60 protein-coding genes, 1 tRNA gene and 1 pseudogene (1 of these 62 running past the window's edge) are annotated in these 57,671 nt (G+C 31.5%); 26 read left to right on the top strand and 36 right to left on the bottom strand.

Annotated features, from left to right (window positions below; genetic code table 11):
- The 3 genes from ACTG3V_RS07275 to ACTG3V_RS07265 all read left to right on the top strand — a co-directional run.
- Positions 1-434 carry the 3' portion of a LytR/AlgR family response regulator transcription factor gene (locus ACTG3V_RS07275; protein WP_439131492.1) on the top strand. The gene continues 268 nt to the left of window position 1, outside the view, so 434 of the gene's 702 nt are visible here — the last part of the coding sequence; the start codon falls outside the window, past its left edge; its stop codon occupies positions 432-434.
- Positions 435-747: 313 nt separating this feature from the next.
- Positions 748-1,512: a transposase gene (locus tag ACTG3V_RS07270; RefSeq protein ID WP_439131491.1), complete on the top strand. Its 765-nt coding sequence runs from the start codon at positions 748-750 to the stop codon at positions 1,510-1,512.
- Positions 1,513-1,602: 90 nt separating this feature from the next.
- Entirely contained in the window at positions 1,603-2,106 is a 504-nt protein-coding gene (locus ACTG3V_RS07265) for a transposase (RefSeq protein WP_439131490.1), read from the top strand.
- 260 nt (positions 2,107-2,366) lie between these two features.
- Here the strand turns inward: ACTG3V_RS07265 and ACTG3V_RS07260 are convergent, their stop codons facing one another.
- The gene (locus ACTG3V_RS07260) at positions 2,367-3,395 is read right to left on the bottom strand and encodes a LacI family DNA-binding transcriptional regulator (protein ID WP_439131489.1); all 1,029 of its coding nucleotides are present in this window, start codon (positions 3,393-3,395) and stop codon (positions 2,367-2,369) included.
- A 150-nt stretch (positions 3,396-3,545) separates the two neighbouring features.
- Between ACTG3V_RS07260 and ACTG3V_RS07255 the strand changes: the two genes are divergently transcribed.
- The 4 genes from ACTG3V_RS07255 (at position 3,546) to ACTG3V_RS07240 (ending at position 8,080) form a co-directional block, all read left to right on the top strand.
- Positions 3,546-4,592 carry a PfkB family carbohydrate kinase gene (locus tag ACTG3V_RS07255; RefSeq protein ID WP_439131488.1) on the top strand — a complete coding sequence of 349 codons (1,047 nt, stop codon included), beginning with the start codon at positions 3,546-3,548 and terminating at the stop codon, positions 4,590-4,592.
- 84 nt (positions 4,593-4,676) lie between these two features.
- Positions 4,677-5,345 (top strand): bifunctional 4-hydroxy-2-oxoglutarate aldolase/2-dehydro-3-deoxy-phosphogluconate aldolase, encoded by a 669-nt coding sequence (locus tag ACTG3V_RS07250; RefSeq protein WP_439131487.1) that lies wholly within the window; start codon positions 4,677-4,679, stop codon positions 5,343-5,345.
- A gap of 142 nt (positions 5,346-5,487) precedes the next feature.
- Complete coding sequence (locus ACTG3V_RS07245) at positions 5,488-6,879, top strand: DUF1800 domain-containing protein (RefSeq protein ID WP_439131486.1); 1,392 nt, start codon at positions 5,488-5,490, stop codon at positions 6,877-6,879.
- 10 nt (positions 6,880-6,889) lie between these two features.
- Complete coding sequence (locus ACTG3V_RS07240; protein ID WP_439131485.1) at positions 6,890-8,080, top strand: DUF1501 domain-containing protein; 1,191 nt, start codon at positions 6,890-6,892, stop codon at positions 8,078-8,080.
- A gap of 193 nt (positions 8,081-8,273) precedes the next feature.
- Here the strand turns inward: ACTG3V_RS07240 and odhB are convergent, their stop codons facing one another.
- Positions 8,274-9,488, bottom strand: coding sequence for a 2-oxoglutarate dehydrogenase complex dihydrolipoyllysine-residue succinyltransferase (odhB, locus tag ACTG3V_RS07235; protein WP_439131484.1), 1,215 nt, complete (start codon positions 9,486-9,488; stop codon positions 8,274-8,276).
- A gap of 32 nt (positions 9,489-9,520) precedes the next feature.
- Complete coding sequence (locus tag ACTG3V_RS07230; protein ID WP_439131483.1) at positions 9,521-12,250, bottom strand: 2-oxoglutarate dehydrogenase E1 component; 2,730 nt, start codon at positions 12,248-12,250, stop codon at positions 9,521-9,523.
- A gap of 186 nt (positions 12,251-12,436) precedes the next feature.
- On the opposite strand from ACTG3V_RS07230, the gene ACTG3V_RS07225 reads away from it, so the two are divergent.
- Positions 12,437-12,510, top strand: a tRNA-Asn gene (locus ACTG3V_RS07225).
- Here ACTG3V_RS07225 and ACTG3V_RS07220 read toward each other — a convergent pair.
- Positions 12,476-14,029 (bottom strand): recombinase family protein, encoded by a 1,554-nt coding sequence (locus tag ACTG3V_RS07220; protein ID WP_439131482.1) that lies wholly within the window; start codon positions 14,027-14,029, stop codon positions 12,476-12,478. The genes ACTG3V_RS07225 and ACTG3V_RS07220 overlap by 35 nt on opposite strands.
- 232 nt (positions 14,030-14,261) lie before the next feature.
- Between ACTG3V_RS07220 and ACTG3V_RS07215 the strand changes: the two genes are divergently transcribed.
- The gene (locus tag ACTG3V_RS07215; protein ID WP_439131481.1) at positions 14,262-14,660 is read left to right on the top strand and encodes a helix-turn-helix domain-containing protein; all 399 of its coding nucleotides are present in this window, start codon (positions 14,262-14,264) and stop codon (positions 14,658-14,660) included.
- Positions 14,661-14,864: 204 nt separating this feature from the next.
- Here ACTG3V_RS07215 and ACTG3V_RS07210 read toward each other — a convergent pair whose 3' ends face one another.
- The 9 genes from ACTG3V_RS07210 to ACTG3V_RS07170 all read right to left on the bottom strand — a co-directional run bounded on the left by ACTG3V_RS07210 (position 14,865) and on the right by ACTG3V_RS07170 (position 26,847).
- Positions 14,865-15,086 carry a hypothetical protein gene (locus ACTG3V_RS07210; protein ID WP_439131480.1) on the bottom strand — a complete coding sequence of 74 codons (222 nt, stop codon included), beginning with the start codon at positions 15,084-15,086 and terminating at the stop codon, positions 14,865-14,867.
- A 1-nt stretch (position 15,087) separates the two neighbouring features.
- On the bottom strand, positions 15,088-16,671 hold the full coding sequence (locus tag ACTG3V_RS07205; protein WP_439131479.1) for a hypothetical protein: 1,584 nt from the start codon (positions 16,669-16,671) through the stop codon (positions 15,088-15,090).
- 791 nt (positions 16,672-17,462) lie between these two features.
- On the bottom strand, positions 17,463-17,861 hold the full coding sequence (locus ACTG3V_RS07200) for a hypothetical protein (RefSeq protein WP_439131478.1): 399 nt from the start codon (positions 17,859-17,861) through the stop codon (positions 17,463-17,465).
- Between the two features lie 184 nt (positions 17,862-18,045).
- Positions 18,046-18,534 carry an AlbA family DNA-binding domain-containing protein gene (locus ACTG3V_RS07195; RefSeq protein ID WP_439131477.1) on the bottom strand — a complete coding sequence of 163 codons (489 nt, stop codon included), beginning with the start codon at positions 18,532-18,534 and terminating at the stop codon, positions 18,046-18,048.
- A gap of 2 nt (positions 18,535-18,536) precedes the next feature.
- Positions 18,537-21,092: a sacsin N-terminal ATP-binding-like domain-containing protein gene (locus tag ACTG3V_RS07190; protein ID WP_439131476.1), complete on the bottom strand. Its 2,556-nt coding sequence runs from the start codon at positions 21,090-21,092 to the stop codon at positions 18,537-18,539.
- 49 nt (positions 21,093-21,141) lie between these two features.
- Positions 21,142-22,620: a caspase family protein gene (locus ACTG3V_RS07185; RefSeq protein ID WP_439131475.1), complete on the bottom strand. Its 1,479-nt coding sequence runs from the start codon at positions 22,618-22,620 to the stop codon at positions 21,142-21,144.
- 130 nt (positions 22,621-22,750) lie between these two features.
- Positions 22,751-23,371, bottom strand: a complete 621-nt coding sequence (locus ACTG3V_RS07180) for a hypothetical protein (protein WP_439131474.1) — start codon at positions 23,369-23,371, stop codon at positions 22,751-22,753.
- A 3-nt stretch (positions 23,372-23,374) separates the two neighbouring features.
- Positions 23,375-26,479, bottom strand: a complete 3,105-nt coding sequence (locus ACTG3V_RS07175; protein WP_439131473.1) for an HsdM family class I SAM-dependent methyltransferase — start codon at positions 26,477-26,479, stop codon at positions 23,375-23,377.
- A gap of 113 nt (positions 26,480-26,592) precedes the next feature.
- Complete coding sequence (locus ACTG3V_RS07170) at positions 26,593-26,847, bottom strand: helix-turn-helix domain-containing protein (RefSeq protein ID WP_439131471.1); 255 nt, start codon at positions 26,845-26,847, stop codon at positions 26,593-26,595.
- A gap of 122 nt (positions 26,848-26,969) precedes the next feature.
- On the opposite strand from ACTG3V_RS07170, the gene ACTG3V_RS07165 reads away from it, so the two are divergent.
- Together ACTG3V_RS07165 and ACTG3V_RS07160 are read left to right on the top strand one after the other, a co-directional pair.
- Positions 26,970-27,455 carry a hypothetical protein gene (locus tag ACTG3V_RS07165; RefSeq protein WP_439131470.1) on the top strand — a complete coding sequence of 162 codons (486 nt, stop codon included), beginning with the start codon at positions 26,970-26,972 and terminating at the stop codon, positions 27,453-27,455.
- Between the two features lie 31 nt (positions 27,456-27,486).
- The gene (locus ACTG3V_RS07160) at positions 27,487-28,062 is read left to right on the top strand and encodes a hypothetical protein (RefSeq protein ID WP_439131469.1); all 576 of its coding nucleotides are present in this window, start codon (positions 27,487-27,489) and stop codon (positions 28,060-28,062) included.
- Positions 28,063-28,375: 313 nt separating this feature from the next.
- Here ACTG3V_RS07160 and ACTG3V_RS07155 read toward each other — a convergent pair whose 3' ends face one another.
- From ACTG3V_RS07155 to ACTG3V_RS07095, 13 genes are all read right to left on the bottom strand, one after another.
- Positions 28,376-28,882: a DUF4240 domain-containing protein gene (locus ACTG3V_RS07155; RefSeq protein ID WP_439131468.1), complete on the bottom strand. Its 507-nt coding sequence runs from the start codon at positions 28,880-28,882 to the stop codon at positions 28,376-28,378.
- Between the two features lie 18 nt (positions 28,883-28,900).
- The gene (locus ACTG3V_RS07150; protein ID WP_439131467.1) at positions 28,901-29,200 is read right to left on the bottom strand and encodes a hypothetical protein; all 300 of its coding nucleotides are present in this window, start codon (positions 29,198-29,200) and stop codon (positions 28,901-28,903) included.
- A 23-nt stretch (positions 29,201-29,223) separates the two neighbouring features.
- Positions 29,224-29,706 carry a relaxase/mobilization nuclease domain-containing protein gene (locus tag ACTG3V_RS07145; RefSeq protein ID WP_439131466.1) on the bottom strand — a complete coding sequence of 161 codons (483 nt, stop codon included), beginning with the start codon at positions 29,704-29,706 and terminating at the stop codon, positions 29,224-29,226.
- Positions 29,707-29,747: 41 nt separating this feature from the next.
- Positions 29,748-30,152, bottom strand: coding sequence for a plasmid mobilization protein (locus ACTG3V_RS07140; protein WP_439131465.1), 405 nt, complete (start codon positions 30,150-30,152; stop codon positions 29,748-29,750).
- Complete coding sequence (locus tag ACTG3V_RS07135) at positions 30,152-30,529, bottom strand: DUF2958 domain-containing protein (RefSeq protein ID WP_439131464.1); 378 nt, start codon at positions 30,527-30,529, stop codon at positions 30,152-30,154. Before ACTG3V_RS07135 ends, ACTG3V_RS07140 begins: the two co-directional genes overlap by 1 nt.
- Positions 30,530-30,542: 13 nt before the next feature.
- The gene (locus ACTG3V_RS07130) at positions 30,543-30,854 is read right to left on the bottom strand and encodes a hypothetical protein (protein ID WP_439131463.1); all 312 of its coding nucleotides are present in this window, start codon (positions 30,852-30,854) and stop codon (positions 30,543-30,545) included.
- Complete coding sequence (locus ACTG3V_RS07125) at positions 30,841-32,265, bottom strand: type IV secretory system conjugative DNA transfer family protein (protein ID WP_439131462.1); 1,425 nt, start codon at positions 32,263-32,265, stop codon at positions 30,841-30,843. The genes ACTG3V_RS07130 and ACTG3V_RS07125 overlap by 14 nt, the downstream gene beginning before the upstream one ends.
- A gap of 167 nt (positions 32,266-32,432) precedes the next feature.
- Positions 32,433-33,128, bottom strand: a complete 696-nt coding sequence (locus ACTG3V_RS07120; protein ID WP_439131461.1) for a hypothetical protein — start codon at positions 33,126-33,128, stop codon at positions 32,433-32,435.
- Positions 33,125-34,240 (bottom strand): hypothetical protein, encoded by a 1,116-nt coding sequence (locus tag ACTG3V_RS07115; protein WP_439131460.1) that lies wholly within the window; start codon positions 34,238-34,240, stop codon positions 33,125-33,127. Before ACTG3V_RS07115 ends, ACTG3V_RS07120 begins: the two co-directional genes overlap by 4 nt.
- A gap of 157 nt (positions 34,241-34,397) precedes the next feature.
- Positions 34,398-34,631, bottom strand: a complete 234-nt coding sequence (locus tag ACTG3V_RS07110; RefSeq protein ID WP_439131459.1) for a hypothetical protein — start codon at positions 34,629-34,631, stop codon at positions 34,398-34,400.
- 134 nt (positions 34,632-34,765) lie between these two features.
- Positions 34,766-35,431: a response regulator gene (locus ACTG3V_RS07105; protein ID WP_439131458.1), complete on the bottom strand. Its 666-nt coding sequence runs from the start codon at positions 35,429-35,431 to the stop codon at positions 34,766-34,768.
- On the bottom strand, positions 35,428-37,416 hold the full coding sequence (locus ACTG3V_RS07100; protein WP_439131457.1) for a tetratricopeptide repeat-containing sensor histidine kinase: 1,989 nt from the start codon (positions 37,414-37,416) through the stop codon (positions 35,428-35,430). The genes ACTG3V_RS07105 and ACTG3V_RS07100 overlap by 4 nt, the downstream gene beginning before the upstream one ends.
- Positions 37,417-37,503: 87 nt before the next feature.
- Positions 37,504-37,677 (bottom strand): hypothetical protein, encoded by a 174-nt coding sequence (locus tag ACTG3V_RS07095; RefSeq protein WP_439131455.1) that lies wholly within the window; start codon positions 37,675-37,677, stop codon positions 37,504-37,506.
- A gap of 287 nt (positions 37,678-37,964) precedes the next feature.
- Here ACTG3V_RS07095 and ACTG3V_RS07090 point away from each other — a divergent pair, with 287 nt between their 5' ends.
- A complete protein-coding gene (locus ACTG3V_RS07090) occupies positions 37,965-39,437 on the top strand; it encodes a sigma 54-interacting transcriptional regulator (RefSeq protein ID WP_439131454.1) in 1,473 nt (490 codons plus the stop codon).
- Positions 39,438-39,499: 62 nt separating this feature from the next.
- On the top strand, positions 39,500-40,717 hold the full coding sequence (locus ACTG3V_RS07085) for a hypothetical protein (protein ID WP_439131453.1): 1,218 nt from the start codon (positions 39,500-39,502) through the stop codon (positions 40,715-40,717).
- 43 nt (positions 40,718-40,760) lie between these two features.
- Here ACTG3V_RS07085 and ACTG3V_RS07080 read toward each other — a convergent pair whose 3' ends face one another.
- A complete protein-coding gene (locus tag ACTG3V_RS07080) occupies positions 40,761-41,009 on the bottom strand; it encodes a hypothetical protein (RefSeq protein WP_439131451.1) in 249 nt (82 codons plus the stop codon).
- 115 nt (positions 41,010-41,124) lie between these two features.
- Between ACTG3V_RS07080 and ACTG3V_RS07075 the strand changes: the two genes are divergently transcribed.
- The 3 genes from ACTG3V_RS07075 to ACTG3V_RS07065 are packed head-to-tail and all read left to right on the top strand — an operon-like array spanning position 41,125 to position 44,502.
- On the top strand, positions 41,125-42,177 hold the full coding sequence (locus ACTG3V_RS07075; RefSeq protein WP_439131450.1) for a protein kinase domain-containing protein: 1,053 nt from the start codon (positions 41,125-41,127) through the stop codon (positions 42,175-42,177).
- Positions 42,174-43,043 carry a protein phosphatase 2C domain-containing protein gene (locus tag ACTG3V_RS07070; RefSeq protein WP_439131449.1) on the top strand — a complete coding sequence of 290 codons (870 nt, stop codon included), beginning with the start codon at positions 42,174-42,176 and terminating at the stop codon, positions 43,041-43,043. The genes ACTG3V_RS07075 and ACTG3V_RS07070 overlap by 4 nt, the downstream gene beginning before the upstream one ends.
- Before the next feature lies 1 nt (position 43,044).
- Positions 43,045-44,502, top strand: a complete 1,458-nt coding sequence (locus ACTG3V_RS07065; RefSeq protein WP_439131448.1) for a hypothetical protein — start codon at positions 43,045-43,047, stop codon at positions 44,500-44,502.
- Between the two features lie 83 nt (positions 44,503-44,585).
- Here ACTG3V_RS07065 and ACTG3V_RS07060 read toward each other — a convergent pair whose 3' ends face one another.
- The 8 genes and pseudogenes from ACTG3V_RS07060 to ACTG3V_RS07025 all read right to left on the bottom strand — a co-directional run bounded on the left by ACTG3V_RS07060 (position 44,586) and on the right by ACTG3V_RS07025 (position 48,903).
- Positions 44,586-44,756: a type II toxin-antitoxin system RelE/ParE family toxin gene (locus ACTG3V_RS07060; RefSeq protein WP_439131447.1), complete on the bottom strand. Its 171-nt coding sequence runs from the start codon at positions 44,754-44,756 to the stop codon at positions 44,586-44,588.
- An 89-nt stretch (positions 44,757-44,845) separates the two neighbouring features.
- Positions 44,846-45,097, bottom strand: coding sequence for a hypothetical protein (locus ACTG3V_RS07055; protein ID WP_439131446.1), 252 nt, complete (start codon positions 45,095-45,097; stop codon positions 44,846-44,848).
- Between the two features lie 89 nt (positions 45,098-45,186).
- Positions 45,187-45,672 (bottom strand): hypothetical protein, encoded by a 486-nt coding sequence (locus ACTG3V_RS07050; protein WP_439131445.1) that lies wholly within the window; start codon positions 45,670-45,672, stop codon positions 45,187-45,189.
- Entirely contained in the window at positions 45,665-46,036 is a 372-nt protein-coding gene (locus ACTG3V_RS07045; protein WP_439131444.1) for a helix-turn-helix domain-containing protein, read from the bottom strand. Before ACTG3V_RS07045 ends, ACTG3V_RS07050 begins: the two co-directional genes overlap by 8 nt.
- Before the next feature lie 159 nt (positions 46,037-46,195).
- The gene (locus ACTG3V_RS07040; RefSeq protein ID WP_439131443.1) at positions 46,196-46,717 is read right to left on the bottom strand and encodes a replication protein; all 522 of its coding nucleotides are present in this window, start codon (positions 46,715-46,717) and stop codon (positions 46,196-46,198) included.
- Between the two features lie 54 nt (positions 46,718-46,771).
- Positions 46,772-47,374, bottom strand: a complete 603-nt coding sequence (locus tag ACTG3V_RS07035) for a tyrosine-type recombinase/integrase (protein ID WP_439131499.1) — start codon at positions 47,372-47,374, stop codon at positions 46,772-46,774.
- 42 nt (positions 47,375-47,416) lie between these two features.
- Positions 47,417-47,671 (bottom strand): annotated as a pseudogene (locus tag ACTG3V_RS07030) (phage integrase N-terminal SAM-like domain-containing protein); the annotation flags it as partial.
- 410 nt (positions 47,672-48,081) lie between these two features.
- A complete protein-coding gene (locus ACTG3V_RS07025; protein ID WP_439131442.1) occupies positions 48,082-48,903 on the bottom strand; it encodes a tyrosine-type recombinase/integrase in 822 nt (273 codons plus the stop codon).
- Positions 48,904-49,078: 175 nt separating this feature from the next.
- On the opposite strand from ACTG3V_RS07025, the gene ACTG3V_RS07020 reads away from it, so the two are divergent.
- The 10 genes from ACTG3V_RS07020 (at position 49,079) to ACTG3V_RS06975 (ending at position 56,401) form a co-directional block, all read left to right on the top strand.
- Positions 49,079-50,314 (top strand): type IV secretory system conjugative DNA transfer family protein, encoded by a 1,236-nt coding sequence (locus ACTG3V_RS07020; RefSeq protein WP_439131441.1) that lies wholly within the window; start codon positions 49,079-49,081, stop codon positions 50,312-50,314.
- Positions 50,315-50,419: 105 nt separating this feature from the next.
- A complete protein-coding gene (locus ACTG3V_RS07015) occupies positions 50,420-50,887 on the top strand; it encodes a JAB domain-containing protein (protein ID WP_439131440.1) in 468 nt (155 codons plus the stop codon).
- An 87-nt stretch (positions 50,888-50,974) separates the two neighbouring features.
- Complete coding sequence (locus ACTG3V_RS07010) at positions 50,975-51,763, top strand: DNA adenine methylase (protein ID WP_439131439.1); 789 nt, start codon at positions 50,975-50,977, stop codon at positions 51,761-51,763.
- On the top strand, positions 51,760-52,656 hold the full coding sequence (locus ACTG3V_RS07005) for a DNA cytosine methyltransferase (protein ID WP_439131438.1): 897 nt from the start codon (positions 51,760-51,762) through the stop codon (positions 52,654-52,656). Before ACTG3V_RS07010 ends, ACTG3V_RS07005 begins: the two co-directional genes overlap by 4 nt.
- Positions 52,640-53,086, top strand: coding sequence for a DNA cytosine methyltransferase (locus tag ACTG3V_RS07000; protein ID WP_439131437.1), 447 nt, complete (start codon positions 52,640-52,642; stop codon positions 53,084-53,086). Before ACTG3V_RS07005 ends, ACTG3V_RS07000 begins: the two co-directional genes overlap by 17 nt.
- A gap of 90 nt (positions 53,087-53,176) precedes the next feature.
- Positions 53,177-53,392 (top strand): hypothetical protein, encoded by a 216-nt coding sequence (locus ACTG3V_RS06995; protein ID WP_439131436.1) that lies wholly within the window; start codon positions 53,177-53,179, stop codon positions 53,390-53,392.
- Positions 53,389-53,988 (top strand): hypothetical protein, encoded by a 600-nt coding sequence (locus ACTG3V_RS06990; RefSeq protein ID WP_439131435.1) that lies wholly within the window; start codon positions 53,389-53,391, stop codon positions 53,986-53,988. Before ACTG3V_RS06995 ends, ACTG3V_RS06990 begins: the two co-directional genes overlap by 4 nt.
- Positions 53,989-54,028: 40 nt before the next feature.
- Positions 54,029-54,520 carry a hypothetical protein gene (locus tag ACTG3V_RS06985; RefSeq protein ID WP_439131433.1) on the top strand — a complete coding sequence of 164 codons (492 nt, stop codon included), beginning with the start codon at positions 54,029-54,031 and terminating at the stop codon, positions 54,518-54,520.
- A 2-nt stretch (positions 54,521-54,522) separates the two neighbouring features.
- The gene (locus tag ACTG3V_RS06980; protein ID WP_439131432.1) at positions 54,523-54,960 is read left to right on the top strand and encodes a hypothetical protein; all 438 of its coding nucleotides are present in this window, start codon (positions 54,523-54,525) and stop codon (positions 54,958-54,960) included.
- 292 nt (positions 54,961-55,252) lie between these two features.
- Positions 55,253-56,401, top strand: a complete 1,149-nt coding sequence (locus tag ACTG3V_RS06975) for a hypothetical protein (protein WP_439131431.1) — start codon at positions 55,253-55,255, stop codon at positions 56,399-56,401.
- A gap of 530 nt (positions 56,402-56,931) precedes the next feature.
- Here ACTG3V_RS06975 and ACTG3V_RS06970 read toward each other — a convergent pair.
- Positions 56,932-57,552, bottom strand: coding sequence for a hypothetical protein (locus ACTG3V_RS06970; RefSeq protein WP_439131430.1), 621 nt, complete (start codon positions 57,550-57,552; stop codon positions 56,932-56,934).
- Positions 57,553-57,671: the final 119 nt, after the last annotated feature.

The following is a 57,671-nucleotide window of genomic DNA, read 5'->3' as shown; positions in this document are numbered from 1 at the left end:
ATAAAAGTGTTGTTGATTATTTGGTGAAACCTGTAACAAAAGAAAGGTTTGATAAATCTTTATCGAGACTTAAATCTTTATCTACCCCACTAAAAGATGAAAAAATCACCAAAATAGCTACCTCAGAATTTATTTATGTGAATGTAGATAGAAGATTAGTAAAGGTGAATATACCAGATATTTATTTAATTGAGGCTAAAGGAGATTATATCAACATAAAAACACAAGGAAAAAATTATATTGTACATTCTACATTAAAGAAAATTGAAGACAAATTACCCAAAGAAACGTTTTTTAAAGTGCACCGCTCTTACATTATAAATATTTCTGAGATTATTGATATAGAAGACAATTCAGTTTTAATTCAAAAAGAGGTTGTACCAGTAAGTAGATCCAATAAAAGTGAATTAATGAAAATGTTAAATTTATTATAATTTTTAACTATTCATCGAAACTTTGAAGTCATTCGTCGATTGTAAAAAACCAATAATCGAATTTTAATATTAAATTACAGACAATACAACTATTTTTGTAGAATAATTATAAGTTGGGGGATTTATAAATATAACAGAGGAAAGCTAATTTTTATAATTAGCTTTTTTTTTTGTTTTATACTTAAGAATTAAAAAGGCACTTTCAGAAGTAAATAAACACTTGTTTATCAGTTAAATAAGTTGTATTTTAGATAAAATCAAACCCCGAAAATGAGCTGTACACTCAAAAAACGGGGTTTTAATCTTCTTGTCTATGTCTAAAATACAAAGAATAACGGACTTTCAACACAAATTTTCATTTTTAACTCCTTCAGATAATTTCGATCTTTATTTTAATAGATTTTTATCTAGTGATTTGGGTAAAATTTACACAGCGATTCCTTTTGATGATTTGGTATTGACCTTTAAAATCAAGGAGTTTTCTAAAGGGACAAAAAACTATTTTAGTCCAAAAGGTAAAATTGCCTTGATGTTTTTAAAACATTATGCTTGCTGTTCAGATAAAAAGTTAGTTGAACAATTGAATAGTAATATCGATTATCAATTTTTCTGTGACATTAGTTTAGGGCATCATCGTTTAACAAATTATAAAATTGTGAGCCAAATACGATGTGAATTAGCTCAAAATTTATCCATAGAAAAGACCGAGAAAACATTATTTAATTTTTGGTCTAATTACATAGAAAATAAAAATAGTATTACAACTGATGCTACTTGTTATGAAAGTGAGGTTCGTTATCCAACGAATCAAAAATTACTTTGGGAAGCTGTTCATTGGAATCATCAACAGCTTAAAATAATTTGTAAAGCATTAAAGTTAAAATTGCCACGTAGCAAATATTTAAAATGGAAGAAAAGATATATTGGTTACAGCAAAATGCGAAGAAAAACCAATAAGCAACGAACACCATTAACAAGAGCTCTATTACACTTATTAAAAAAACTAAACAAAATTTTAGATAGTTTAGAAAAACAATATGATTTTGAAATATCTCCCAACTATTACAAACGAAGATAAACAATTAAAAAAATTAGCAAGCAACAAACCTTACTATTCACTACAGCAGAAAAACCTAAAAACAGAATCGTAAGTATAGACAAAGATTATTTGAGACCAATAGTAAGGGGAAAAGAAATTAAATCAGTAGAATTTGGTGCAAAAGTAAATAAACTACAAATCGATGGAATTAATTTTGTTCAACGAGTTAGTTTTGATAATTTTAATGAAGGCACTCAATTTAAAAACACCATTTACAAAGCACAAAGGTTAACAAAAACCAAAGTCAAAATAGCAGGTGCAGATGCAATTTATGCAACAAATAAAAATAGAGTTTTTGCTACTTCTAAAAAGATACAAACTGATTTTAAACCAAAGGGAAAACCATCAAAACATAGGAAACAGCAACTAAAGTTAGCTAAAATAATAACCAAAGAAAGAGCTACACGTTTAGAGGGAAGCTTTGGCAAAGAAAAGGAGCACTATCATTTAAAAAAAATAAAGGCAAAAACAGAAAAGACAGAAATTCTCTGGATTTTCTTTGGAATCCATACTGCAAATTGCCTTGAAATTGGGAGAAGAATACAAAAAAAAGATCTTCAAAATATAGCTTAATTTACTACTGAAACTACAAAAGAGGGGGATAGTTATGCCTTCTTTATATTTAAGTGAGAAAAATTACTCTTAAAAAATAAAAAAGCTAGAAAAAAATCAGTTTTCTTTAGCTTTTTAAAATTCTAATCATATTTTCTAAGATACTTCTGAAAGTGCCTAAAAAAAATAAAGAATGTGTCTATATTCTTTATTTCAGCAGAAAATACCATTACATAAAGATCTTTGTGCAAGAACTGTATAAAAAATGAAAGAAAGCGTTTTTATTTTATTTTTAAGGACGATTCTCTAACAATCAACTCTGCCTCTAAAATAATTTTATTTAACGTTTGTTTTACCTTCTTTTTGTTGGTGTAACCCAAAAATGTTTCTGCAGCAATTTTTCCAATTTTATAACTATGTTGGTTAACACTTGTCATAGTAGGTGTTACCATTTTAGCAAAAGGTTCATCACCAAAACCAACTAAAGCAATTTCATCAGGAATCTTAATTCCTTTTTCATTTAGCACTTGTAAGGCTCCTAACGCAGCATAGTCTCCAGCAACATAAACAGCATCAGGTTTATCTTTTAAAGCTAATAATTCAAGCATTTTTGCTCTTCCATCGTCAATACTAAGATTACTTTCAATTAGCAATTCTTCAGTTACAGGTAAATTGTTTTTTTTTAGAGCATCAATGTAACCTCTAATTCTATTATTGTAAATTCTGGTATGCTTATAACCCCCTATGTGAGCAATTCTTTGACAACCTTGAGCTACTAAATGATTTACAATTACATGACTACTATTGTAATCGTCAATTCCTATATAATCAACATTTAAATCATTTTCACCTCTATCAAAAGTGATTAATGGAATCCCTGCTTCCTTAATTTTTTCATAATAGGCTAAGTCTATGGTTTCATTTGCCATAGAAGCAATGATTCCATCAACTTGAGTATATAAAAGCGCATCTATATTTTTACATTCTTTTTCAAAAGACTCGTTAGATTGTGTAATGATTATATTATACCCTTTTTCATTTAAAACTTCTTCTATATTATGTATAGTTGCAGAAAAGAAATTACTATTTGTTTTTGGTACAATAACACCAACTAAATTACTTCTTCCACTACGCAAAGCACTTGCTAAATGATTAGGTTGGTAATTTAAATTTTTGGCAACTTGTTTTACTGCAATTTTGGTTTTTTCACTTATTCTATCATCATTATGGAGTGCTTTAGAAACAGCAGCAGCAGAGATATTTAACACGTTTGCAATATCTTTTATGGTAGTTCTGTTTTTTTTTGCCAAATTTTTATATATTTGCTTAATCGTTTAAACAAAGATACATTCTTATTTTTAATAGTCAAAACTAAATGTTAATCAGTAGTTTTGATTTTATTTTAACAATTTGGTTAAACGTTTAACTAATAAGTGTAAATTAATAATATAAGTATTAAGATGAGTAAAGTAGTTACATTTGGAGAAATCATGTTAAGATTAGCTCCTCAAGGATTTTTAAGATTTTCACAAGCAAATAATTTTGATGCCATTTATGGTGGAGGAGAGTCTAACGTAGCAGTTTCTTTAGCAAATTATGGTGTTGATGTTGATTTCGTAACACGTTTGCCAAAAAACGATATTGGGGAATGTGCAATGATGGAAATGCGTAAAAGAGGTGTTGGTGTTGATAAAATTGTTTGGGGTGGAGATCGTTTAGGGATTTACTTTTTAGAAACAGGAGCAGTATCAAGAGGATCTAAAGTAGTATATGATAGAGCGCACTCTGCAATTGCTGAAATAGAATCTGGAATGATAGATTGGGACACTGTTTTTGAAGGTGTAGAATGGTTTCATTGGACAGGGATTACTCCTGCAATTTCTCAAGGTTCTGCAGATGTTTGCTTAGAAGCTGTAAAAGCAGCTAGCGAAAAAGGAATTACAATCTCAACAGATTTAAACTATAGAGCAAAACTTTGGAAATATTGTGATGATGCACATAGAGAAAAAGTAATGACAGAATTAACTTCTTACTGTGATATTGTTTTAGGAAATGAAGAAGATGCAGAAATGCATTTTGGAATTAAACCAGCTGGTATTTCTGTACAAACAGAAGGACATAACGTAAAAGCAGAAGCATTTTTATCGGTTTGTGAGCAAATGATGGAAAAATTTCCAAGAGCTAAAAAAGTAATTACAACTTTAAGAGGTTCTATTTCTGCTTCTCACAATACTTGGGCTGGTGTATTATATGATGGAAAAACTTTATACCAAACACGTCAGTATCAAATTACAGATATTGTAGATAGAGTTGGTGGTGGAGATTCTTTTATGGGAGGTTTAATCTACGGATTGTTAAAATACCCAGAAGATGACCAAAACGCATTAGACTTTGCAGTTGCAGCTTCTTGCTTAAAACACACTATTAAAGGTGATGCAAACTTGGTAACTGTATCTGAAGTAGAAAAATTAATGGGAGGTGATGCTTCTGGACGTGTAGCGCGTTAATTAGCTTTAATTGTTCAAACTGTGTAAATGTTTAAGCGTTTCACACTAAAACAATTACACGATTAAACAAATAAACATTTTAAAATGGCACAATTTACAAGAATAGAAGTAGCACAAATAATGAAAGATACAGGAATGGTTCCTTTATTTTTTCATAAAGATATAGAAGTAAGTAAAAAAGTTTTAAAAGCATGTTATGATGGTGGTGCAAGACTTTTAGAATTTACAGCACGTGGCGATTTTGCTCACGAAGTTTTTGGAGAGTTAACAAAATATGCTATAGCAGAATTACCAGGAATGGTAATGGGTGTTGGTTCTGTAACAGATGCTGCACAAGCTTCTATGTATATGGCTTTAGGAGCAAACTTTATTGTTACACCAGTTTTAAGAGAAGATATTGCAATTGTATGTAACAGGAGAAAAGTTTTATGGTCTCCTGGATGTGGAACTTTAACAGAAATTACAAGAGCAGAAGAATTAGGATGTGAAATTGTAAAGTTGTTTCCTGGTGATATCTATGGACCTCAATTTGTAAAAGGAATTAAAGGACCTCAACAATGGACCTCAATAATGCCAACTGGTGGTGTTTCACCAACCAAAGAGAATTTATCTGCTTGGTTTGCTGCTGGTGTTACTTGTGTAGGTATGGGATCTAAACTAATGGCAAAAGATGCTGATGGCAATTTTGACTATAATAAAATTGAAGAAATGACTAGAAATGCTTTAAATATTATAAAAGATTTAAAGAACTAGTTAGAATTTGAATTATTTAAAACGAAGAAGACTCCAGTATATGCTGGAGTTTTTTTTTGCAATAAATCCAAAAAAATATAAATCTACCTTTATTTAAACCTTTGTTTGTAGCTTTAGTCTAAGCAGTGTAAATTAACTACTTATGAAGCAAGAACACATTCAACATTTGTATAGGCGAGCAAGTTTCGGAATTCATATTTCTGAATTAAAGAAACTAGAAAAAAAATCAAGAAAACAGAATGTGTCTATTTTGTTTAAAGACTCAAAACAAAATAGCCCTTTAGAATTAGATTTTGGAGACTTGCTTCAATACAAAAATAAATCTTATAAAGAATTAAAGAGAGAGCTTACAGAACCAGAATTGCAAAAACTTAGAAATCAACTTCAAAAAAAAGTAAGAGTCTTAAATTATACTTGGATTGATAGGTTACAATCTCCAAATGCAAAATTAAGAGAAAAAATGACTCTTTTTTGGGCCAATGTTTTTGTGTGTAGAGACAATCAAGTTTTTTTTATTCAACAATACAATAATACGTTAAGAAAACACGCTTTAGGTAATTTTAGAGAATTTGTAAAGGCAGTTGCCAAAGAGCCATCTATGAGTAAATACTTAAACAATAATAAGAATGTAAAAGCAAAACCTAACGAGAATTTTGCTAGAGAGTTAATGGAGTTATTTACTTTAGGTGTTGGCAATTATACTGAACAAGATGTTAAAGAAGCTGCAAGAGCTTTTACAGGTTGGTCTTTTAAGAAAAATGGTGACTTCTTTTTAAGAAATAAACGACATGATTTTGGCGAAAAAACCTTTTTAGGTAAAACAGGAAATTTTGATGGAGATGACATTATAGACATTATTTTAGATCAAAAACAATGTGCTCGATTTATTTGTACTAAAATTTACAAGTATTTTGTGAATCCTAAGATAGACGATAAACGATTAGAAGAAATTACCACTATTTTTTACAAAGATTATGATATTGGTAATGTAATGCACTACATTTTTACAGCTAATTGGTTTTATGCAGATGAAAACATAGGGGTAAAAATAAAATCTCCAATTGAATTGATAGTTGGTTTAAATAATGTGGTTCCGTTAACATTTAATAAACCTAAACAATTAAATTATCTTCAAAAAATGATGGGGCAAGTATTGTTATATCCAGAAAATGTTGCAGGTTGGAAAGGTGGTAAAAGTTGGATAGATTCTAATACATTAATGTTTAGAATGAAGCTACCTTCATTGTTGTTAAATAATGCAATTATCAACTTAGAAGAAAAAGGAAGTTTTGAAGATACCTTTGATAAATATTACGAAAACACTAAAAAGTATGGTAGGTATATTAAAACTACCAAAGATTGGGAAACTTTTGAGAAGCATTATGGTAACGCAAATGCAAAAGAATTAACGAAATTACTAATTGCATCTCCTTTAGATGAAGACACCAATGGCTATCTACAAAATTTAGAAGTAAAATCGAATAGAAATTTTTGTGTTCAACTTATGTCTATTCCAGAATATCAACTTTGTTAATCTTATAATGATGAAAAGAAGAGATTTTTTAAAGCAAAGTACATTAGCAAGTAGCTTGTTTTTTGTGCCAAATTTTGTAAAAGCTTTTGAGCAGGTTTCAAAAGGTAATTTTCAACATAAAAAGCTAGTTATTATTCAATTATCTGGTGGTAATGATGGTTTAAATACTATTATACCTTATAGTAATGATGTGTATTATAAAAGCAGACCAAAACTTTCTATCCCTAAAAATAAGGTCTTAAAAATTACTGATGATTTAGGTTTTCATCAAAATTTAGCACCCTTACAAAATTTATACGATCAAGGTTATTTATCGATTATTAATAATGTTGGGTATCCGAATCCTAATAGATCTCATTTTAGATCTACAGATATTTGGCACACTGCAAGTAGTGCCAACGAAACAATAACTTCTGGTTGGGTAGGGAGGTATATAGAAAAATATGGCAAACATCCTTACAATGGCATTGAGTTAGATGATAGTTTATCGCTTATTATGAAAGGTGAACACATGAACGGAATTGCAACTAAAAACGCAAAATTATTATATAATAACACCAGAACTCCCTTTTTTAGTAAAGTGTTAAAACATCAAACAGATGAGCACTTGAGTGAACATAATTTAGGGTATTTGTATAAAACGATGATTGAAGCAAACTCATCTGCCAAATATATTTATGAAACTTCAAAAACGTATAAAAGCGATTTAGAATACCCTAAAAACCCATTTAGTGGTCAATTAAAAACTACAGCAGAATTCATTAATTCTAATGTAGATAGTAAAGTGTTTTATGTATCAATGGGCGGTTTTGACACACATGCTAATCAAGCAAACAAACAGAATCGTTTGTTAAAAACTTATAGCGAATCCATAGAGGTTTTTGTAAATGATTTAAAGAAAAACGGTACGTTTAAAGATACATTAATTCTTACTTTTTCTGAATTTGGTAGAAGAGTGCAACAAAATGCTGCAGGAGGTACAGATCATGGAGCTGCAAATAATCTCTTTTTAATTGGTGAAAACTTAAACAAAAAGGGTTTTTATAATGATGCACCAAATTTATTGAATTTGGATGACAATGGAGATTTGATTCACACTGTAGATTTTAGGTCTGTTTATGCTACTATTTTAGACAAATGGTTGCAAGTTGATGATGCTACTATTCTCAATAAGTCTTTTAGTAAGTTGCATTTTATATAGTGATTTCTATTAAAGTGGATATTTCAAGGTTGGTGAAAGCGATAATTTTATCACACTTATTTATGGCAATTCATTAGAAAAAAGTTAATAATGCTGAAAATATGTTTAGCTTAAAAAAAAGGTTAAATTCTGATCAACAAAAAAATCCTGAGCTTTTGCTCAGGATTTTTTTATTTATTTTACCAAATTTTGGCTACATTTCTAATGCTCTTTCTGGATTTCCATCCATCAATAATTCTACAGGATTTTCTAAAGCTTCTTTAACAGCCACTAAAAAACCTACAGATTCACGACCATCTACAATTCTATGATCGTAAGATAATGCCACATACATAATCGGTTGAATTACAATACCACCATTAACAGCCATTGGTCTGTTTACAATATTGTGCATTCCTAAAATTCCACTTTGTGGAGGATTGATTATAGGAGTTGATAACATAGAACCAAAAACACCACCATTGGTAATCGTAAAAGTTCCTCCAGTCATTTCATCAACCGTAATTTGTCCATCTCTTGCACGTAAAGCCAAGCGTTTTACTTCGCTTTCTACGCCTCTAAAAGATAAATTTTCTGCATTTCTAATTACTGGTACCATTAATCCTTTAGGACCTGAAACTGCAATAGAAATATCTTGAAAATCATGTTTTATTTGAAAATCTCCATCAATCATTGAGTTTACATCTGGATACATTTTTAGGGCTCTAACCACAGCTAATGTAAAGAAAGACATAAAGCCTAAACCAACTCCGTGTTTTGCTTTAAAAGCCTCTTTATATTGAGATCTTAAATCAAAAATTGGTTGCATATTAACCTCATTAAATGTAGTTAACATTGCAGTTTCATTTTTAACAGAAACCAAACGTTCAGCTACTTTTCTACGTAGCATAGACATTTTCTTACGCTCAGTTCCACGAGAACCATTTGCAGGTTGAGTTCCCATAGAAGGTACAGCTTTTACTGCATCGTCTTTGGTTATTCTACCATCTTTGCCTGTTCCTTTAACAGCTGATGCAGGTATACCTTTTTCTGATAATACTTTTTTAGCAGCAGGTGAAGCAGTTCCTGTAGCGTAAGTATCTGCTTTAGGAGCAGTAGAAGTTTCTGCTTTCTTTTCTTCTTTTGGAGTTTCCTCTTTTGCAGCGCTATCATCACCTTCTGGTTTTGCAGCATCCATATCAATTAAACAAACTACAGCACCAACTTCTACAGCATCGCCTTCTTCAGCTTTTAAGGTGATAATTCCACTCTCTTCAGCAGGCAACTCTAAAGTTGCTTTATCAGAATCTACTTCTGCTATTGGTTGATCTTTTTCAACGTAATCTCCATCTTCAACTAACCAAGTTGCAATTTCTACTTCTGTAATTGATTCTCCTGGAGAAGGAACTTTCATTTCTAAAACACTCATGTTTTCTATTTTTATTCTGAAATTTTATAATCTTAACTATTAAAAACGCTATCTATAACTGCCTTATGACGCTTTTTAAAACGTGTACTTGAACCAGCAGCAGGAACAGCATAGTAATTACGAGAACGTACACTTAAGTTTTTCAACTCAAAACGTTGCAGCATATAACTCCAAGCTCCCATATTTCTTGGTTCTTCTTGTGCCCAAACATATTCTTCTACATTTGGATATTTATCAATAATTTTTTGAATCTTTTCTTTGTGAAGTGGGAATAATTGCTCAATTCTAATCAATGCAACATCTTCTCTTTTCAATTCTTCTCTTTCTGCTAATAAATCGTAATAAAATTTACCCATACAGAATACCATTTTTGTAACGCCTTCTTTGTTTACAGTGTCATCAATAACCTCTTGAAATTCACCAGTGGCTAATTCCTCAATAGCATTTACGGCTTTTGTATGACGTAATAAACTTTTTGGTGTAAATACAATTAATGGTTTTCTATAATCACGTTTCATTTGACGACGTAATAAATGATAAAAATTGGCTGGAGTTGTACAATTCGCAACAGTCATATTATCTTCAGCACATAATTGTAAATAACGTTCTATTCTTGCTGATGAATGTTCAGATCCTTGACCTTCATATCCATGAGGTAACAATACAACAATTCCGTTTTGCACTTTCCATTTATCCTCGGCTGCAGAAATGTATTGATCAAACATGATTTGAGCGCCGTTAGAAAAATCACCAAATTGTGCTTCCCAAATGGTTAGTGTATTTGGGTTACCCATTGCATAACCATAATCGAAACCTAAAACACCATATTCTGATAATAACGAGTTGTAAATCGTCATTTTACCTTTGTTGTTTGGGTTGGTGTTTAATAAATTTATTCTCTCTTCAGTAACTTCGTCTCTTAAAATAGCATGTCTGTGAGAAAATGTTCCTCTTTCTACATCTTGTCCAGAAATACGAACATTATATCCTTCCTCCATTAAAGAACCATAAGCTAAGTTTTCTGCCATACCCCAATCTAATTGATTGGTTTCAAAAGCCATTTTAGCTCTTGCTTGCAAAATACGTTCTGCTTTTCTTACAAAATTTGCACCTTCTGGAACTGTAGAGACTACTTTTGCAATGTTTTTTAAATTCTCTAAAGGGTAGGTAGTATCTAAAGGCGTTAGCATTGCTGCTTGGTCTTGGCGCTCAAAGCCTTCCCAAGTAGATTTCATAAACTCGGTTACTTTAGAGGTTTCATCTTCTTTAGATTTATCGAATTCAGAGTTTAACATTTCTTTGAATTCACTCGTAATTTCTTTTACATAGCTATTTTCAATTGATCCTTCAGAAATTAATTGAGAGGCATAAATGTCTTTTGGGTTTTTATGTTTAGATATTGCCTTATATAATGTTGGTTGTGTAAAACGAGGTTCATCACCTTCATTATGACCGTATTTACGATATCCCAATAAATCAATAAAAATATCTGTTTTAAAGCGCATTCTAAATTCTAAAGCCATTTCCATGGCATGACAAACAGCTTCAGTGTCATCTGCATTTACGTGTAAAACAGGCGATAATGTAACTTTACCAACATCTGTACAATAGGTACTTGAACGTGCATCTAAATAATTAGTTGTAAAACCAATTTGGTTATTTACTACAATATGTACAGTTCCACCAGTTTTATAACCATTTAATTTTGCCATTTGAACTACTTCATAAGCAATACCTTGACCTGCAATTGCAGCATCACCATGAATTACAATTGGTAATATTTTACTAGAGTCTCCATTGTATTTTCTATCAATTTTTGCCCTAGTAATACCTTCAGCAACAGATGCAACTGTTTCTAAGTGAGATGGATTTGGAACCAAGTTCATTTTGATTTCATTTCCATTTCTAAACGTTTTACTTAAAGTTAGCCCTAAATGGTATTTTACATCACCATCAATGTCTTCATCTTCGAAATCTTTTCCTTCAAATTCACTAAATAGTTCCCTAACAGGTTTTTTAAAGATATTAACTAAAGTGTTTAAACGACCTCTGTGTGCCATTCCTAAAACACATTCTTTAACACCAAAATCTTCAGCAGCATTTCTTAGCATTACTGCAATTCCAGGTATTAAAGTTTCACCACCTTCTAAAGAAAATCGTTTTTGCCCTACATATTTTGTTTGCAAAAAACTCTCAAAAGTCACAGCTTGATTTAATTTACCAAAGATGTATTTTTTGGCATCAGCACTATAAGTAGGGTGGTTGTCGTTTTTATTTAAACGGTCTTGCCACCATTTTACTTTTTTAGGATTACGCATGTACGTATATTCTACACCTATAGAATCACAATAAATGCGTTTTAATTTTTCGATAATTTTAGCCAGTGTCGTTTTTCCAAGACCAAGAATTTCACCTGCCGAAAATTCTTTATCTAAATCGTTTTCGGAAAGGCCAAAATTTTCGATATCTAAAGTAGGCTCGTATTGTCTTCTTGCTCTAACTGGGTTAGTTTTTGTAAATAAGTGACCTCTAGACCTATATCCATTAATTAAATCGATTACCAAAAATTCTTTTCTAACTTCTTGAGGTATTTCGATAGTCTCTTCTTCATCAGTTAGTGAGTAGTTTTCATTAGCTAAATCATAACCTTGAAAAAAACTTCTCCAACTTGGCTCAATGGCATCTGGATTCACAAGATATTTATCATATAAATCTGCAATAAAGCCTGTATGTGCTGCGTTTAAAAACGAAAATTTATCCATAATTTAATCTTTGCCTTTTGTGTAAGCAATTAAAGGAAGCAAAAATACAATTTTTAGTTGTTAAACAACTTTTAAAATTTAATTATAACAATAAACTTTTTATTGAAAAAAAATTAAAAAAGTATTTGGCGATATTACAAAAATATATATATTTGCACTCGCTAAACTCAAATAGGAGAAGCAAACTCCTCCTTAGCTCAGTTGGTTAGAGCATCTGACTGTTAATCAGAGGGTCCTTGGTTCGAGCCCAAGAGGGGGAGCTTTCTTAGACACCTCGCCAAAATGGCGAGGTTTTTTTATTTCCAATCTTCGGAAACCCCTATGTTTACTAACGATTATGGCAATGAGTTCATTCAAAGAAGCGGTTCGATACTTTGTTTTCAAAAAAATCAGTTTTTCAGGAAATATCGAACCAACAATTTTTTTCTTAATATTTGCTGGGGATGATATGTATAATTTATCTATTCCATGAAGAAATGAAATTCCTAACTTAAGATACTTATCAATATCTTTTTCTAGCTTCATTAAGCTTTCAAATTCTTCATTTAAATCATTAAGTTTTTCCTGTGTTTTTGACTTCATATTCTTATAGGTAGATAAGTCAATAATATTATCGAAAAACTTTTCTTCTATAGAATCTTTTCTAATGTTTAGTGTGTTCACTTCCCTTTTGATATCCTTTAATCGCACTTCTCTATTGTCTTTATCTCCTTTAAATTCTTTGTTTAGAATTTCTTTATACAGTTTCTTTACATCATCTTTAATATGAAACTCTTTTAATAAGCTTTCGAATAATTCATTTACCTCTTGTGCTTTATATCGCTCCTTGCATTTGGGCTGACAATGATAATAGAAATGCCTTACTCCATTTCTTCCCTTTGATGCACTTCCTGTTATAGACCTCCCACAATTGCTACATTCTAAAAATCCTCTTAATGGCAATTCTTCATCTATTTCAGAAAACTTATGAATCGGTTCTTTTAGATTTCCTTTAAATCTTCTTTGCACTTTATAGAAGGTTCTTTCATCAATAATTGGTGGGTGCAAACCCTCTACAATCATTTCATCTTCCTTTTTCCATTCCTTAATAAGTATCTTACCAATGTAAGTAGGATTTTTAAGAATGTTCAGCATACTTTGTTTTCCTATTTTTAACCCTTGATGGTAATATTTCTTTCTTACCTCTTCTGATGATAAAATTCCATCAGCATAATCTTTATATGCTTTTTTGATTAAAGGAGCAATGCTGTCATTTTTCTTAAGGGTTGACTTCCCCTCTTTAGTTCTATGATTCAAATAACCTGCTGGAGCAATTCCTGTGAAGCATCCTTCTTTCATTGCTCTTCGCATTCCTTCTTTTGTACGAATACTATTTTTATCATTTTCTACCTCTGGAATAACTAAATAAACGGCCAACATTACTTTTGAATCGGGTTGAGATAAATCTAGAGGTTGCTCTATCGAATTTACAGAAATTCCTAAATTTCTGAATTCTCTTATAACTCTATATGCTTCTTCTTGGTTTCTACTAAATCGATCCCATCTTGTGAATAATAGATAGTCAATCGTTTTTCTATTGGCTTTTACATAAGTAAGTAATCGGTTGAAAGCGGGTCTGTCAAAATTCTTAGCAGAATAGTCTTCCTTGTAGTGTTTAAGGATATTAATATCTTTATGTGCGCAATATAATTCTAACACGTTCTTTTGATGAGGCAAACTGTATCCTTTGCTTGCCTGTTCATCTGTAGAAACTCGTGTATAGATTATTGCGTTTTGCATTTTTTCTTCATCAAATAGCGTTCATACTCTAGTTGAGCAAAAAATCTTAACTTTGTTTTTAAAGCTTGATATTGCTCTTGAGGTTCTTTGACCTCATTATTTATATTAAATTGCTTATAACACATAATTATAATTCAAATATAAACATAAATAGCAAATAAATAATAATTTATTTGATTTATTATGCTTTAAATGTGTTTAATTATTTATATTTGGATAAAATTCAATCATTTTGAAAACAATTCAAGAAATCTTATCAGAAAATTTAAAAAGAATTCGAAAGAATAAGGGCTATAATCAGCAAAAAGTAGGAGAGAAAGCAGGAATGCTTGCTTCTACTTACAGTAGAATAGAAGGAATGAAAGTTACACCGACTATTGAAACAGTTGATAAAATTGCAAAGGCTTTGGAAATCGATATTTACTCTCTTTTAAATGATGCTGATGTAAAATCTAATTCTTTGCATGATAGAATTTTGAGAATTGAATCTTTGAGTGAGTATAATCAGAAAATTATTAATTTGATGATTGATACTATTATTGAAAAAGGTAATCTTGAAAGGAATCAAGATATTAAAATGAATAAGCGATTGGAGGAGTTGAAAGAGGTTCGTGAAAAAAAGGTTAGGTAATAAAAGAATAGCAACAACCGATAGTGTTTATGTGTTTCTAATCTTTTTACATCAATACTTCAAATTTTAAAAAAGATTTTTTCAATAAACTATTTCTAAATTAAATCTTTAAATGAGATATTTATTTTAAGAAAATTTTAGAATTTCTTTGTTTAATAATTATTCTAAAAAAAAGGATTAATTAAATTAACCCTTGAATTATTTTTAATGTTTAATGCCAGTAATTATGAATTTGTCATTGTTGAACATAGCCTCAGCCTCTTGAGCTCTAACTTGCAATTCAATTTCATTCATTTTCTCTGAGGCTTCAAGTAATTCTTTTAAAGACATTTTTTCAATTTTTTCACCATCTCTAAATATATCTTCTAATGGTTTATATATTCCTTTTGTCGTCTTTGAAACGTATTTTTTTTGTTGTTCTAGCATATTATATAGTATTTAAATTTTGAGAATAACGTTTTAAGTGTTGTTTTCCAACTTCCTTTTGTTCATTATATCTCATTTCTTCTATTGTGTTAATTTGACATTTTCCATCAAAATATTGAAATAAAATAGTATTTGGAAAGATAGGGGTATTTGGATCTAAAATTACAAATCCAACTACCTGTTTATCAAAAGACTTATCAACATCAATGCACTCTATCAACCAAATAAAACGAGGCAAATGTAAGGAATCTATAATTAATTTGAATTCTTTGCCTATTTTTGAATCTGTGCAATAAAAGTTTTTTATAGCTTTTGAAGTTGTGATAAGATACCTATTAATAAGTGGATATTTTCCGTATTCAATAATACCCTTAGTTAATAATAGTTTTTTATCCGAAACAATATGTTCCTTATAAATTCTTCTTATACGAACAGAATCCATTCTTATTCTAGAGGCTAAAGGAACAACAAAACCTGAAATATAATACTCTTCACTGTCTTCATTATTTGCATAATCCTTTATAGGGTTCTCAAAATTACCTAACCTGTAAGGTGCATACTCGTCATCTATATAAACATATGAACGTTGCTTTTTTATTGAATCAATATAGTTAATAATCATTTTATCTTTATAATCACCTGATGGGACTTTTTGGGTCTTTATTTTGAATTCATCTAAGGTAGAATCTTTATGCCCTATACAAACTAAAGAGTGTGATACGGCTGGAGATTGAGTTCTATTTTTTATTTTACCTTGTAAATTATCTTTATTAAAAAATATCGATTGCGGTATCGTTTTCGACAACACTACAATAACGGGTATTCCAGATTCTACATAGTCATTAAAAGCTAATTTGAACACACTAGCATTATTTTTTGATCTAAAATAGTTACGAACTCCAAAACCTGCTTTTTTTAGAATATATGAGATTTCATTTTGTTTTAAACCATTTCCAGGTGGTGTTTGTTCAAAGCGTAATTTATTTACTTCATTTTCTATATATGATGCGTTTTCAGATTTAAATTCTGAGTATTTTGCAAAATATTTTGATACACTCAATAGTGAGGTTTCACTACAACTATGTAATTCTCCATCTTGTCCAGAAGTTGGAAACACTTTAGTTTCAAGACGAACTCCTCTTACTGTAGCGTTAATCGTCATCAATAAAAGTTCTAATGGTGGAAGATTAAATACTTCAGGAGATAAGTTCATTCGTCCAAATGAATTTCTATTTGTAGGTCTAACTACTAAAAAACCTAAATAACCATTAGTTTTTGAAAGCTCATCGTAGGGGTTGTCATAATTGTATTTGAAATTAAAAAAACTTATTCGTATACAATCTTTTTCAGTATGTGAATTCTTCGAGGAATGGTAATAATAAAATGCATCTCGATATTGATAATCAACATAAGGGTATTCAATATGACAAAATAAATTTTCTTTAAATTTATTTATTTCAAAAAAAATATCAATACGCTCACTTGCTAATAAAAATTCAGCATTTCTAACTTCTATAGCTATATCCTTAATCAGTCCAGAAACATCGGATAATGCACCTTCTGCTCTAATAGGTGTTGTAATCATTAGTGCGAATTTATGTAAATAAATTTTAAATTAAATTATGTAAAAAACGGTTTTACTATGCATCTTTCAACAAGATTAATGAATTTTGACAATCTCTATTATTTACAAAAAAGATTAAATTTAAAAATAACTAAAAAGATTGTTTTTTAAAATTTATTTAACTCTAAAAGTATGTAATGGAAAAACACAAAAGTATCATCTCTGTATTAAAATTAAATACGCCTTTGGTCTGTAAAAGAAATTTCTTACAAATATTTTTTCTAGTCAAATCCCAAGTTCAATCGAATACTATTGGAAAGATTAGGAATATCCAGAACTACATCTTTTTTATGAACTTGCTTCTATTAAGCATTATCTTAACTTTCAAATAAGTACTATAAGTTCAGTTTTTAAAAAAGAATATTATGCAATTTATACTTTTTTAAAATCAATAGCTTTTATAAGACTTGTTTGAACAATAAATATTGCATTTCATTTTCTTTGTCCACTTTGTAGTATTAAATAGAAATTATAATCCTTACTCAGCCCCTTTAATAATTCGACTACACTATGCCTCATTTTTTTGATTTGGTTTTTCTTCTTAAAAGATGGTCAAAAAAATCTTTTCCTTTTCGATATTTATCAATTTGATAAATAATACTATTATTAAAAAGGATAGTCTTGAGTCGAATCAAGAGGTTAAGTTTAATACACGTTTATAGAAATTGAAACAATCTTATCTTTAATTATGATTATGATAAAAAACATCACTACACACAAAAACATCTTGAATATTTAATCGAAAATAAAAATTAATTTGCATTGGATAATGTGTATTTATCCATAGCCCTAATATCCATTCTATTTACTACGTCAGTCAAGTAATCTAATTTTTCAAATACTTTCTTTATATCCATTTGATGTTCAGAACCAATTACAAATTCGCCTGTAAAAAACTGAAGGAACTTCTCATCCACTATTCCATTTCGGTGGGCGTATAAATGCCTGATTTGCAAGATTTTTTCAATTTTATTTTCCTCATCTTTATCCAAAACCTGCAAGTCTCTAATCTGTTTAGTATCTTTTATGAAGCCCCTTACGCTACCTTTTTGAAGTTTACCTATTTTCTGTTTTGCCCAAAACTTCACAAAGTCTTGTAAGTCGGAACAATTGAGTACTTCTTCAATTGTAACAGTTTGTTGTGATTTCAAGGTTTCAGGATAGGCAAGAAAAATCTCGTATAATAGGTCTGAAAGATAGGTTTCAAAGTTGTCTACTACAGAGGAAAACAAAATCCTGCTAAGAATCTTACCTTCTTGATTGGTTGTTGGATTTTCAGGGCTTTCAGGATATAAAATATCCCCTAAATCATCTACAATTTTTAAAATACTTTGATCAATGCTCTATAAAACTAATTTTAGCGTATGTAGCATTGTTCTTCAACTCTTCTAAATGAGAATTGATTTGTTTTATTCTTTCGTAACCGCCCTTATTAAAATTAACTGTAAAAGGGTCGGCAAGCTTTGTTCTATTCTCTTTTCGGACGTATACCTTACCTTCAACGGAAACTATTGAATCAGATTTATCTACTTTTATAGCATATAGCTTTTTGTCTTCAATGTTTATGTATTGGTATTCAATGTTCGGTTTAGGGGTTAATAAATCCAAAGCCTTATGAGTAATTGTATTGGCGTGAAAATCCTCGCTCAGACCATTAATCTTTGAATCATCCGTAACACCTAAAATGAGAAATCCACCCTCTGTATTAGCAAAAGAACATAATATTTGTGCTACATTTCTAGAGGGCGGTAGTACTGCCTTGTATTCTAAGGTTTGGCTCTCTGGTCCTCCAACCATTTTTTTTATGTCTTCAATCCAATCCATAATTAAACTGGGATTTTATTAATACCTGTAGTTTTTAGTATAGTTCCCAAAGTTAAATGTCTTGGGTTGTCCTTACCATTATCAATCCATAGCTCTGCGTTAGTGTAATCTAAGGTGTCTTTTTCTGAAGAATAAAAGACTATTACTTGTCCATTATCAGACGGTCTTATTACAATATGAACATCTATTCCATTTTTTTTGATACCACCTAAAACAGTCGTTGCTAATTCGTCAATATCTTCACAATCATAATCTTTGTGGTCTTTCAAGAACTCAATGATATTTTGTTTTGAGCGTTCTATCAATTGTTGAGCATATAGAAACATATTGACATTTGGCCTAGAAGTATGATTAAATAGAGCAGCTAAATCTCTATCCTTTAGAGCTTCTTCCAATTCGTCCATCGAAGTCACACCCAAACCTGCCAAATCTTCTTGGGTAATTTCTGCTTTTATATGATGCCCTTTTGAGTTTTCTAAAACGGATTTTAATGCATCCAAACTTGTAACATCGTATTCTTTCAACAATCCTGAAAGTTGCTCTGCTTGTTGAAATGTTTGCAGCAAATTAGGGTCGTCTTCAAGAGCCTTAGCTACTTTCGAAAGTTGAGACAAATCTGCCTTACTCCGCATAACTTTGTAGAGGTTTTCCTTATCTTTAATTGTGTTCATAAAGAGTTTAGCCCTTTGCCTGTAGGTTTCTCCAAAAAACTCTTGACACTCTTTTGGATTCTGCACTTCAAACCATTCTGAAAGACGGCTAATTGCAGAAATTATATTTTCATCTTCAGTATTTGCATTTTTTACTAATGCAGATATTTCATTTGCAATATCTTTTTTCTCTTTCTTATAATATTTTGCCCCAAAATGTGCTTTTTTATTGAGCAGTAATTCATTCCAGTTTTTTCCAAGAAACTTAAGAATACTTATTAATTCCTCATCGTCAATATTATCTATAAATAAATCTGACTTAAAACAAAAAGCACCCTCCTTATTGGGTATAATTGCAAAGTCTTCAAAGAGTGTAGCATTATTAGATACTAAAAAAATAAATCCGGCAACTTCATTAAACCATTTGAAAGTCTCAGTTTCGTCCTTGTCCAGTTCTTCGCTCAGCTTTTCTATGCTACCTTGCTTTTCTAAATCTTTTGCTAGTTCTTTATAATCTAGCGAATTCCAATCTGACCAAGATACTTCTACCCATTGTTGTATATGACTCTGCTTACATACAGCATCATTATACAAATCATAGGTATATTGCCAAAGCTTTTCGCGGATGTCTTTGGAAAAGCTTCTAGAGGGAAACCACACATCTTTAGGTAGTTTTTTTTCCTTTGAATTACTTTCTAATTCAATGATAGGCTTGGTAAGCAAACAAGTTCTTAAAGGGTTTTGAATGCTATCCCTATACCATCTTTCATCAAAATATTTCTCAGCTGTATCGGGTAATTTCGAGTTTGCCATATTGAAAATATTATAAAAATTTTCAGATGACACTTTATCTAAAATCGATTTGTAAAGCTTCAAGGCTTCCACTAGTAAAGATTGATTTTCTAACACTTCAGAATCATCACTTCCCTTTAGCCAAATTCCATCTCTTTCAATTTGTGGATTAAAATAAAAACTATTTACTATCACAGGAAAATGAAATGCTTCTGTGCCAATAAGGGGGAAATCGCAAAACAACTTTGGAATATCTTTATGACTCTTTATCTCATAACCTCTGTCCACTTTTTCAATTTCGGATGCAACTGTAATTTTTGAATCTGTAGCATTTAAAATATGGATTTGGGAAATTATTCCATTGCAGTTTTTTTGAATGGTAAGTATAGATTCGTCATCGCTTGGCCCAGCTTTAGAGAATGCCAAGACCTCGTTTTGAACATTGTCTAGGATTTCAACTTTTTCAATATTTTGTATAAAGGTCAATACGTACGGAATCAGTTTCATAAACTCTTCTGTGCCAACTCTTGCTATTTCCTTTTGGTGTTCAGTATGCAAATGATACTTGAAGGATGTATTATACTCCTTTTGGTCATACCCATTTTCTATTTCTTTTGTTGAATTATGAAACCCCTCCCAAGCGCTTTCGATTTTAGGAACTAACTGAGTTGTTGTGCTTCCTTCTCTATCCAAAGGAAATTGAAAACGGTACAACTCAAAATCATCCGTCTCTACTATACCAGATATATCAATAACTTTTGAAAGTAAATGAGTAGTTAGAAACCCTGTCCCAAAACGACCAGTTCGATTAGTCTGCTCTCCTTCCTCAACTTCTTTGGATGAAATTTGATTAATTAAACCTCTTATGTCTTTTTCTGTAAAATGAGTACCATTATGCCGAAAAACCACTTGGTTTTCATCCAATTCTATTTGCACAGATATTTTTCTATCAGGATAATCTGCGATGCTGTCTTTGGCGTTTTGCAAAAGTTCCCAAGCCCATCGCCCTTGATTGTTCTCTACGGTCTTATCTAGATTGTGTAATCGTTTTTTTATTTTATCGGCAATAGACCTGTTACCGTCTTCTTTTCTGCCTTCTTCTATTGATTGTATCATATTTATTAGCTGCCATTATGCTATATTTTATAGTAATGATTTGGGATAATTAAGTTAGTTTTAGATAGCCCCTGCTTCCAAGTTCCTTATAAACATTTTGAAAAGATGCTACTAAATTTTTGGGCGATGTATTCTTGTTGACCATAATTTGTATTTCATCAACTTCAAAATGAATTGAACCTTCAAATCCAGAAATTTCTACAGTGCACTTTGATAAATCGCTAGTAGAATAATCTACAACGATTATGTCTGGATTACCTATATCTTCAATATGATTAATCAAGTCTTCGATATCTATATCTTTATCCATTTTTAATGTCAACGTATCAAAGTCCTTCTCAAAAGCGTTATTAAATTCTTCACTACCAATGGTGTCACTATTTTTGAAGTTTTCTATGCTTCTTTTTAGCACGTATTCATCTGCTGAAGTTTCTGATTGAGTTACACCAACTACATAGTCGAAATAAACCGTTGAGAGTTGACCATACCCATTTTCAATTATAGTTTCTTGAAAATCTTTGAGTTTCAATTTTAAAATTCTTCTCAATAATTCTGTAACATCATCCAATTCTTCACGAATGAGTTCTTTTGCGATTTTTTGAATCCAACTCTCGTGATAATCATCGATTATTTTTGGGGTCTTATTACCAACCTTAAAACCAGGAAGTTTTCGCACGTAGTCTTCTTCAGAATAAGAAAACACAGCTTCTTTAAACTTAAACCCTTTTGCTTTTGCTTCAATTTTTCTACTTTCAAAAACTTTGGTCAAATCTGCTACAATAAATTTTTCATCTGTTTCTTTACCGAATTTAACTGGTGTTTGATTCTTCTTTTCAGGTGTTATAAATTTTACTCTTTTCGATGTATGATGTTTAAGATATTTCTGCAATTGGTCACTAAATAATAGATTCTCAGTATAAATATCCTTTGCATTACCCTGTAAAGCTTGAATTAAAAAATATGACCACACACCGTGTTTGTATTCCATATCAGCTTGTGATTTCTCATCACTCTTGCAAGATGCAAATACAATTAAATGCTCCGCATCTCTATAATTATACTTTAAATCATCTGTTGAAAAATAGCTTATGGGGCTTCTTTCTATTTCACTAAATTTTATTCCACTATGGCAACAATCTAAAAAGACAATAACTCTAGTTGATTCACTTTTTTCAAGTTGTGATATAATTGAGGTTATTGAAATAGTTGAAGTTTCGAGACTATCTAGTTCAGTATCTACACAAGATATTTTATTAACACCCTCAACAAAAAAACCGTGACCTGCGTAATACAAAATCATGGTATCATAGGACTTAGCAGTTCGAGAGAGATTTCTTATTTTGTTTTCAATCGTGGTTTTAGTGGTCTTTGTACCATCCAACAATTCAAGATTACTCTTTTTGCAGCCTAAACTTATTAGGCTATCTCTAAATTTCTTAGCATCGTTATTAGCGAATTTTACTTTTGATATTTTCTTAGAATCATTGTATTCTTCGACAGCAATAATAAGTCCTAAATAATTTTTCATTTTTACATTCTTAGTTATTGTAGGACTACGCAATCATCTGTTCTGCAAACAGTTTCAAATCCAAGTTTTATAAATATTCTATTGGATGCCTTATCGCTTAAATTACAGTTTAACAACACTATATCAAATTCTAAGCGCTATAAAGCGAACTAAAATCAAACATAAAGTGTTTTAGAATAAAGCTATCATTATGTTCCGATTCATAATATGAATCGTGTAAATCGTGTGTCTTTACTTTCAAAAATTCAGGCTCTCTTTTGTCTTTCTTTAAAAGCTTATTAACTCCATCTACCGTTTTGTCCAAATCTCCTTCAAGTACATATCCAAGTAAGCATCCGTTCTCATATTTTTTTGAAACAAAGTTGTTAATTCCAGTATTAACATAACGTCGCTTTAGACCAGAATCCTTTTCCTTTAAGTTTTTAGCCTCCATATTATAGTTATATTCTAGTTTAGAGCTAATAACCGCAAATGTTAGGTCAATTCTGGGCAATTTAGCTGCAAAGCCTTTTTCTTTCTTTATGTCTTCTTTAGGAAGGTGTTTCTCTACATTGGAATGGATATTCCAATCTAACCTTAGCGGATTATCTTGAATATGCCGATGAAGCTCAGAGGTAACGTCATTTTCATCCCAGTTTAGTTTGATGACTTTGGTTTCCATAGCTGAAACATAAGATTCTGTTATCAGCCGAAAGCATTTTTCTTCAAAGCCTCTTTTGAAGCCAGCAACTATTACTTTGTTTAATCCCATTTCTTATACTTCATTAAGGATTTCCAGTATTAACTCTGATGCATCTTCAATCGCCATCGATTGAGTCCAGAATCTCCTCTGATTGGGACGAACAATAAAAATCTCGTTACCTATTTTATAATTTAATTTTTTTCTGAAATATATGTTAGTTGCCTTCTTTTGCCATAGTTCTTTATCCAAATCTCGTAATACATCGTGTATTTGCTCATTAGATTTTAAAACGTCTTTTTCAGAATCTTCAAACGCAACTTTGGTTATCATTAAAGGTGAGAAGTGCTTTATATTTTCATAAACGGTGCAATTAGCATATAGATTCTGATTTTGTAGAAAATCATTTAAATACTGAGAAACTTTCGATGCATAATCTTGATTTCCATTTGGGTTAGTTGGACCAAGAACGTATTGATACTTTTTTATTAATAATGGAATTGTGAATTCTATAAAATTATCCACGATTAAACTTTCGTCGATTGAAAATTTAAAACACTCGGATATATAACTATCAATCTCTTGCTCAAACTTTTTGGTGTTTGTGTTAAAAATTTTTGATGCATCAATCATCATCCTATCGTAAATATCAGATAGATGATAGAGGTTCTTTTTAGAGAAAGAAAATGGAAGTCGATAAAGTTCATTGGGTTTGATTTCTTCCCTTTCTATTCCAATAGATGCAGAACATAAGAAAAGGTAATAGTAGGCAAGTTTTGAGTTTATAAAACAAGTCAACCCTTTGAGTAATTTTGAATCGGTATGACTAATTCCTATGACTTTACTGTTAAACGAGCAAGCTTCATTTTCATACGAAGCACAAATTTTCCAATTAGAAAGGCCTTCCTTAATTAAAATATGTGGTGCAAAATAAGTTTTTTTCGCTCCAACTCGTCTAAAGACATTAATAGTAGGTAAATCATCTACTTGTACACCATAATGCTTAGCATAAATCTCCTTTGAACTCTGAGTAAGTCCAGAATTCAAATCTGAAAACACGTGTGAAACGTACCGTCTTATATTCTTTGGCGCAATATATCTGTCAGGAATCTCATTATCTACTTTAGGATTTTTAGTGGAATTGTTCAAAAACTGTAATCCAGAGCCTTTATCAATTTTTTCATCCAAAATAAACTGGTCGAGACTACTTGTAGTATTTAGTTTCCGAATCAATTTTATATCCCCAATTCCACCCCACATTGCAATTTTCCAAATTTTTGAAGTTGGCTTTTTACATTCTTCCCTCGGAAGATATTTCAAATCTGTGCCATCAATGCTTACTCCTTCAATAACATTGGATTTGATATAAGTCTTAGGCGCATAGTAGACAATTGTATCAGATTTTTTCTTTGGCGGGTTTTTTCTATAAAACACAATACTAATTGGTCCAGTAGCCGAACCAAACAATTGACCTCCAAAATTTTTAGGTGCATTTCGTAAAATCGAAAAATTATAAATCTTCTCTACATAACATTCATTGAAAAGCCACTTTCTAAAATTTTGATACGTTATTTTGGTATTGGTAAGTATTTTGGTATTGAAAATTAAAGCAATTTCTCCATTTTCAGAAAACGTTGTCGCCTTATGTAGAAATGGAAGAACCATTTCCTTTGCGAATTCGTATTTATCGCTGTAATCTCGAATAGTTGGGGATAGATTCTTGGTTCCAAAAGGTGGATTTCCCACCACCAAATCAAAATTTATTTGTTCTACTTCTGGATTTTGCTTGATAGTATCACAACGGAATAGATTATTACCTTGTTCCACCAAGGTGTCATCCGCAGGGTCATTTATCAGATACGGCAAACGATAATCTTTATTCTGCCAAATCGTTTTAGGGTTCAGGTTATCTACCAAAGCTAAATAAAGACTAAAAGCTGCTACCTTGATAGACTGAGGGTGTATTTCAACACCAAATATATTATCCGTTAGTAGCTTTTTCAACTCATTAAAGTCTGTAAGCTTTTCTGCATTAGCATTCTCGTGGCGCTTAACCAAACGTTTGAAACTTTCCACCAAAAAAATACCCGAACCACAAGTTGGGTCTAATACCTTAACATTAAAATTCTTCTCTGTCCTAGATATTGGTAGTTTCTCATTTAATATGAGTTCAACTAATGAAGGTGGTGTATAATATGTCCCTGTATCTTGTTTTAGAGTAGGGTTTATCTCTGCAAGAAAATTCTCATAGATTTCACTTAATAATTCTATTTGGATAATGCTAAAATCAAAAAGGCGTATATCTTCAAAAAGATTCTGCTGTAATGAATTATCATTACCGTTAATAAAACACTTTTTAATTAGCTGTAAATGTTCTCTTGAAATTGATTCATCGCTATCTACAGTAAAAACGTTACCATTGAAATATTCCTCTAACTTACGGAAAAGTGAAAAAGTTTTATCCTCATCGTCTAAAATATCAAAATAGGATTGTGCTCCTTTTTTTATTTCTGAATAAAATTTTGCATCTGTAGCACCTCTATCTTCTAAATACAAAAGAAATAGAGAACGCATTATTATTTTATGAATAAGATTTATTTCTAATCCTTCTGCTTGTAATTGTTTCGCAGTATAAGTAAGACTTTCTACAAGATATTTATCAACCCTTCGTTGAAGGCTTATTTTCTTTCTAATCTCAAACGCTTCTTCCAATGTCCATATAATTCCGGTATCAATAGCGATGGTAGAAAAAAGATTTTGAAGCTGTTTAAGTTTGGTTTTATCTTTGAACTTGTAAGACTCAATTTCGAGTGTTTTTAGCTCCTTCTTATAATCGAAATCATCTGATTTAATGAAAAGAGGTTTTTCCGCACAGTTATAAATACGGATTTCAGTTTCCGAATAAACATAAAGAAAAATTACCTTTTTGAAGTTCCAGATTTTTTTTTGAGCAAGTGCAACTTGTCGAAGAGCTAAGTCATCAAATTTCTGAACCTTCTTTAAAAAAACCGCGGGATAACTGTTATGATTTTCGTCGGTACTGAAGTAAATTTCATCAACACCAAAATCTTTTACTTGATTGATTACAACTAACTGACTTTCAGAAATTTGATTAGACTCCGAAGTAACAGATATGGCCTTGTCCAAGCCTAAATTTTCTATTATATCAAAATCAATCATATCGAAAGTTGTCCAAAATATCTGATAATTTGTTACTTACTAAATTAATTTCAAAGGTACAAATGATTTTGGGATTTTGATAATTGAAGTCCTTTTATTATCAAAAATATCTTCTAATTCATTTTGAAATCTTCAAAAAAATCACTCAAACTCATTTGATGAGCATCCAATATTTTTAATAAGCTCTGAAAAGTAAAATTAGTCCCCTTTTCCATACGCCAATACTGCATTCTTGTGATTCCGTGTTCAATAGCAAAGTTTTCATAACTAGTATATCCTTTTTCAATTCTGATTTTTTCTAGTTTTTTAGCAATTTGTTCAATTCGAATATCAAGCTTTTTTGCTTCCTTTTTATCTTTTTTTGCCATTTTTATGGAATTTGTTCCCAACAAAGGTGGCTTTTTATCATTTTTTAAGTTACCACTTATAATTTACCACTTTTATAAACATTTATTTCTTATGTTTGCTTTATAACTTAAAATTTTACATTATGAAAAAAACACAAAAACTACTGTTTTTAGCACTTGTATGCCTGATAACTGGGCTACAAGCACAAGAAGGAAGATCAATTGCTAACGTTCAATTAGGTATTGGTGGAAAAAATGAAGGGTTTGACATTAAGACTCCCGCAATTTATGGAAGTTATGAATACTTTCCTTGGGACAATCTCTCTATAGGTGGTCTCATTGGGTATTCTACATTAAACATAAAGATTGAAAATTCTTTTGGAAATGATATAGACAACGATACTTCTAATTTTGTCGTTGGTGGATTGATGAATTACTATTTCTACCAAGACGAAAAATTTGAATTTTATAGTCATCTCACTATGGGATATGCTAGTGGATTAACTGCTGGTTTTTTATATGAAATTGGTGCAGGTGGTCGATATAAATTATCTGATGCTTTGTATCTAAATTCAGAAATAGGTATTGGACTTTCATTATTGAAAGTTGGGGTAACATTTCAACTCTAAAAATTAATTAAACTATTTAAAACTTAAAAAAATGAAAAATCAATTCTTATTTATTATCTATTCGATAGCATTTACATTAAATGCTTGTAGTCAAAAATTAACAAAAACTGAGGCTCTTAAAATTATTAAGGCTAATAATATTACTCAAAACTGTTATTGTGAGATTAATGTAACAACAAGAAGTACATGGAAATCTTACGAGGAAGATGTAAAAGTTATTAAAGCCCTAGAAAGAGAAGGAATTATAACAAGTTCTAGCTATAAAGACCGATTATCACAATTAGATAGAACTGGTCATACTGTAGTCAAGATACACCCATTAGAAAGAGCAACTTATGAATATGGCTTTGAGAAAAGACCTATGGGTTTTGGAGGGGAAAAAGCAAAGGTTTTATATTCAACTGCGAGCATAAGTCAGGTATTAGGCATTTCATTATCTAATAATGATAAAGAAGCAAAAGTTTTGATAGAGATTCGGTATGATCTTTCTCCTTTTGCTGGACTGGTAGGACGAAAATCTTTTCCTAGTCAATGCCATCAAAAGCAAATTGAGGAAAAAGAAATTACCTTAATCAAATATGATACTGGTTGGAGAATTAGAAAATAGTAGTTTTTTGAAATAACATTATTGCTATCGTTCTAATGTCCTTTAGAAAAAAATGTCCTAAATCGTTCCTCACTTTTAGGACATTTTTTAATCTCGATGGCGTAAATCGAAAATGCGTTTTCTTTTAGCGACATCGAGCTGCGGAACGTAAAATTCATTTTTCATGAATTTTGCAAGATTGCAAATTGCTACAAATTTCATTTTCTCAACTTGCTATCTTGGCAAAGGAATTTCCTTTGCAATCCTTTTGCAACAAAAAAGACAGAATGCTTTCACATGCTGTCTTTTTTGTTTTCCCAATCTGTAATAATAATTACCTTTCTAATTCTTGATTCTGATCCTTGTCTCGTTGTTGATTCTTTTTAATTTGTGCTAACCTTCGATGCTTTTGCTCAAAAGCATACCAATCCAAATCACCTTCTTTTTTAATATCTTCGTAGGCTACTTTTGTAATATAATCCAGCTCATTCAAATAAGCTCTTCCTACAACAAATAATTTAGGGTCGTCTAAAGTCAATAAATGTGTTGGAGATTTTTTGGTTTTTTCATAATGTTTTTCTCCTAAAGCAACAACCCAGTTTTTAAAACCACTTAAAGCGGTCTTATTATCTCCATATTTCATCATAAAAGCAATATCATTAAAAAAAGGGGTATCTAATTCTTTTCTTAATTCGGTTAGCTTTAAATGAAATCCTAAAATCTTATCTTTATCTAGCTGGTTTAAAATTTCTAAAAGTGCATCTCCTTGGTCGTTCTTATCGACACTATTTTTTTGTTGGTTGGAGGCTTCAATATGCTTCCAAAATTCTTCGGTTTCCATACTTTTATTTTACTTAAATTATCTTTCTAAATCTCTATCCTGCTCTTTAGTATAGCGTTGTTTTTGCAATGCATCCAATCGCTTCTGCTCTTGTGTAAGTTCTTTTAATTTGGATTTATCAATCCCCAATGTTTTTAATCGAAATTTTCTGTTTTTTAACCAAACCCCAGATAGTTTCTGATTTCTGAAGTACGGAACTATATTATATTCTTTAATTTTCTCTGCCAATTCATTTAAGGAATTAGCTTGTTTGGCTAATTGTTGAATTTGTTCACTCAATAGCTCCTTATCAGATAGCACACCTCTGTTCTTTTTCATATGCTCCTCCTTTTGAGAAAGTTTTAACGCCACTTCTTTTTTTTTGAGTGATTTACAATGGATTTTGAGAGTTCTGGATATCGCTCTTGCTGATAATCTTGTAATTTAATTTTAAAGTCTTTAAAATCTTGCCTACTGATTCTCGTGGATTTACCATCCATACCAACTCCTGAAATTATAAAATGAAGATGTATCGACTCCTCCCAATGCACTCCACAAACACCCATTGAATCACTTCGATGCTTTAAATACCATTTGGCAATATCTTGAAGTGTTTCTCTTGTTATTTTTGAATTGTCTTCTGGCGAGAAAGAAACGATTTCGTGTCTTAAAACTGTCCTGTTTTTATGTTCAAAAATCCTGCTTTTATCGTTTTGTTGAAATAAATCAGCCCATTTTTCTGGATCATAGCCTCTAATATTTCTTTTTATGATGAGTTGATTTCTGTTGAGCTTGTGGTCTATCAATTTCTTTGGTGCAAATACATAACGGATGAGTTTTTGCATTGCGATTTTTTTGGGACTCCTATGGGAAATGGCTTTTACAATCATAAGAATCGTTGTAAATTTTCCAATTGACTTAAAACAACATCGACTTTTATAGGTTGTTTTTCATAGATGCTTTCTTCTACATCATCAATTAGGTTTCGTATGATTTGCTTTATTGGACTTGAATTAAAATCCTTTTCATTTACTGCTCTTTGTTTGATAAAAGTGGTTACCTTCAAATTCTGCTTTTCGGATTTGGATTGTATTTCTTCATATTGGTTTTTTGTAAGCCTGAAAGTTACTTGTATATTTTTCTCTTGATAAATTTTCTGATAGGCTTCTTGATACAATTTTCGGTAAGCCTGCTTTGCTTCCTTAATTTGTTGGTTGGAAGGGTCACAATCCTTGAATACAACATCTAAATATTCATAGACACTTTGAAAAGAATTTTCAGACTCTTTCATTATTGTTCTAAGGTCGTGGTGTTTTCTTTTTCTTGCTCCTTATTTTTATCTCTTTGAGCAAGTTCTGTTATGCGTTGCTGATCTCTAAAAACAGTATTAAAGTGCTGTTCTTCAAAGTAAATATCCCTTTCTATGGTTAAACCAAAAGGTCTTTCAACGGCTTGTAATTCGTCCATAGAAAAGTAGCCCCACTCATCGATTTGCAATCCTGTGACATACCCATAAGCTACTCGATTTTTTGGATTGTATGCAGTAGCATACCAAGTGGCAGATCCTGCAGGATCAAAGTATTTCACTACTATTAGTGGGTTTTTACTCTCGGATTGATCTCCAACTTTTTCAAATCGCTCTGCGATTTCTTTCGTAATTAATTTCATTGTATTCTTGGACTTATGGTTCTTGTTCTATTGTTTTATCTTTTGTATCGATGGTTGCTCTAATTGCTTTTATTCGTTGTTTAGAATCACTTTTCTTCACTGTGCTTGATTTAGAATGTGCTACCTCTAATTTCCGATCTTGTTTTTTTCCAATTTGGATATACTTCTTCGTTGTTTTCCTTGCCATTTTTTGATTTTTAAATTTTCGAATTACATTCCTTTTTATCTGCTTTGAAATTTCAATAGCTTCTAAAACTCCTTCTTGACCAAACTCTAAAATGGCATCCATCCCAAATAACCAAAATTGTTGTTTATTTCTTTTCATTTGCTACGCGGTCTTTATAAGGTTGTAAATCGATATATTGGATACTATAGTCAGCCACAGGATTTGTATCCTCCTCGCTTTCCATTTTAAGATAATTTCGCAACCTGCTTTGTTTATAGGCAGGTTTTATTTTCGTTTTAATTGGCTTTTCTCCGCTAATTAAAACCAATACTTCATCTTTCATTTGCTGGATTTCTGAAGCATACATCAGAGGTCTAGTTTTGTTTTGGTCTGTCTTTTTATCTTTATAGGTATAGCTGCCTAAAAGACGCTCCAATTCTAGTGATTTTTTGGTTTGCCCTCCGTAATAACATTTTAAATAACAGTTTCCTAAAATATTGTCTTTCAATTCTCCATAGGGACTTAAAAGAGATTCATCCTGAAGGATAATACACTGTGGAATTTTAAATTTTCGACTGTTACTGATAATTTGCGAATAGTCTGGCAAGCCCCCTATCAAACTGGAAAATTCATCCAATACCATTTTAATGTCTAAATCATCTTCTTTAGGCAAACTGGCAAAGGCAAATCGGTAAAAACTTTGGAAGATTAGGGCTATCATTTTAGCATAAAAGGCGGAATCACTTGCTGGGGATTGAATGAATAATACGGTCTGTTTTCTTCGAAAATCTTCAAAGTTAATATTGGTAACTGATGTTAAGTCACAGAGTGTTTTATTCTCTCCTAACCAGGAAAGCGCAGATAAACTCGTCGCTAAAATCGACTTTAGTGTTTTTTCTGAATTTTGCGATAAGGCTAAAAATTTTCTCCATACATTATCGGAGGCTTTTTCTGCCATATAGTACTCTACTGCTTTGGGATTGGCTTGGTATTCTAAAATCAATCGATAGGCATTCCCCAAATTCCCAAAGATTTTAGGTTCAGATTCTAATATATGTTCTATAAATAAGGAAATACAATCCTCTCCTGACAAGGAAAAGAAGTCCGATTTTTCTTGGGCACTTCCCATTATAGATTTAACAACTTTACGAATCGCAGCAATGTCGCCTTTACACCCATCTAATGGATTTAGATAAATACCTTGTTTTTTGATTAAGTTCATAACCAAAGTATTTGCTTCTCTTGAGACTAAATATGGAATTGTAGAAGCCAATTCAGAACTATTATCATTGATGACCATTGAACTTTTTGTATTTAAAATCATTGGAAAAATATTTGTTTGTGTTTTCCCCATTCCTGAACCCGCTATCACAGCCATATTACGTCTGGAAGTATCCAGATCCGCAAATCGTAATCCATCCACACACCAGCCTTTATTTCTTTTGGATAGGAAGTCTCCTGTCCTACCAAACTGTGCATTGTGTTGATGGTCTTTTTCAAAAAGTTCCTCCAAACCGCTAAAAAGGGATTGAAGTAGTTCTAATAATCCGTCTAGTATTAATTTTATCATCGTCTTTAATTGTGCTTGTTTAATAATTTTTCTGATACCTTACCTAAAAACCCAGCCAAAGTTCCCGTAAGTTTTGCAACTCCATATATACAAAGGAGTACTAGATTCCATATTATTTTGAACAAAGCCTTGAGCGACTTGAAAATGATTTGTCTTTTTTTCATATTTTAATACATCACTTTTTTTTCATTTGAAATATGTAATTCAACTCCTCTAGATTCAAAGATGGATTGATAAAGCTTTATCATTGCTGTAAAGATTTCGTCTTCCTTCAATTTAGGACTGTATACGATGTATAATGCAATTCCCGAGAGATCTTCTGGTAATTCAGCTTGTCGTATAAATTTTTGAAGTACTTGTTCTTCTTGATGCAATAGTTTACCAACATCATATTTTTGATAGACTGAAAAAAAACTATGCTCCCGCAAATCTGAAAACAAGACTAATTTTTTAGCCCCTTCTTTTTTGTTCAGGCTTTTGATTTCGCTACATACCAATCTAAAAATTTCTGACCTCGGACTCTCTTTTATTTGAGTATGTTCCAACGTATCTTTAAACTGTTGTAAGAGTTTTTTCTTCCTTCGTCTTTGTGTATCTTCATTAGATAGCCATCCTACTGCAGATTCTCGCAGGATGAATTGATATTTTGGGGCATATCTGGTTTCTGATACATAACGTAAAGTAATTTCTAAACCATCACTTGGAGAACCTTGTTCTAGATAATTTAAAACATCATTCGTTTTTGGTTTAGCGTGCTTGGCATCTGTAACATCTACAATCACACTTAAGTGCTGTGTCGTTGGAATATGATCTTCGCAACTAATCATTATGAGTACGAGTATAAATAGGCTTAATTGTTTCATTTTTTTCTTTTTATAGATGATTTAGTTTTTTTTGTTTGTGGTGCTGGTGCAGTTTGACCGATATACGTTTTTAAAGGAGGTATTGGTGCTGAAAAAGATTTGGGATGTACATTATCCATTCTTCGAAATAGATTTTCTGATTTAAATAATGCTACTCCCGAATTGTAATGGGATACAATCGTATTCTGATAATGCATCGCCATATATTTCAAATTCTGCATATCCAAGATTTTCTGATCTCTTTCTTTTGGAATTTCAGTAAGTCTAGAATTGATTTTTTCCGTTTCGGATTCGACTTCTTTCAATTCTTTTTTAATTTTTTTGAATTGAACGTTTTTTGCGACATCGGATTTAAGTGGTTTATACAATAAGGCAATAATCGCCCCAGCTAACCACATGCTGAAGTTGATAATCACGAAGCTCCACTCGGAAACTTCTCCTGATAACTGTCCTGAATTTTCCATATAATTCACACGAATTACATTCAGGCTATACAGCAATATCAAAACACCAAGAATAATACCTACACCTATTGACCATTTTTGGGCTTTGGTTTTACAAATATTTACAAGGTCTTTAAAACTATGCGCTATGATAAAAAGGACAGTACATAGACCTAAACTGGCAACTAACGCCGTAAGTTGATTTGGGGTTACGATAAGTAATATCTTGAAATTTACAGCAACCTCTCCAATACTTAAAGCAACCAATACCAGGCGCCATTTTTTCCATTTTTGGATAATATGAGAGATATCCGTCAATCCTTTGAGATCTTTACGCAATACTCTGGCTTTCTCATTGTAATTATGTAGGTTTTTTTGCAGCGCTTTTTGTTCTCTCTCAAAAATGGCAGTGATTTGGTTTACTGTTTGGTTCAAAACCGAGAAAGCTCCAATTCCTTTAAAAACCAATTCCAAAAGTACTTGATAAAAACTCTGGATTTTAGGTAGAAATAAGTCTGAGGAATCTTGTTTTGTTGGTCTCGATTGTTCTGCCAAATCTTGGGCAAAAGTTTTGATGTCATTTTCTATTGCTGGTATTCTGTCTGCAATCAATCGATCTCCATCTTTATGATAGAAGTTACTGTTTAGTAGTGTTTTATTTTTTTTCATAATTGTTTTTTGAAATTTGGTTAAACATGGAATTGTTTCGGAGTCTGTATTGGCTCTTCCTTTGATAGAATTTGTTGATAAATCCTAGGGTTTTTTGAATTTTCATAAGAATGAATGTGTAAAAGCACCTCTCTAAAAAAAAAAGAGGTGCTCGGGTTTATGAATCTAGTTTGTTAGCTTGCTGCTCGAAGAACTTTCTGGCTTCGTAGTAATTTGTGGAATACCTGCTATTCAAACTGTAATTGTTGAATACATAATAGACTTCTGAACGATCTTGTAATAATCGTAAGTATTTATAACTGTCCAGGACTCTCATAGAAGCAATTCTATTTTTGGTCATTGCTCCCGTATTAGAAATTTTTGTGTTTTTTTGTTGTACTCTTTTCATCATAAGTAAATTTTAAATTTACTCACAAGGATTCAAGGATTAATCCAAACATAATATATTGAAAATAAGGATACTATGTTTTAAACCTATTCAATACTTGAAAAATAAGTTCAGAAATTGAAGGATTTTTGAACACTTTAAATAATCCCTCCTTTGATAGCTAAAGCCGTAAGTTGCGCTGTAGTTTGTGCTTCGAATCGAAGTTTTAATTTTTTAATTCGTTTTTCTATAGCAGATACAGTCATAGAAATATCTTTTTTCATAAATTCTTTTGCAATTTCTGCTTGTTTGTATCCAGAACTCAACAATTTTAAAATAGTTCGGTCCTCAAAATCAATATCAAGTAAACTTTCGTTGTATCTCAATATTTTTTTTATACTATCACTAAAAAATGACTCTCCTGATAATACTGCTTTTATTGCTGGTATCAATTCTTGTAAACTGGTTCTACTTTTAATAATATATCCATCAGCATTTAATAAGTTAATAACATAGTCCAGCATTTCAAGACTATCAATTTTGGAAAGCATAATTATTTTAGGTCTATGATCCCACTTATTCAATTCTCTTAAAAGATCATCTCCAGAAGAAAGTTTTGAATTTTTTGATTCATTTTTTAAAATTAAATCTAATAATACAACATCAAAGACTTCTCTGTTTGTGTAATTCAAAGCCATATCAGCAGTAGTTGCTATAGTGATATCAAAATTGATTTCTTTTTGTTTTATAAGACTATACTTCACCCCTAAACTAACAGAATCGTGGTCTTCTACAAGCAATACTTTTATTTCTTTTTTACTCATATTTGTAAGCTATTATAAAGGGAAATTTCTATAATAGTTCCAGAAGTCAATTCGTTATTTTTAATACTAAATTTACCATTCAATTCTTCAACTCTCTTTCTCATATGAAAGATTCCAAGTCCTGAAGTTTGTTCTTCAATATATCCAGTACCATCGTCTTGGATTCTAATTACCAATCTTTTTTTAAGCTGGTTAAAAGACAAGTTTATCGAAGTAGCATTGGCATGTTTAAAAACATTACTAAAAGCCTCTTTTAACAAACTATAAATAGATTCTTGTATAGGATCAGAGATTGATTCCCATTTGATATTTTCAACTCCATTATGTACAATACGAACGTCATTATTAAAACTATATTCATGGCATAATTTATCAATTCTTTTGTCAAAAGGTATTTCAGCGAAATATCTAGAGCTTAATCCTTGTGAAATTTTTCGCATTTTAAAATAGGCTCTGTCAAAGAAAGACATCACACTTTCAAGTTCGCTATTTTGTAGTTTTTTTAATAAAAAATCTCCTCTTTGTAATCCAATCAATAAATCACTGGCAATATCATCATGTAAATGCATGGATATACGATTTTTTTCATTGGAACGAGCCTCCAGTCTCTCTATAATTAGTTGTTGTTTTTGTATTCTTTTTTGACTTCGATAATAATAAAATCCAATAATTAGCAGCACGAATAAAGCCAAAGTAATTGAAAAAAGTAAGATATTTCTATTTTGCTGTCTTTCAATATTAAGGGTTTGTGCAGTAACTTTTTCTTCCAATTTTACATTGCGTAATTCTTGTTGATTTGTCTCTAGCTCTATACTTGCAAATTGATATTTTAACAACCTTTCTCTAGCAATTAAACTGTCCTTGATTTCAGCATAACGCTTTATGTAACTATTATTTGAAACAGTTTTTGATAGAAAAAATAAAGCTTTTGTAGTATTCTTAATGTCCTTTATAGCTTTAGCGTCTAAAAGTGCCTTTTTAAAATAATTTCTAGCATTTGAATCATTACCATTTGAAAAATAATACTCTCCAATATGCAAATTACTCACTATTTCACCTCTAATATTATGTTGTTGTTTTCTCAACTCTAATGCCTTCCTCATTTCAAGAATTGATTCTTTTTTCCCTTGTAAAAAATAAGCATAAGCAATATTATCAATCAGAGTAGCCTTTTCAGAGGGAAATTTATTGATATTTTGCTCACCAAGTGCCTTTTGAAAATAAGCCAATGCTTTGTTATATTTTTCTTCCTTTCTATACACCAATCCCATATTGTTCCAAAGAACAATTTTTTGATGATCACTTTTAGCAATTTTTAATGATTTTTCAAACCAAAAAATAGCATCAGTATATAGTTTTAATTCATCTGAAACAATCCCTAAATTATTATAAACAGAAAGAGTATAATGTTTCTTTTTCTCGTAAGTTAAATACTTGAGTGCTCGTATTGAGGTTTGTTGGCTTCCATAATAATCTGCTGAATTGCTTTGGATAATTGCCATGTTTAGAAAGTTTTTTCCTGCCTCAAGACTATCTCCTCTTTTGCTAAAAATTAAACCTGCAAGATTAAAATAGTAATAAGCACTATCGTATTTAGCATATCTAAAATAATAACTCCCAAGTTTGTAGCTTCCCTTTGCAATCTCTAAAGAGTCATTTCTAATAATGGCTTTATCTAAATAACGTTTTGAATCTTTTTGATAATCTTCAAGATCATTTAAACTATATTGTAAGATAGTTATTCGATTTAAGGAAGCAAACCATAAAGAATCATTATCTATTTCATTGGAAAAACGCAATGCTTTCTTTGCAAATATCAATTTTTCAAATTTTTTATACTTTTTACTTTTAGAAGCTTTTAATAGTTCTGAAATACTATCGCGAAGCGGATTCTGGATATTAGTTTTTTGTTGAATAGATTTATGGCATCCCAATATTATAATTAGATGCAGTGATATTCCTATAAAGAAAATTCTTTGTTTCATCTTGAACATTAAAAACGAGCTTAAGATACTAAAAAAAATAAACCACGCTTAAATAAGCGTGGTCCTAAAGTTAATAAGAATTAAATACTAATCCTCCCCTTCGTCGTCATCCGGTTCAGCAGGTAATTGACAATTTTCCCCACAACTAGTTGAAGGTGTTTCCTGAGAATGAATTTCATCCTTTTGAGATAAATCCTTTGAATCACTTGGTGTCAAAGCCATACTAACTAGTATCGCTAAAAATAAAAATAATTTTTCCATTTTTTTTAATGTTAAAAAGGTGAACACGTTCGTCCTGATTCAAAAAAGCTCACAAAATCATGGCTCTAACTCTACTGTGGTTTTCCTCACTTTTATAAGTAAAGGCTTCTCTATTTTTGAAGAGTTGGCACTTTGACAATGATTCTCTGTGTTGATTCTTTCGAATTTCAAGGAACGATATACCACTAGATTCAAAGGATAAACCAATATTAAATATTTGACAATCAGATAAATAAAAAATTAAGATTTTCAGAAACTGAAAAAAGTGTTTAAAAACTGAACCAAAAATGAGTAGGCTATTATTTTCTTGGATTGCTTATAACCATGACTTTATTTTTATGGAAAATGGAATTCCTGTTTTTAATCCAGAAGGAACACATGGTGATTGCTATACGCATGGTATTTTCAAGTATCATGAACACATCCTTTTAACCAAGGCTTCTAAAATGGGAGAAGACAATCGTTTTGAAAGGGTAGTTCTAGGAATTAAACCTTATGCAAATAAGATTATCCCTTGTTACTTGAACATCGATGATAGAGATGTTGTCAATGTTGAAGTGCTTGTAAAAACTTTAGAGAAGGAAATCATTAAATATCCCAAAGATGAATTAGAAGCCTATATTTCACCAGGGACTCCAGCTATGCAAACGGCCTGGTATCTGCTGGCTTCAAAATTTAATAATTTAAAACTTTTTCAAGTAGATCCTCCAAAATTTAGAAATGAAAAACCTCCTGAAAAAAAATGGATAAAAATTATTAAAACAGAAGTACCTACAAAACTCAACTACTTTCATGAAAGTATTCGAAAAGTTAAAGAAAATACAGAAGGAACATTAGTTACAAATTCCATGAAGCCTAGCTATGAAAGGGCTACGAAAATTGCGCTCACTCATGACATAACCGCCTTAATCCTAGGAGAGACAGGAACAGGAAAAGAATTCCTTGCTCGATTTATCCACCAACAATCTGGGGGGAGAAGCATTAAAGAAATGATTACAATTAATTGCGCACAACTCGATGATCAACTTCTAGAAAGTCGTCTTTTTGGAACAGTTGTAGGTGCTTACACTGATGCAAAAGATACCTTGGGTGCATTTCGAGAAGCCAATCATAGTAGTCTTTTTTTAGATGAAATCGGGGACATCTCTCCTAGATTACAACAAACCCTACTAAGAGTGTTAGAAACCAGAGAAGTAAGCCCTGTTGGTAGTTTTAAAGAAAAACACAAAGTAAATGTTCGCGTAATTGCTGCCACACATAAAAACCTTTATGGGCTAGTTGAAAAAGGCAAATTTAGAAGAGACTTATATCATAGAATTTGTATCGCGGATTTAGAAACTATTCCGTATAGAATGCTTCCCAGAAATGAGAAAAACGAACTTTTCGAGTTTATAGATGAAAAAGTGAGGAAAAAATACGGTATAAAACAAACGAATAAACTCAGTTTTTCAAAACAGGCGAAGGATTGTATCGAAAATTATATGTTTCCCGGAAACCTTAGAGAATTAAATCATTTAATTGAAAGATTGTATGTGTTTAATGAAATTGAAATCAAATTTGAAGACCTTCCTTTTAGAATACGATTCCCAGATGGAACAGGAGCCTCCTTAAAACTGAAAGATGTAAAAGAAAGACATATTCTAAAAGTCTATAAAATGTGTGGGGAGAATATCTCGAAAGCTGAAAAAATATTAGGTCAAGGAGCATCCCATAATATCATAAGAAACTTAGTTAAGAAATCTAATGAAAAAAACAATTAAAATCCTTTGATCCAAATTCACATGACTAACATTAGAAATATTCATTCCTAATATTCAAAAAAATGAAACTACATCTTAATAAAATCTTTAATACTAAACAAAAAAATATGACTTCAAAACAAATCGATCAACTCCTTAAAGACTATGAAAATGATATTTCAATAGATTGGCATAAAGCAATGGGAGACAGAAAAATCAATTTTAGAGAAACTTTAACCTATTCAGGGATGTGCGCTGAACGAATATGTAGAGCTGTTTATCTAAGAACTTACAAAAAGGATGCTGATGAAAAGACCGGAGCATATGAAATTACCAATCATTTCTATAAAGAGGGTATTATTGATGATTTGATGAAGTTACATTTAGTGACGGTAAGAAAACCCAGAAATATATCTGTACATCTTAGTAAGAAATATAACAAGGTTTTTGTTGATATAATTCGTGATCATTTAATGCAAATTATGATCTGGTATAAGTCACTTTCTGGAACTAAGCTTTATGGATTCAATATCAACAAGTATCAAAAAATGTTAAGTAGAAATCCAGTAGCAAGAACACTTTCTAGATTAAGAAACGATGGGGCAATGAGTCAGAAAAACTTTGAAAAATCCATTGCAAGTGATCGAATTATGACAATTCAACCGGAAGAAAAAATGGTCGTTGATATCCCTGTTTTTTCTAGTTTAATTATAGACGAATCTGGCTCCATGAGTAAAGAGAGAAACCAAGTTATAGAAGCTCATAAAGAGGCGCTAATTGCTATAAGAGGCAGTATGATTTGTAAAAAAGAATCTTTGTTTTTGGTTCAACATACCTTTAATTATACCAGCACCATGCTCAACTCTTTAAGCGTAGTAGACACAAACCAAAATGATAAAATTATTGCCTTAGATAAGTGTAATTATATTCCTAATGGAACAACTACCCTTTACGACACCCTCTATGAAGTGGTTACTATGTTACATATAGAAGCAGATTCTTTTAAAGCAACCGGTCGAAAGGCTCCTCAAATTGTCATTGGAGTTTTAACAGATGGTGAAGATACCGGTAGTGGATATAGTGCTGAAGATGTCAAAAAACTAATGAAAGATCTTTATGATAAAAGAGTTATTAAAAGCTCTGTAGTTATTGGTTGGGCTGATGGTAAAAACTTAATGGAAGGTCAGTTGGAATCCTTGAGAAAGAGTATTGGTTTTGAAAAATATATTTGCTTGGAAAAAGCAAATCCATCCGCCATTAGAGAAGCTTTTAAATTGTGGTCTCAATTTACAGTGGGGTAAAAAAATCCGATAGAGCAATTCTCTATCGGACAATCGTAAACAGTTAACTATGGTTTTTTTTCCAAACAATTCTAAGGAAGCCATTAACCTGTTTTGTAATAATGCTCTCCAATTTTTTTTCCCAATGATCATAAATAAATCTAGGATCATCAGGATGTATTTTACCTGAAAGAGTTGGTTTTACATAAACAGAAATAAAGTCAGTTCCTATTGAAATACGAACACCTAATTTTAATAAAGCTTTTACAAATTCATCCTTTGAACAATTAAGATTAGATTCTTTAAGATTCATAAGCTGAACCTTTGAAATAAATGTACACATGATTTAATTATTTTAATGTTTGAATAAATCTTAACATATTCTAAATATTTGTCAACCTGAATAACTTAAAAACAATTAATTAAAAATGAATATAACAATAGGTAATCTTATTTATAAACTGAAAGACCTTACTCCCTCTTTTTCTGGAAGAGAAGCAGATATTTACCTACTAAATGAAGGTTGTTTGAAGTATTTTACTGATGAAATCTTATCTAAAAAAATTAAGAAAGAAAAAGTCTTATTACTCTGTGATAAATACCAAGATCTTCAAGGTAAAGAAGGGTTTAGAAATATTGGATTACCCAAATATCCTGCATATAGTAAAGATAGCTTTATAGGTTTTAAAATGGAATTTTTTAAAAATTCTAAAACAATTACGGAATATAGATATTACATACTTCAAAAGGAGTATAAGAATATTGGCTTTAATGATAAAGCAGCTCATATAATCGTAAAGCAATTATTCAAAAGTTTACAACTTGTTCATACCCACAAAATTATCTTAGGAGATATTAACCCAGAAAATATCTTAATTAATAATTCTAGTTTTGAAAGCTTTATCATTGATGTGGATTCTGCCCACGTTGGTAATTATCCGTGTTTCCTAACAATGCCTGAGTATATATGTCCTTCTGTAGAAGCAATTGGTAAAAATTCCGATGACTCATATTCTTTTAGTACTTCCAGTGATATTTATTCACTATCGATTATCAGCTTTGAACTCTTTATTGGTGTTCATCCTTTTACACCACCAGTTGAACCTATTATAGATATGACTCAAGCTAAAAGAGAAGGTATCAGTTTCCTTAGTTTTCATCACAAAAAAAGCACTAAATATAAAGAGTACTTTTTAGAGAATAAGATGCTCTATACTTTGGTTTTTGAAAGGTTGGATCATGTTGAGAAAAATTACCCTGACTTATATCAATATTTTTTAGATGTATTATTTTATAAAAAAAGAACCTATTATGGTCATCAAATTTCCAAGAGGCCAATAAACAAAAAAAGAGTTCAACAAAAAAGCCATGGAATTCTTCCTATTCGAGGTTATACACCTAGTAAAGAAAAAGCAGATCCTTCAGAATTTGGTCTCTTTTTAAAACAATATAATATTAATTTAAATTCAATACTACAATGATAACATATTGGGAAAAAGCACCATTTACTTCTGCTTGTGGGTCGCTTCAAAAGAAAAAGTCCACTACTAATCTTCCCTTTTCTGTTGGAGGGATAACAAGACAAGGGTTTGATCATATTGATTATGGTATTTCAAATCAAGACTCAATCAATATCATTATCGAAAATAAATTAATAATCGGGGTTTTGTGTGATGGATGCACCAATAATCATCAAGACAATATAACTGGATTTTCCCAAAATCAAGTAGGTTCAAATTTATTATCACAAATGGTTGCAAATCTATGTTATGAAAACATGATTTCAAGAACAAATAGAAGAGTAAATCTTCGAGTATTCACAAAATGGCTTACACGAGAAACAAAACAAAGGCTTAAATCAATAACAAAATCAATTAAAGTTCAAGATTCTCAGAGACTCCCTTTTATTTGTAACACGCTTTTAACTACAATTACAGGGTTTATAATTCGGGAAAAAGAATATTTTATTTTTCATTATGGAGATGGTATTGCACAAGTTAATAATAAATACTTTGATTTATCTTCTGACTCTGGAAAGTATTTAACTTTTTTAGAAGATTCTCAAAAAACAAATAAGCCCTACTTCAAAATAATTTCTAAAGGACGTACTAAAGATTTAAAGCATCTTTATATTGCCTCTGATGGATTCCAAGAAGGAAAAATACTAAAACATTTCAGTTTTTATAACATACTTAACAAACCTGGAGACAAACCTGGTTTTATCGATTTTATCCCTGATTTTCACGCCAATGTCATGGAAAATTATTTTGATGAAGAAGAGATTGTAAAACTTTGGCCCTCAGACGACGCTAGTCTTTTGCTAGTTAGAAGAATAAAAAATCAATAATATGCTACAGTTTACCAAAGAGTATCAAGACCAAAATGGAGGGTTTCTTTACGCAATCAGTAAAAAAAGCACTCAATATTTAAAACAGATTTTACGAAATAAGGGAAGTCTTAAAAAACTACCTATCGATTTAAAAAAACTAGATAGAACTATTTCTCATACTCATCCGCACTTAGATGAATATTTTGCAGACCTCTTATTTAGAAGTTGCTTGCCAGATTACAAAATGGACATTGATTTCATGGAAATGAGTGTCCAATCACAAGATTATGATTCTACCTGTGAAGCCTATTGGCCAAATGCTGCTGTGATGGGTATAGGAGCGACATTGAATCACAAACCTAAATCTATGTATCTTTTTGATGAGCATGTTAAAAATGGAAAAGTAAAAGACCTCTCATGTAGTCAAATTGTTGCTGACCAAATTTTAAAACGATTCTTACCTAGATCTGTTTATAGTGTACTTAGAGAAGTAAACGAAATTGATGCTGCTGGAGGTGCACATACTCAGCACATAGGCAATATTATAAAGACAGCTCATAACGTTCGTTTTATGTTTAAAAGAGAAGAAGTTTATCACAATAACCTTCAAAACTGGTTGCCTCCACAATGGAAGAAAACGATTATGGATGCATCTATAGTAGCAATTATTTACTGTTTAGAAAATAATATTGACTTATTGATTAATTTTAAAGAAAGAGCAAATACACTCAAATTAAGTATGGAATATTACTTGGAACATTGCCCTTATCAAAAAGATACGATTTTTGAGGAAACTGTAAAATTTTTGAGAGCAACGTATCGAAATCAATCACCTACCTTTTTGAAGGCTACTCTCCCAATTTCCAAAAACAAAGATCAGTTAATGGTTTTAGGTAGAGTTTGTTACGCGCTGGAAATTTGCTGGGGAAAAGAAATTGCCAAAGTAATCATGATGAATTTTTGGGAGGTTATATATCAAGGACAAGCCATTTTCAAGGATTCTATGCTAGAGCTCAAAGCATTAAAAACTTTAAGTATTGACCAATCAATATATTCCAAATACGGAAGTTTTCAAAAACAAACTCTACGTCTTAAAAACATCAAAAGTCTTGATCATTCTATTAGAGATTTATGGATATTTTATACAGAGCCAACTCCTATGTTTGTTTTAGGGAACAGACCCTTAATGTACCTATTAAATCAACAAAACTCAGCTTATGGAATTATCTTTTTCAATGATAACTTTAATTTTAGAAAGGCTATTTTTTGCGGAAAAAATGTTCCTTATAAATTATGGAAAAGAGTAGTAGATCATCTGTGTAAAGAAGAACCTGAATATTGGCATAGAAGTTTTAAGTACAATACGGATATCTATGCTCCCTTTCTAATTAATGGAAATCCAGCACATGGCTATGTTCCTCAGAGTCAAATAGAGTTAAAAGATTTAGTAAAAATCATTCAAAAATTAGATATTTAAATACGAACTTGATTTTGACTTTTTAATCTCATAAAAATTTATTTAAAAAAAACTCCAACAAAAAATTTTGCTGGAGTTTCATACTATTTAATTTTTAACTTCTTTGGATTTTGTCTACTATCCCAAACTGTAAGTACTTCAATCGTAACATCAGTAATTCGATATACTAATTGAAAATGTTTTACAACACGAATCCGAATTCCATCGAATTCTGTTTGCATACCAGCTTCTGGAAAAATCGCTGTCAAGGTCATTACTTAATTAAAGAGGCTCTCTAATTTTTTAGGATAAGAAATCGACTTATTCTTACGAATCCAATATTCATAAATAGCGATTTTATCTTTTATTGCCCTGTAAGTCCACTTGATTTCTCTTGTAGACATTTTGAGATGATGTTTTTCGATTCCTGTTGACTGTAAATATTTCCACTATCGGCATCTTTTATTCCTTCTTCCACTAACTTTTTTTCAGCTGCAGAAAATTGATAAATTTGATCCATTTCAGATTCTGTAGATATTAGACTTAAAATACTATCTAAAATTTCAGGATTATTGATGGAATTTACCTTTTCTATAATTATTTCTTTAATACTCATAATCGTTGTGTTACGTTCAAATTTACATTTTTTTATTATTAACTACTTAAAAAAAGTATAACATTGGTGCTTATAGATTTAAATAAAAACTACTCCAAATAATAATGTGTCAACATGAGCGAAAAAGCATCAAAAAGCCCCATTTGGTAATGTTCTGCCATCCAAGGCAATCGTTTGTGAGGTGCTTTATCCTTCAACTCTGGATACCAATTTAAAACCACCATGGCAATTTCATATTTGGTTTTGGCTTCGAAAGATAAAAAAGTTTGTTTAATTTGAGAACGAGTATAGGTTTTCAGTTGTAAATTTTGAGCTCTAGCCAACTGTATAATCGCATCAATAATTCGCTTTTGTCTATTGGATATTTTTCGAGATTTATAATCTTGAAGCAGTACAATATGGGGTTTACAATATTCAAATAATTTTTTCACTTTTTTTAGATATTTATGATGTGAAATCGGCTGTACCTTTTTAATTCCAAAGTCTAATATCTCTTTGGGTCCCTCACAGATAACAAAACCGACACCAAAAGTATTTGGGTATAAAGCTAGTGTAATCCGCTGTTGTTTACTCACTTTTGTTGTCATAATCTTGTTCGTTAATATCTTGTAAGCAGCCAATATTGTTTAATACTTCATATAAGGCAAGAATTCTTTTTTGAAGTTTAGGAGTTGTGATTTCTTCTTCCAACTGTGTAATCAAAGAAGTGGTTTTGCTAGAAACTACATCGATCACTCCTAGCAGACTATATTTAAATAGTTTTTTCAATGGTGTTTTGGTAATTATATGATAGGCTATGATCACACGAGCAGGAGGCTGTTTCTTTCCCGTTTCATATTTAGACAGATTTGAGAAATCCATGTCTAAGAGATACGCCATATCTTGAAGGGTTAGATTTGCACTGCGACGTGCTTGTTTTAAATAATGGATGATATTCATAATTTGGATAAGAGGCATAGAGGTTAGTCTTCTATGTCTTTTAGTATACTAGCTCTGAAATTTATTATCTTGGAGTTATGCTTTTTGGTACCGGAGTACCAAAAAAAATCGCTCTCGCCCAAAATATGTTGACGAAGTGTGTATAAATTGAATCGACGTTTATGTCTCGGCTTTTTTTCGTTTTAATTTTAAAATATCCTGATATCGTTCTTTGTCAGTTTTTCGATGATAGGTACTTTTTGCTTTTGTGTTGTTTTCTTTTGTATGTGTTTGTTTTGTATACGATGGATAAGTACACATGGTATTTACCTTTTTTACACATCTTTGTTTTTTTAAAGCATTGAATACAGGAGCGTAAGCATAATAAACACGTTTCTTTCCTCTCCTGTCTTTTCCATGTCTTAATTCATTTTCATCATAATCTAACGCCACGATTAAATTTTTATAAACTAAAGAAGAAATTGCCATAGATATGGATTTATGGGTTAATCGTGTTCTTTTGGAAAAGAACGAAATACTAATCCAATCTTTGCGTTTGCGTTGCTTAGTTTTTAGATGTACCCATCCTAATGTCTGACGAATGACTACTAAAAGCACTTTTAATTGACTTTGGTTTAAGTTGGATAAGTGTTCATCGAAGATGTCATTGGGTACCTGTGTCGAATGATGATAATACTGCATATAAAAAAGTATCCTAAAGATACTTTGATTTTAAAAGTTTAGCTTTTTGGTAATTTACGTAACAAAATCATTCAATGGATGTTTAATGATTTGTGCTCGCAGATGCTCTGCAGTTGCAGAAAGGTAAATGGTGGTCGTTTTGATATCACTGTGTCCCATCATTTTAGAAAGACTATAAATATCACAACCTCCTTCTAACATTAAAGTAGCAAAGGTATGTCTCAATTTATGAATTGTAAACGAAATCCCGGAAGCTTCTTTTAACTTATTGGTGAGTAATTTCAACCCTGAATTGGTGAATCCTTGATTGAGATTACAACTGGTAAAAAATTCTGGGCAGGTTTTATAGTTTTTCTTTCGCTCCACGAGATAACGTTGCAAGCTCTTTGCTAAATTAGAGTTGATAGGAATGATTCGATCTTTGTTTCCTTTTCCCTTTCGAATAAAAATAGTGAAGTTTTCAAGATCCACATCAGTCATTTTTAGATGCAGTAATTCACTCTTACGAAGTCCAGCAAATAAGAATAAAGAGAAGATCGCGTGATTGCGATATTTTAAGTATTTCTTAGTATATGGGTAATTATACGCAATTTCTAACAAACGAAAAGCTTCCTCTTTTCTTATTTTTTTAGGGAGTGATTTCTCTAATTTTGGCAACTCAAAATCTTTTAGATAATTCGTCTCTAAGTAGTTATGTTTAACGCACCAACGAAAGAACACTATCAAGGTCATGTAATAGGTCCTGTAGGTGCTAATCTTCCATCTCTTGTCCTTTCTTCCGTATAAAAAGAAGGAATGTACCTTTTTCTCTGAAACATCGCTGATAAGGGCAATTTTGGAAGCCTTCGCGAAATATGAAATTTTCTCACGATATCGGTTTTCTGTTTCCTTTGACACGCCTCTCATATATTTGGCGTAATGGCAAAAGTCTTCTAGTAATAGTTCAATAGGCATAGCTGTGTGAATGTATCGATTACTTGTACAAGAGAATTTTTGAGTTGTCTAGAGACTTATATTTTAAGGACGTGGTCTAACAGCCCTATTTTTTAACCCCTGAATCTCTCTAAAACGTTGAGAAATAAGGGGATTTTGTACGCGTGCCAGGACTTGAACCTGGGACCTCGTCATTATCAGGAATGGTGTCCAATCTAAAATGGGCTATTTTATTGTGGTATAAGGGTTTTAGAAAAATTGGCTTCAAAAAAATATCTTTTTCATTGAACCCCGTCAGCATCACTTTTTTGTTTCTTTTGTACAAGAAATGGATACATCAATGAAATCATCTTTAAAATTGATGATTCTTAAATTTATAAATATATCGACTCACCAAGTTTAGCAAAATCAAGGAAATTGCACAAACATTTTTACAAAAGGCGATCAATATTTGAGCGTGCATCTTCTGTTTGAATGGATCGTAAATACCGTTCGGTCATTTGGGTCGTTGAATGTCCTAATAAGTTTTTAATACTGATAATGGTTGTGCCTTGGATAGCTAGATTACAAGCAAACGTATGGCGGAACTGATGTAAATGAAAATTCACTCCTGATAATCGTTTGTATTTTCTAACCCAATACTTCATTCCCTGTCGGGTTAAAGGTGTATTTCTTCTGACAGATACAAATAAATACTCAGAGGTAATATTTTTTGAAGCTCTTGTTTTAAGATAAAACTTTAAGGCGCTTTGCAAAGAATAATGAAGTGGGATATGCCTGCTTTTTTTAGACTTAGAGGTCTGGCTATTGATGAATAAAGTTTTTTGCGTAAAATCTACATCCTGAACTCGAAGCCCTATTAACTCTCCTTTACGAACTCCTGAATATTGAAGCGTTTTAACAATTGCTAAGTCTCTTTTAAGCTGCTCATCATTCTCCATGTTATGAAGTGCTATAGCCCCTATAATTTTAGAGACTTGAGCATTACTTAATGCTTTTGCATCATTGTATCTAGGATTAGGAGGTTTGATGATTTTGGTGGTTAAAGAATCTTTTTCAATGATATCATTTATTTCTAACCAATTGAAAAACACATTGAGTTTGTTGAAATAAGTCCTTATCGTAGATACTTTAATTTCCATATCATTTTTTTTCGCTCTTTTTCCAAGTCTTTTAAAAAACTCATGCACTAAATAGGGATGTAAGTCCAAAGGTGTTTTAATTTCAGGCATTACTTTTAGAAAGTTTTTCATCACATCTCTGTAACTATTCATCGTATGTGAGCTCAATCTTTTTGTGTATTCACATTCCGAGAGATATTGGTCAAAACAATCATTAATATTGCTAGTGGATGTTAACATATCTCTATCTAATCAAATCCATCTCAAAATTCTAGTCCTGCTTTTTGGTATAAAGAAAAAATACCAATTGGCATTACTCCAAAAAAGAAAAGGTTTGATTAGAATGATGTTTATGACACAATTTTTTCATCCCTATATTTCTTATTTTGCAAAAGCCGATTTTCGCAATCAAAAAGATGTTTTTGGCATTTATCAGCAGGATCGCTATGTGGGAATGTATTTATTAGGTAAGACAGGTAGTGGGAAAACGAACGTTTTAGAAATATTAATTCATCAGGATATTATGCATTCTAGAGGGCTGGCACTCTTTGATGTGAGTGGCGATTTGGTCAAAAAAGTGTATCAAAGTCTTCCCAAAATCCGTCAAAAAGAGTGTGTGTATTTGGATACCTCCAATCCAAATCTCACTTGGGGTTATAACCCCCTTCGAAGAGTCGCTTATCAGCATCGACATTTGATTGCTTCTCATATGATTGAGACCTTTCAAAAAATTTGGGGACAGCAGGCCTGGGGAATCAAATTAGAATTTATCCTCAGAAATGTGTTTTTAAGCCTACTTGATCAGCCAAAAGCTACGTTTTCAGATGTCACTCGACTGCTTGTTGATGAAGCATTTCGAAACCAATGCCAACAATATATTGTGTCCAAAGAAGTCAAACAATTCTGGAGTCATCAATACTCCAAATATTCGAAAACAGATATTCTACCTGTTTTAAATAAAATTGGAAGCTTTCTGGCTATTCCAATGGTTAAAAAAATATTGGTTGACAATACCCAACAACTCTCTATTCAATCGATTATCGATACTGAAAAAATCTTCTTGATAAACTTATCCAAAGGTACATTGGGAGCTGATTCTGCCCATTTATTAGGTTCTTTGTTGTTAAATTCTTTGTCTGCAGCTGGTTTTCATCGCTCTTTAATTGAGGAAGAAAGCCGAAAACCTTTCTTTATTTATTTGGACGAGTTTCACAATTTTACGACGCTATCCCTTGTCAATATGTTTGCGGAGCTTCGAAAATTTAAAATAGGATTTATCGTTGCACACCAGTATTTGAATCAACTTCCAGTAAAAATTAAAGAAGCAGTTTTAGGGAATATCGGAACCATTATTTGCTTTAGAATTTCCTATGCAGATGCCAAGTATATGGCACAAGAATTCTATCCTATTTTCTCTGCCAATGATTTTATTGGATTAGAAAATTATCATATTTATTTAAAATTGATGATCAACGGAAAACCTTCTCAGGCTTTTTCTGCCAAGACCATCACTAAAAATTGGTTTGATGCACCAAAAGGCTGAACTCTACTCTTTTTCTTATTCCAGCATACTAGTCTTAAAGCAATGTCACTGACTTTTTTTTAAAGAAAGATCAGCGATATAAAACGAACCTTAAAATTAATATGTATGAAAACAAATGCACTTTCTCTTGAATTTATGAATCCTTATGAAGTTGAAATCCACTACAAACGTCCTTTATTTTCTTCTATGCAAAAAATAGCTTCTTCATTAGAGGCAACTACAGTTTTAAGAAATTATACTGATGAGAATGTGTTGGATGTTAAGGAATTCTTTTGGACAATTTTTCTTTCCAGAGCTAATAAAATCTTAGGAATTTCTACGAATGCTAGTGGCACTATTTCAGGAGTCATCGTCAATTACCGAGAGATTATTCAATTAACCTTGTTATCCAATGCTTCTCATATCATTGTAGCGCATAACCATCCTTCTGGAGTCTTACAACCCTCTAAGGATGACAAGAGAATCACTGAAATACTTCAAAAAGGATTGAGTTTATTTGATGCCAAACTTCTGGATCATTTGATTTTGACCTCTGAATCCTATTATTCCTTTGCTGACCAAGGAAACCTATAGTTTCCAATGAAACCTTTGAAAATTACGAATTCACTTCGGTGCAATTCGTAATTCTTATTTATCAACTTTTTGCTTACCAAACTATTTATGTCCAAAACCCCTATTTCCTATTATGGAGGAAAACAAAATATGGTATCTACCATACTTCCCTTAATCCCCAAACACCGAATCTATACAGAAGCCTTTTTTGGTGGTGGAGCTATCTTCTTTGCTAAAGAAAAAAGCGAAGCCGAAACCATCAATGATATTAACAATATGGTGATTAACTTTTATGAGGTTGTTAAAACTGATTTCAATTCGTTAAAAGCAAAAGTAGAGGCTACATTGTTTTCAAGAGCGAGTTATAAAGTGGCTTTGGTGATCTATAAAATGCCTCATTTATTTAACAAATTACAGCAGGCCTGGGCTTTCTATATAGGCACTAATATGGGGTTCTCCTGTCAAATTGGTTCATGGGGTTACGATAAATATAGCAAACAAGTTCTCAAAATGAACAATAAAAAGATTCGCTTTGATACTGAAATTTATAAACGTTTAGAGCATACCCAAATTGAACATAATGATGCCAACAAGGTCATTAAAAGTAGAGATGCTATCGATGCTTTCCATTATGTAGATCCTCCGTATTTTAATTCTTGTCAATCTTTTTATAGTGGTTATACAAAGGAAGATTATACCAAACTTTTAGAAACTTTATCCCATATCAAAGGTAAATTTCTACTGAGTGGCTACCCTTCCGAATTATTAGCTTCTTATACCCAAAAAAATGGATGGCACACCTTACGTTTTGACAAACCACTTGCCGCTCAAAAAGGGGTCAAAGGAAAACCACGCAAACGGAAAACAGAAGTTTTAACCGCCAACTATCCGATATGATTCATTTTAGAAAGAAGAAAAAAGAGCATAGAAAAAATAAGCAGGAAACAAGACTAAAAAGAAAGAAAGCACATCATTCAAAAAAGAAGAAACCCTTAAGGGTTGTGGAATTATTTGCAGGGGTGGGTGGATTTAGGATTGCTTTGGAAGGCTATCCTAAAAAGAAAGATGCTCCTTTTGAAGTGGTTTGGAGCAATCAATTTGAACCCCGAACCAAGAAACAACACGCCAATATTGTTTATAAGAATCGATGGCCAAATGCAAATCATTCTGAAATGGATATTGAAGAACTTGTTGCTCATCAAATGGATGTTATTCCTGATCATGATGTATTGGTAGGTGGCTTCCCTTGTCAAGATTTCTCAATTGCCAATCGTTCGCATAATAATGGCATCGAAGGTAAAAAAGGAAAACTCTGGTGGGCTATCAATAGCATTCTAGAGGAAAAAAGACCTGCTTATATTTTATTAGAAAATGTAAATCGCCTGCTGTGTTCTCCTTCGAAACAAAAAGGACGTGACTTTTCTTTAATTCTCTATTGCTTAAATAAGCTAGGCTATGCTGTGGAATGGAGAGTCATCAATGCTGCGGATTATGGATTCCCACAAAGAAGACGTCGGGTATTTATATATGGGTTTCATCAAAAAACAAAGTTGTTCCATACCCTAAAAAATGCAGACCCAAAAGCTTGGTTACTCCAAGAAGGATTGGCTGCAAAAGCGTTTCCAGTGGTTCAAGATAGCTTACTTAAAACTGAAAAACTCTTTGATAGCAAAGAGACCCTAATAAAGGCTTTTAAAAATCAAGAAGTCGCTTTTGAAAAAGCTGGGCTGATGGTCGAGGGTCGTCATTATTCAATTAAAGTTAAACCTGTCTATGCAAAAAAGAGTTAATACGCTAGGAGATATCCTACTTCCCGTTTCTGAAATTCCTGAATCCTTTTTTATTCAACCCAAAGACCTTCCCAAATGGAAAAGGGTTAAGGGTGCAAAAGCCATTCCTCGAATCAGCAAAAAAACAGGTAAACCTTATACCTATCGTGAGGGAAACGTTGCCTTCCCTGATCCTACTGACAAGCCCTCTAGAACGATTTTAACCCGTGAAGGAGGAAACTATATTACTAGAGAAAAACATGCCATATATCAAAATAAACGGTATCGAAGATTACACCCCATAGAACTGGAACGCTTAAATGGGTTTCCTGACAACTTTACGCTTTGTGAGGGCATTACAGATACGCAACGTGCCTTCTTTATGGGCAATGCCTTAGTGGTTGGAGCAGTGGAGTGTTTGGCAGCGCAACTGGCTGTGTTTAGGGAGTAATCATCCCTTTTAGTATTAACAGTCTGTATCAACTTAAATCATAAACGGAATATAAATCGGTGCAATTTGCACCACTAAAACTAAATAAGTATGAAGAAAATTATTAAAAAAACAGTCAATCTAGATTTGATTGGTGTAAACGGAAATGCTTTTGTGATCATGGGCGTATTTCGAAGACAAGCTCGCAAAGAGTGGTGGACGCAACAAGAAATTAACCTTGTGATAGAGGAAGCTAAAAGTAGTGATTACAATTACTTATTAGCGACTATTGAGAATCATTGTGAACCTAAAGATGATGAACTATGACCCTTCGAGAACTCAAAAGAATCAGTTTTTATTTAGAAGCGTTAGCAGATGTTTTGTTTGATGAAAATCATAGCATTATTCAACCTAAAGTTGTTGAAAGTTTAACTCGGGAGGAACTAATTAACATAGCTTTCTTTCTGTATCAAACCGATTGGACAATAGCACGTTTAGAATTAAAGACGGATCAAGAGCTATTAGCCATTATTGGAGACGACATTGGAGTTTTATTATATATAAGCGCCATGCTTCATAGAAAGACAATAGAAGTGCTTTCTTTTTCTAAAACGGAAATAGATTTCTTTTTTAGCACCAAAGGAAATCCTATCCATTATTTAGCAAATAAAGAAACTGAATTATGGGATGGATATGACCGAACTAATTTTAGAAGTTTACTCTCCAAAGCAGGTCTTATTCGCAAAGTCTTTGGGGTGTATCCTTCTTCTATTCGTGAGGCTGAACTCTACCAATCAATTTCCCTTCCTTTGGCGTGTTTTGACACGCTTGAAGAAGCTAATCGAACACTTTCAAATATTGCAGTGACTGAAAAATTAAATGTAATAGACTTGGTCGTTTATCAAGTCTGGATTAAAAATTGAATATAAACCGTGTCTTAAAGACGCACTAAATCTAAATAGTATGGAACAATTAAATGCCGTGGATGTACTTATTGAAAACATCTCAACAGATCAAGTGCTTTTACCTGTCGTAGAAGCGAAAATTGAAGAAGTGAAAGCCGAAAAACAAGTGTTGGTAAATCGCTTAAAAGAGTATCAAAAAGACCTTGCTGTATTGCTGAAGTATGCAACTGAAGCACAACAGGAAAAGATTAAAAAGCTTGGTTTTAAAATCTCTGACGAACAGCGTGGTTTAAACACCATTGCCACAACTGCTTTTGATCTTATAGTCAAAGCTAAAGACCATCAATTGACCAACCAACAGTGGTATGATGAATATGTCGCTTCTTTAAAAAATGGAGAATCGCCTGTTTCGTATGCTTCCTTTAATGTGAAGTGTCGTTCGTTGTTTAATACACAGAAAGTACTTCGAAAAAAAGCGGGTGATCCTAAATCTTCTCATGAGGATATCATTTCTTTAAATGGTCGTGTGACTGCTACAAAGAAGAAATAATCATGGATGTCAAAAACTTTTATTTGGACATCTTCTCTTCTCAAGAGAAAGCGATTCATCATTGTCTATGGCTCAACTTTAAATACCGAATTGCGAACATTAAATTTGGTGTGATTCACGGGCCTGATAATGATTGGGCTGTGGTGGAAGAGGCGACGGCTATAGAAATGGAGACGACCTTTTTGGATATCTTACCTGAAAATTATAGTGAGATGACCTATGATGAAATTCGTATTTTACATATGGATAAGGAACCTTTGCCTCATTTTGAGGAGCTTCTAGGAGAAATTGCAACCATAGATGGCGAGATCCTTCGAATGATTTTATTTTATAAAATTTCACTTGAAAAGCTAATTCGCTTTGAATTGGCTTCTCGTGGGTATGATCAAAATCATCGTTGGTGTGGGTTTAAAAAATCGTATGAGATTTGGTTGGAATGAGTAACTTATAGCAAGTACGTATTGTAATCAAAGAATCACATCAATGTTATTTGAAAGATTTTTTTGAAGAATATATGAATTTTCAAAATTATTTGAATTGGGTAAGTTATTTGACGAACAGCATACTATAATTTCTGTAACCTTTTTAAAGAAGAAAACGGCTGTTATTGTATATGCGATGAAAATTTAATACGTTTAAACACTCATTGATTTGAGTGTTTTTTTAATCCAAATTTTAAAAAAAAACAATGCTAATATTTTCTATTTTAGCTTCTGAAAAAGCTATGAGAAAATGTACAAAAGAAATTATCACCCTTTGATAATTCTACTTTATGCAAGTGGAATGTTAGATACGAAACAACTTTGTGAGTTGCCCAAAACCACAAAATACAATTGGAATCAGTTCAAGCACCAAAATTATTATGGAAATGAGTGGGTTTCTTCTTACATCAAACAATTTGATGATATAAAAGATGTTTTTGCTTCTGCTTTTCTCTACAAATCTTTGCGGTTTCTTGTTGAAACTAGAAAAGGATATCTAAATATGTTGCAGGAATTTTCTTATAACAAACAACTCTTGAAATTACACGCTGATAATATTATTACTTCGATTGAGAAGATGAAATCTTTGGCAAATGTGAATGTAAAAACGGCTTGTAAATATTATGGTATTTCTAAAGATTGGTATTACCATCAAAAAAGAAAACTGGTTTGCGGAATTAGTCCTTTTCAAAAATGTTATCGACAACATCCAAATCAATTAGCTGTGAATGAAATTTCTGCAATTGAAAATTTGGTGATAGATCCTGCCAATTTTGGTAAAACAAAAGTGACCTTATATTATCACGCTTTGAGAAATGGTTTGGTATTTTGTAGCAAATCTACATTTAATAAATATGCTTCTGCTTTAGGATATATCAAAGCAAAACGATTTAAATACCCAAGTCAAAAAGGATTTAGAGCTTCTCGTGTTTTTGAGTGGTTGCACGTCGATATTACAAATGTAAATACGCTAGAAGATGGGATGCAAAAAGTAGCTTTTGTGAAAGATAATTTTTCTAAAGGGATTTTACATTATAGCTCTACTAATAGAAAAGCTGGAAGTGAGTTTATCAAAAACCTTTTTGCTGAAACTTTTACAAAGTTTGGTTTGTTAAATGCTATAAAACCAATTAACATATTATCTGATGGTGGAAGTGAAAACAAAGGAGAACTCTTATCTTGGGTTCAAAATATTCAAGCACCACCAGTTGTTACCAAAATAACAGCACAAACCAAAGACTTCCCTTTTTCTAACTCGATGTCAGAGAGTACTCACAGTATTTATAAAACAGAATTTCTTAACGGAAAATATTCTTTGAATGAAAAAACGCATTTAAAAGATTTAGATTGTTTTGTTGAATATTATAATCATCGTAGATATCCAACTGATTTATTTTGATTAACACCTTTTGAGGTTGTAAATGGTAAAATTCCTGATAAAAATCATTTTAAAGAGAAAATACAAGACGCTAGAAAAAATAGAGTAGAAGCCAATCAACAATTTAATGATTGTAAAATTATTATTGGATGTAATTCTTGAAAAAGATAATTATTGAGCAAAATCTAAAATCTTTTTAACGAACAAAACAAATTTTCTTGGGTTTTTAAAAATAAAAAAGGATATTCGTTTTATGAATATCCTTCTTACGACTATGATTAATTTAATTTTCCTAAAACCCTATTATTACTGATAATTCCAATGTTGGAACCCTTTTGTCGTGGTTTAAAATAGCGAGTGTGGAGCACATCAATTTTGGTCAGTTGGAGCTACCCTGCCTCATAGCAATACTAAAATACAAAAAGCTATACTTTTCAGCATAGCTTTTTGTTATTATTATTTTTGACGGTACTAGCAAATGCTAGCACTAGCGTGTACTGTTATACTAGCGCCATCAGGGGTAAACCTATTTCAGGACAAGACACACTACCTTATCCACCAATTGTAATACATAAATTTGGAACTTTATAGAAACCTTCTTCTGTTTTAATTACGATATCTGATAAAATTAATATATCTTCTTTAATTAAGCTACTTAACACTTTCAAAATATCGTTATCAAATCTAGTTGAAAAATATTCTTTAAAAAACAATACATTTTTATTCCTAATCAAAATAAAATCATAAGAAATCTCTGTATGATTTGGATTGAAATATAAATTAGGATGATCCATAGTGATTTTTAAACCACGAGCTTTTTTATAAAGCACTTTTTTATCTTGATCTATAGGGGCTATTATCTCTGCTTTTAACGGAATATCTACTACTATCATACTCTTTTCAGAAACAACATTATCAAATCTATCATAGATGATTATTTTAAGTGGACCTATTAAATTAGGTGTCAAAATTAAATTACATAAATCTTTCGTAAAATTGGCGTTATCAACTTCAATTTTTAAATCAGAACAATCAATTCCTTTATTATATATGTCTATAGAATTTGGCAAGCCTAAAAAGAGATATTTATGTGAAGATATATTTACTTCAACTTGTTGGCAATATCCTCGATTACCAAAAAAAATTAATAGTATAAAAATAAAATATTTCATCATTATTCAATTATAAATAGTTCGATATCAGGATTAACCTCTAATGCATTGTTAATAAAGTCCTGAAGTCCCTGATTTAGTACACTAATATCGTTTGCAGTCATTCTTCTTCTAGCTAA

It is taken from the genome of Polaribacter sp. (assembly GCF_965660385.1).
Taxonomy (GTDB): Bacteria; Bacteroidota; Bacteroidia; order Flavobacteriales; family Flavobacteriaceae; genus Polaribacter.
Note: the sequence above shows the minus strand (reverse complement) of the source record. Positions and strands in the feature narration are given on the sequence as shown.

Coding starts and splice junctions, on each gene's coding strand:
- ACTG3V_RS07145 (WP_439131466.1), bottom strand. CDS start 29,706: ATGCAAAAACTCATCCGTTATGTATTTGCACCAAAGAAATTGATAGAC.
- ACTG3V_RS06995 (WP_439131436.1), top strand. CDS start 53,177: ATGAAGAAAATTATTAAAAAAACAGTCAATCTAGATTTGATTGGTGTA.
- ACTG3V_RS07045 (WP_439131444.1), bottom strand. CDS start 46,036: ATGAATATCATCCATTATTTAAAACAAGCACGTCGCAGTGCAAATCTA.
- ACTG3V_RS07040 (WP_439131443.1), bottom strand. CDS start 46,717: ATGCAGTATTATCATCATTCGACACAGGTACCCAATGACATCTTCGAT.
- ACTG3V_RS07125 (WP_439131462.1), bottom strand. CDS start 32,265: ATGATAAAATTAATACTAGACGGATTATTAGAACTACTTCAATCCCTT.
- ACTG3V_RS07015 (WP_439131440.1), top strand. CDS start 50,420: ATGAAAACAAATGCACTTTCTCTTGAATTTATGAATCCTTATGAAGTT.
- ACTG3V_RS07105 (WP_439131458.1), bottom strand. CDS start 35,431: ATGAGTAAAAAAGAAATAAAAGTATTGCTTGTAGAAGACCACGATTCT.
- ACTG3V_RS07205 (WP_439131479.1), bottom strand. CDS start 16,671: ATGATTACAACACCTATTAGAGCAGAAGGTGCATTATCCGATGTTTCT.
- ACTG3V_RS06980 (WP_439131432.1), top strand. CDS start 54,523: ATGGATGTCAAAAACTTTTATTTGGACATCTTCTCTTCTCAAGAGAAA.
- ACTG3V_RS07140 (WP_439131465.1), bottom strand. CDS start 30,152: ATGAAAGAGTCTGAAAATTCTTTTCAAAGTGTCTATGAATATTTAGAT.
- ACTG3V_RS07080 (WP_439131451.1), bottom strand. CDS start 41,009: ATGAATCTTAAAGAATCTAATCTTAATTGTTCAAAGGATGAATTTGTA.
- ACTG3V_RS07250 (WP_439131487.1), top strand. CDS start 4,677: ATGGCACAATTTACAAGAATAGAAGTAGCACAAATAATGAAAGATACA.
- ACTG3V_RS07010 (WP_439131439.1), top strand. CDS start 50,975: ATGTCCAAAACCCCTATTTCCTATTATGGAGGAAAACAAAATATGGTA.
- ACTG3V_RS07060 (WP_439131447.1), bottom strand. CDS start 44,756: ATGACCTTGACAGCGATTTTTCCAGAAGCTGGTATGCAAACAGAATTC.
- ACTG3V_RS07130 (WP_439131463.1), bottom strand. CDS start 30,854: ATGAAAAGAAATAAACAACAATTTTGGTTATTTGGGATGGATGCCATT.
- ACTG3V_RS07110 (WP_439131459.1), bottom strand. CDS start 34,631: ATGATGAAAAGAGTACAACAAAAAAACACAAAAATTTCTAATACGGGA.
- ACTG3V_RS07270 (WP_439131491.1), top strand. CDS start 748: ATGTCTAAAATACAAAGAATAACGGACTTTCAACACAAATTTTCATTT.
- ACTG3V_RS07220 (WP_439131482.1), bottom strand. CDS start 14,029: ATGCAAAACGCAATAATCTATACACGAGTTTCTACAGATGAACAGGCA.
- ACTG3V_RS07025 (WP_439131442.1), bottom strand. CDS start 48,903: ATGAAAAACTTTCTAAAAGTAATGCCTGAAATTAAAACACCTTTGGAC.
- ACTG3V_RS06970 (WP_439131430.1), bottom strand. CDS start 57,552: ATGAAATATTTTATTTTTATACTATTAATTTTTTTTGGTAATCGAGGA.
- ACTG3V_RS07070 (WP_439131449.1), top strand. CDS start 42,174: ATGATAACATATTGGGAAAAAGCACCATTTACTTCTGCTTGTGGGTCG.
- ACTG3V_RS07115 (WP_439131460.1), bottom strand. CDS start 34,240: ATGAAAAAAAATAAAACACTACTAAACAGTAACTTCTATCATAAAGAT.
- ACTG3V_RS07175 (WP_439131473.1), bottom strand. CDS start 26,479: ATGATTGATTTTGATATAATAGAAAATTTAGGCTTGGACAAGGCCATA.
- ACTG3V_RS07255 (WP_439131488.1), top strand. CDS start 3,546: ATGAGTAAAGTAGTTACATTTGGAGAAATCATGTTAAGATTAGCTCCT.
- odhB (WP_439131484.1), bottom strand. CDS start 9,488: ATGAGTGTTTTAGAAATGAAAGTTCCTTCTCCAGGAGAATCAATTACA.
- ACTG3V_RS07160 (WP_439131469.1), top strand. CDS start 27,487: ATGAAAAATCAATTCTTATTTATTATCTATTCGATAGCATTTACATTA.
- ACTG3V_RS07230 (WP_439131483.1), bottom strand. CDS start 12,250: ATGGATAAATTTTCGTTTTTAAACGCAGCACATACAGGCTTTATTGCA.
- ACTG3V_RS07245 (WP_439131486.1), top strand. CDS start 5,488: ATGAAGCAAGAACACATTCAACATTTGTATAGGCGAGCAAGTTTCGGA.
- ACTG3V_RS07165 (WP_439131470.1), top strand. CDS start 26,970: ATGAAAAAAACACAAAAACTACTGTTTTTAGCACTTGTATGCCTGATA.
- ACTG3V_RS07135 (WP_439131464.1), bottom strand. CDS start 30,529: ATGAAATTAATTACGAAAGAAATCGCAGAGCGATTTGAAAAAGTTGGA.
- ACTG3V_RS07180 (WP_439131474.1), bottom strand. CDS start 23,371: ATGGGATTAAACAAAGTAATAGTTGCTGGCTTCAAAAGAGGCTTTGAA.
- ACTG3V_RS07150 (WP_439131467.1), bottom strand. CDS start 29,200: ATGAAAAAGAACAGAGGTGTGCTATCTGATAAGGAGCTATTGAGTGAA.
- ACTG3V_RS07055 (WP_439131446.1), bottom strand. CDS start 45,097: ATGAGTATTAAAGAAATAATTATAGAAAAGGTAAATTCCATCAATAAT.
- ACTG3V_RS07100 (WP_439131457.1), bottom strand. CDS start 37,416: ATGAAACAAAGAATTTTCTTTATAGGAATATCACTGCATCTAATTATA.
- ACTG3V_RS07120 (WP_439131461.1), bottom strand. CDS start 33,128: ATGAAACAATTAAGCCTATTTATACTCGTACTCATAATGATTAGTTGC.
- ACTG3V_RS07095 (WP_439131455.1), bottom strand. CDS start 37,677: ATGGAAAAATTATTTTTATTTTTAGCGATACTAGTTAGTATGGCTTTG.
- ACTG3V_RS07210 (WP_439131480.1), bottom strand. CDS start 15,086: ATGCTAGAACAACAAAAAAAATACGTTTCAAAGACGACAAAAGGAATA.
- ACTG3V_RS07155 (WP_439131468.1), bottom strand. CDS start 28,882: ATGGAAACCGAAGAATTTTGGAAGCATATTGAAGCCTCCAACCAACAA.
- ACTG3V_RS07090 (WP_439131454.1), top strand. CDS start 37,965: ATGAGTAGGCTATTATTTTCTTGGATTGCTTATAACCATGACTTTATT.
- ACTG3V_RS07195 (WP_439131477.1), bottom strand. CDS start 18,534: ATGGATTGGATTGAAGACATAAAAAAAATGGTTGGAGGACCAGAGAGC.
- ACTG3V_RS06990 (WP_439131435.1), top strand. CDS start 53,389: ATGACCCTTCGAGAACTCAAAAGAATCAGTTTTTATTTAGAAGCGTTA.
- ACTG3V_RS07005 (WP_439131438.1), top strand. CDS start 51,760: ATGATTCATTTTAGAAAGAAGAAAAAAGAGCATAGAAAAAATAAGCAG.
- ACTG3V_RS07065 (WP_439131448.1), top strand. CDS start 43,045: ATGCTACAGTTTACCAAAGAGTATCAAGACCAAAATGGAGGGTTTCTT.
- ACTG3V_RS07190 (WP_439131476.1), bottom strand. CDS start 21,092: ATGATACAATCAATAGAAGAAGGCAGAAAAGAAGACGGTAACAGGTCT.
- ACTG3V_RS07240 (WP_439131485.1), top strand. CDS start 6,890: ATGAAAAGAAGAGATTTTTTAAAGCAAAGTACATTAGCAAGTAGCTTG.
- ACTG3V_RS06985 (WP_439131433.1), top strand. CDS start 54,029: ATGGAACAATTAAATGCCGTGGATGTACTTATTGAAAACATCTCAACA.
- ACTG3V_RS07075 (WP_439131450.1), top strand. CDS start 41,125: ATGAATATAACAATAGGTAATCTTATTTATAAACTGAAAGACCTTACT.
- ACTG3V_RS07170 (WP_439131471.1), bottom strand. CDS start 26,847: ATGGCAAAAAAAGATAAAAAGGAAGCAAAAAAGCTTGATATTCGAATT.
- ACTG3V_RS07085 (WP_439131453.1), top strand. CDS start 39,500: ATGAAACTACATCTTAATAAAATCTTTAATACTAAACAAAAAAATATG.
- ACTG3V_RS07000 (WP_439131437.1), top strand. CDS start 52,640: ATGCAAAAAAGAGTTAATACGCTAGGAGATATCCTACTTCCCGTTTCT.
- ACTG3V_RS06975 (WP_439131431.1), top strand. CDS start 55,253: ATGTACAAAAGAAATTATCACCCTTTGATAATTCTACTTTATGCAAGT.
- ACTG3V_RS07185 (WP_439131475.1), bottom strand. CDS start 22,620: ATGAAAAATTATTTAGGACTTATTATTGCTGTCGAAGAATACAATGAT.